At 52.0% G+C, this 56,757-nt stretch carries 59 protein-coding genes and 2 tRNA genes (1 of these 61 cut by a window edge); 20 read left to right on the top strand and 41 right to left on the bottom strand.

From position 1 onward, the window contains the following. Positions 1-115 precede the first annotated feature (115 nt). From KB559_RS17360 to KB559_RS17385, 6 genes are all read left to right on the top strand, one after another. Positions 116-847, top strand: a complete 732-nt coding sequence (locus KB559_RS17360) for an ABC transporter ATP-binding protein (protein WP_211023295.1) — start codon at positions 116-118, stop codon at positions 845-847. Then, positions 844-1,878 (top strand): ABC transporter permease, encoded by a 1,035-nt coding sequence (locus KB559_RS17365; RefSeq protein WP_211023297.1) that lies wholly within the window; start codon positions 844-846, stop codon positions 1,876-1,878. The genes KB559_RS17360 and KB559_RS17365 overlap by 4 nt, the downstream gene beginning before the upstream one ends. A 63-nt stretch (positions 1,879-1,941) precedes the next feature. After that, complete coding sequence (locus KB559_RS17370) at positions 1,942-2,610, top strand: TetR/AcrR family transcriptional regulator (protein ID WP_211023299.1); 669 nt, start codon at positions 1,942-1,944, stop codon at positions 2,608-2,610. A 148-nt stretch (positions 2,611-2,758) separates the two neighbouring features. Continuing rightward, positions 2,759-3,136 (top strand): PilZ domain-containing protein, encoded by a 378-nt coding sequence (locus KB559_RS17375; RefSeq protein ID WP_211023301.1) that lies wholly within the window; start codon positions 2,759-2,761, stop codon positions 3,134-3,136. 79 nt (positions 3,137-3,215) lie between these two features. Continuing rightward, positions 3,216-3,289, top strand: a tRNA-Gly gene (locus KB559_RS17380). Between the two features lie 75 nt (positions 3,290-3,364). Further along, complete coding sequence (locus tag KB559_RS17385; RefSeq protein WP_211023302.1) at positions 3,365-3,793, top strand: EamA family transporter; 429 nt, start codon at positions 3,365-3,367, stop codon at positions 3,791-3,793. A 455-nt stretch (positions 3,794-4,248) separates the two neighbouring features. Here KB559_RS17385 and KB559_RS17390 read toward each other — a convergent pair. From KB559_RS17390 to KB559_RS17400, 3 genes are all read right to left on the bottom strand, one after another. Continuing rightward, positions 4,249-4,322, bottom strand: a tRNA-Arg gene (locus tag KB559_RS17390). Positions 4,323-5,270: 948 nt separating this feature from the next. Continuing rightward, complete coding sequence (locus tag KB559_RS17395) at positions 5,271-5,657, bottom strand: hypothetical protein (protein ID WP_211023304.1); 387 nt, start codon at positions 5,655-5,657, stop codon at positions 5,271-5,273. A gap of 105 nt (positions 5,658-5,762) precedes the next feature. Continuing rightward, positions 5,763-6,077 carry a hypothetical protein gene (locus KB559_RS17400; RefSeq protein WP_211023305.1) on the bottom strand — a complete coding sequence of 105 codons (315 nt, stop codon included), beginning with the start codon at positions 6,075-6,077 and terminating at the stop codon, positions 5,763-5,765. Between the two features lie 153 nt (positions 6,078-6,230). Here KB559_RS17400 and asnB point away from each other — a divergent pair, with 153 nt between their 5' ends. Next, complete coding sequence (gene asnB / locus KB559_RS17405) at positions 6,231-8,075, top strand: asparagine synthase (glutamine-hydrolyzing) (protein ID WP_211023307.1); 1,845 nt, start codon at positions 6,231-6,233, stop codon at positions 8,073-8,075. A 69-nt stretch (positions 8,076-8,144) separates the two neighbouring features. Here asnB and KB559_RS17410 read toward each other — a convergent pair whose 3' ends face one another. The 3 genes from KB559_RS17410 to KB559_RS17420 all read right to left on the bottom strand — a co-directional run bounded on the left by KB559_RS17410 (position 8,145) and on the right by KB559_RS17420 (position 10,765). Beyond that, positions 8,145-8,777 (bottom strand): XTP/dITP diphosphatase, encoded by a 633-nt coding sequence (locus KB559_RS17410; RefSeq protein WP_211023309.1) that lies wholly within the window; start codon positions 8,775-8,777, stop codon positions 8,145-8,147. Continuing rightward, on the bottom strand, positions 8,777-9,538 hold the full coding sequence (rph, locus tag KB559_RS17415; protein WP_280520397.1) for a ribonuclease PH: 762 nt from the start codon (positions 9,536-9,538) through the stop codon (positions 8,777-8,779). Before rph ends, KB559_RS17410 begins: the two co-directional genes overlap by 1 nt. A 153-nt stretch (positions 9,539-9,691) precedes the next feature. Next, positions 9,692-10,765, bottom strand: a complete 1,074-nt coding sequence (locus tag KB559_RS17420) for a GerMN domain-containing protein (protein WP_211023313.1) — start codon at positions 10,763-10,765, stop codon at positions 9,692-9,694. A 191-nt stretch (positions 10,766-10,956) separates the two neighbouring features. On the opposite strand from KB559_RS17420, the gene KB559_RS17425 reads away from it, so the two are divergent. Beyond that, positions 10,957-11,529 (top strand): phosphatidylglycerophosphatase A family protein, encoded by a 573-nt coding sequence (locus KB559_RS17425; protein ID WP_211023315.1) that lies wholly within the window; start codon positions 10,957-10,959, stop codon positions 11,527-11,529. A 147-nt stretch (positions 11,530-11,676) separates the two neighbouring features. Here KB559_RS17425 and KB559_RS17430 read toward each other — a convergent pair whose 3' ends face one another. From KB559_RS17430 to KB559_RS17440, 3 genes are all read right to left on the bottom strand, one after another. Continuing rightward, positions 11,677-12,675, bottom strand: a complete 999-nt coding sequence (locus tag KB559_RS17430; RefSeq protein ID WP_211023317.1) for an MBL fold metallo-hydrolase — start codon at positions 12,673-12,675, stop codon at positions 11,677-11,679. After that, positions 12,672-13,427, bottom strand: a complete 756-nt coding sequence (locus KB559_RS17435; protein WP_211023319.1) for a methyltransferase domain-containing protein — start codon at positions 13,425-13,427, stop codon at positions 12,672-12,674. The genes KB559_RS17430 and KB559_RS17435 overlap by 4 nt, the downstream gene beginning before the upstream one ends. A gap of 163 nt (positions 13,428-13,590) precedes the next feature. Next, complete coding sequence (locus KB559_RS17440; RefSeq protein WP_211023321.1) at positions 13,591-14,760, bottom strand: peptidylprolyl isomerase; 1,170 nt, start codon at positions 14,758-14,760, stop codon at positions 13,591-13,593. A gap of 216 nt (positions 14,761-14,976) precedes the next feature. Here KB559_RS17440 and KB559_RS17445 point away from each other — a divergent pair, with 216 nt between their 5' ends. Further along, a complete protein-coding gene (locus KB559_RS17445; protein WP_211023323.1) occupies positions 14,977-16,332 on the top strand; it encodes a dipeptidase in 1,356 nt (451 codons plus the stop codon). A 64-nt stretch (positions 16,333-16,396) separates the two neighbouring features. On the opposite strand, the gene rbsB is transcribed toward KB559_RS17445, so the two are convergent. The 8 genes from rbsB to glpK form a co-directional block, all read right to left on the bottom strand. Next, positions 16,397-17,314 carry a ribose ABC transporter substrate-binding protein RbsB gene (rbsB, locus tag KB559_RS17450; RefSeq protein ID WP_211023325.1) on the bottom strand — a complete coding sequence of 306 codons (918 nt, stop codon included), beginning with the start codon at positions 17,312-17,314 and terminating at the stop codon, positions 16,397-16,399. Positions 17,315-17,330: 16 nt separating this feature from the next. Further along, a complete protein-coding gene (gene rbsC / locus KB559_RS17455; RefSeq protein WP_211023327.1) occupies positions 17,331-18,299 on the bottom strand; it encodes an ABC transporter permease subunit in 969 nt (322 codons plus the stop codon). 1 nt (position 18,300) lies between these two features. Next, complete coding sequence (locus KB559_RS17460; protein WP_211023329.1) at positions 18,301-19,782, bottom strand: sugar ABC transporter ATP-binding protein; 1,482 nt, start codon at positions 19,780-19,782, stop codon at positions 18,301-18,303. Positions 19,783-19,796: 14 nt separating this feature from the next. Further along, entirely contained in the window at positions 19,797-20,195 is a 399-nt protein-coding gene (gene rbsD / locus KB559_RS17465; RefSeq protein WP_211023331.1) for a D-ribose pyranase, read from the bottom strand. Beyond that, entirely contained in the window at positions 20,196-21,074 is an 879-nt protein-coding gene (rbsK, locus tag KB559_RS17470; protein ID WP_211023333.1) for a ribokinase, read from the bottom strand. Beyond that, positions 21,067-22,056, bottom strand: a complete 990-nt coding sequence (locus KB559_RS17475; protein WP_211023335.1) for a LacI family DNA-binding transcriptional regulator — start codon at positions 22,054-22,056, stop codon at positions 21,067-21,069. The genes rbsK and KB559_RS17475 overlap by 8 nt, the downstream gene beginning before the upstream one ends. A gap of 181 nt (positions 22,057-22,237) precedes the next feature. Further along, the gene (locus tag KB559_RS17480; protein ID WP_009225122.1) at positions 22,238-22,462 is read right to left on the bottom strand and encodes a helix-turn-helix domain-containing protein; all 225 of its coding nucleotides are present in this window, start codon (positions 22,460-22,462) and stop codon (positions 22,238-22,240) included. A gap of 116 nt (positions 22,463-22,578) precedes the next feature. Next, entirely contained in the window at positions 22,579-24,069 is a 1,491-nt protein-coding gene (gene glpK / locus KB559_RS17485) for a glycerol kinase GlpK (RefSeq protein WP_211023337.1), read from the bottom strand. Between the two features lie 199 nt (positions 24,070-24,268). Between glpK and efeO the strand changes: the two genes are divergently transcribed. From efeO to KB559_RS17500, 3 genes are read left to right on the top strand one after another with little or no spacing between them, the layout of a single operon-like run. After that, positions 24,269-25,171 carry an iron uptake system protein EfeO gene (efeO, locus tag KB559_RS17490; RefSeq protein ID WP_211023339.1) on the top strand — a complete coding sequence of 301 codons (903 nt, stop codon included), beginning with the start codon at positions 24,269-24,271 and terminating at the stop codon, positions 25,169-25,171. Positions 25,172-25,174: 3 nt separating this feature from the next. Next, positions 25,175-26,461: an iron uptake transporter deferrochelatase/peroxidase subunit gene (gene efeB, locus KB559_RS17495; RefSeq protein WP_211023341.1), complete on the top strand. Its 1,287-nt coding sequence runs from the start codon at positions 25,175-25,177 to the stop codon at positions 26,459-26,461. Positions 26,462-26,475: 14 nt separating this feature from the next. After that, the gene (locus KB559_RS17500) at positions 26,476-28,311 is read left to right on the top strand and encodes an FTR1 family protein (RefSeq protein ID WP_211023344.1); all 1,836 of its coding nucleotides are present in this window, start codon (positions 26,476-26,478) and stop codon (positions 28,309-28,311) included. Between the two features lie 60 nt (positions 28,312-28,371). Here the strand turns inward: KB559_RS17500 and KB559_RS17505 are convergent, their stop codons facing one another. Both KB559_RS17505 and KB559_RS17510 read right to left on the bottom strand, forming a co-directional pair. After that, positions 28,372-28,797, bottom strand: coding sequence for a DUF1801 domain-containing protein (locus KB559_RS17505; RefSeq protein WP_211023346.1), 426 nt, complete (start codon positions 28,795-28,797; stop codon positions 28,372-28,374). 138 nt (positions 28,798-28,935) lie between these two features. Continuing rightward, positions 28,936-29,382, bottom strand: a complete 447-nt coding sequence (locus tag KB559_RS17510) for a MarR family winged helix-turn-helix transcriptional regulator (RefSeq protein WP_211023349.1) — start codon at positions 29,380-29,382, stop codon at positions 28,936-28,938. A 200-nt stretch (positions 29,383-29,582) separates the two neighbouring features. Here KB559_RS17510 and KB559_RS17515 point away from each other — a divergent pair, with 200 nt between their 5' ends. From KB559_RS17515 to nagA, 3 genes are read left to right on the top strand one after another with little or no spacing between them, the layout of a single operon-like run. Further along, positions 29,583-30,455 (top strand): MurR/RpiR family transcriptional regulator, encoded by an 873-nt coding sequence (locus KB559_RS17515; RefSeq protein ID WP_211023351.1) that lies wholly within the window; start codon positions 29,583-29,585, stop codon positions 30,453-30,455. Next, positions 30,448-31,176, top strand: a complete 729-nt coding sequence (nagB, locus tag KB559_RS17520) for a glucosamine-6-phosphate deaminase (RefSeq protein ID WP_211023352.1) — start codon at positions 30,448-30,450, stop codon at positions 31,174-31,176. The genes KB559_RS17515 and nagB overlap by 8 nt, the downstream gene beginning before the upstream one ends. After that, positions 31,176-32,357 carry an N-acetylglucosamine-6-phosphate deacetylase gene (gene nagA / locus KB559_RS17525; protein ID WP_211023354.1) on the top strand — a complete coding sequence of 394 codons (1,182 nt, stop codon included), beginning with the start codon at positions 31,176-31,178 and terminating at the stop codon, positions 32,355-32,357. Before nagB ends, nagA begins: the two co-directional genes overlap by 1 nt. A gap of 138 nt (positions 32,358-32,495) precedes the next feature. Here nagA and KB559_RS17530 read toward each other — a convergent pair whose 3' ends face one another. The 8 genes from KB559_RS17530 to KB559_RS17565 form a co-directional block, all read right to left on the bottom strand. Further along, positions 32,496-33,608, bottom strand: a complete 1,113-nt coding sequence (locus KB559_RS17530; protein ID WP_211023356.1) for a YhcN/YlaJ family sporulation lipoprotein — start codon at positions 33,606-33,608, stop codon at positions 32,496-32,498. Between the two features lie 134 nt (positions 33,609-33,742). Further along, a complete protein-coding gene (locus KB559_RS17535) occupies positions 33,743-34,774 on the bottom strand; it encodes a polysaccharide pyruvyl transferase family protein (protein WP_211023358.1) in 1,032 nt (343 codons plus the stop codon). Next, positions 34,771-35,916, bottom strand: a complete 1,146-nt coding sequence (locus KB559_RS17540) for a glycosyltransferase (protein ID WP_211023360.1) — start codon at positions 35,914-35,916, stop codon at positions 34,771-34,773. Before KB559_RS17540 ends, KB559_RS17535 begins: the two co-directional genes overlap by 4 nt. A 1-nt stretch (position 35,917) precedes the next feature. Further along, positions 35,918-36,628 (bottom strand): glycosyltransferase family 2 protein, encoded by a 711-nt coding sequence (locus KB559_RS17545; RefSeq protein ID WP_211023362.1) that lies wholly within the window; start codon positions 36,626-36,628, stop codon positions 35,918-35,920. A gap of 71 nt (positions 36,629-36,699) precedes the next feature. Beyond that, complete coding sequence (locus KB559_RS17550; protein WP_211023364.1) at positions 36,700-38,226, bottom strand: glycosyltransferase family 2 protein; 1,527 nt, start codon at positions 38,224-38,226, stop codon at positions 36,700-36,702. Beyond that, the gene (locus KB559_RS17555) at positions 38,226-38,426 is read right to left on the bottom strand and encodes a hypothetical protein (RefSeq protein ID WP_211023366.1); all 201 of its coding nucleotides are present in this window, start codon (positions 38,424-38,426) and stop codon (positions 38,226-38,228) included. The genes KB559_RS17550 and KB559_RS17555 overlap by 1 nt, the downstream gene beginning before the upstream one ends. After that, positions 38,423-38,848, bottom strand: coding sequence for a hypothetical protein (locus KB559_RS17560; protein WP_211023368.1), 426 nt, complete (start codon positions 38,846-38,848; stop codon positions 38,423-38,425). The genes KB559_RS17555 and KB559_RS17560 overlap by 4 nt, the downstream gene beginning before the upstream one ends. 225 nt (positions 38,849-39,073) lie before the next feature. Continuing rightward, complete coding sequence (locus KB559_RS17565; RefSeq protein WP_211023370.1) at positions 39,074-39,568, bottom strand: hypothetical protein; 495 nt, start codon at positions 39,566-39,568, stop codon at positions 39,074-39,076. A 192-nt stretch (positions 39,569-39,760) separates the two neighbouring features. Here KB559_RS17565 and rfbG point away from each other — a divergent pair, with 192 nt between their 5' ends. From rfbG to KB559_RS17590, 5 genes are read left to right on the top strand one after another with little or no spacing between them, the layout of a single operon-like run. After that, positions 39,761-40,876 carry a CDP-glucose 4,6-dehydratase gene (rfbG, locus tag KB559_RS17570; protein WP_211023372.1) on the top strand — a complete coding sequence of 372 codons (1,116 nt, stop codon included), beginning with the start codon at positions 39,761-39,763 and terminating at the stop codon, positions 40,874-40,876. Beyond that, a complete protein-coding gene (gene rfbC, locus KB559_RS17575; RefSeq protein WP_211023374.1) occupies positions 40,873-41,421 on the top strand; it encodes a dTDP-4-dehydrorhamnose 3,5-epimerase in 549 nt (182 codons plus the stop codon). The genes rfbG and rfbC overlap by 4 nt, the downstream gene beginning before the upstream one ends. Before the next feature lie 19 nt (positions 41,422-41,440). Continuing rightward, positions 41,441-42,208, top strand: a complete 768-nt coding sequence (locus KB559_RS17580) for a glycosyltransferase family 2 protein (RefSeq protein WP_211023377.1) — start codon at positions 41,441-41,443, stop codon at positions 42,206-42,208. 25 nt (positions 42,209-42,233) lie between these two features. Beyond that, positions 42,234-42,911 carry a GNAT family N-acetyltransferase gene (locus tag KB559_RS17585; protein ID WP_211023379.1) on the top strand — a complete coding sequence of 226 codons (678 nt, stop codon included), beginning with the start codon at positions 42,234-42,236 and terminating at the stop codon, positions 42,909-42,911. 14 nt (positions 42,912-42,925) lie between these two features. After that, positions 42,926-44,053 (top strand): DegT/DnrJ/EryC1/StrS family aminotransferase, encoded by a 1,128-nt coding sequence (locus tag KB559_RS17590; RefSeq protein ID WP_211023383.1) that lies wholly within the window; start codon positions 42,926-42,928, stop codon positions 44,051-44,053. A 187-nt stretch (positions 44,054-44,240) separates the two neighbouring features. Here the strand turns inward: KB559_RS17590 and rfbF are convergent, their stop codons facing one another. From rfbF to KB559_RS17660, 14 genes are all read right to left on the bottom strand, one after another. After that, a complete protein-coding gene (rfbF, locus tag KB559_RS17595) occupies positions 44,241-45,014 on the bottom strand; it encodes a glucose-1-phosphate cytidylyltransferase (protein WP_211023385.1) in 774 nt (257 codons plus the stop codon). A 212-nt stretch (positions 45,015-45,226) separates the two neighbouring features. Beyond that, entirely contained in the window at positions 45,227-46,414 is a 1,188-nt protein-coding gene (locus KB559_RS17600; protein WP_247681917.1) for a CgeB family protein, read from the bottom strand. A gap of 32 nt (positions 46,415-46,446) precedes the next feature. Then, the gene (locus KB559_RS17605; protein ID WP_290406535.1) at positions 46,447-47,538 is read right to left on the bottom strand and encodes a CgeB family protein; all 1,092 of its coding nucleotides are present in this window, start codon (positions 47,536-47,538) and stop codon (positions 46,447-46,449) included. A 185-nt stretch (positions 47,539-47,723) separates the two neighbouring features. Beyond that, positions 47,724-48,083: a hypothetical protein gene (locus tag KB559_RS17610; RefSeq protein WP_211023387.1), complete on the bottom strand. Its 360-nt coding sequence runs from the start codon at positions 48,081-48,083 to the stop codon at positions 47,724-47,726. Beyond that, positions 48,073-48,396 carry a hypothetical protein gene (locus KB559_RS17615; protein WP_211023389.1) on the bottom strand — a complete coding sequence of 108 codons (324 nt, stop codon included), beginning with the start codon at positions 48,394-48,396 and terminating at the stop codon, positions 48,073-48,075. Before KB559_RS17615 ends, KB559_RS17610 begins: the two co-directional genes overlap by 11 nt. Beyond that, entirely contained in the window at positions 48,396-48,743 is a 348-nt protein-coding gene (locus tag KB559_RS17620) for an alpha-helical endospore appendage domain-containing protein (protein ID WP_211023391.1), read from the bottom strand. The genes KB559_RS17615 and KB559_RS17620 overlap by 1 nt, the downstream gene beginning before the upstream one ends. Positions 48,744-48,765: 22 nt before the next feature. Beyond that, a complete protein-coding gene (locus tag KB559_RS17625) occupies positions 48,766-49,053 on the bottom strand; it encodes a nucleoside-diphosphate sugar epimerase (RefSeq protein ID WP_211023393.1) in 288 nt (95 codons plus the stop codon). A 318-nt stretch (positions 49,054-49,371) separates the two neighbouring features. Further along, positions 49,372-50,637, bottom strand: coding sequence for a glycosyltransferase family 2 protein (locus tag KB559_RS17630; RefSeq protein ID WP_211023395.1), 1,266 nt, complete (start codon positions 50,635-50,637; stop codon positions 49,372-49,374). Positions 50,638-50,765: 128 nt separating this feature from the next. Further along, positions 50,766-51,713, bottom strand: coding sequence for a GT-D fold domain-containing protein (locus tag KB559_RS17635; protein WP_247681919.1), 948 nt, complete (start codon positions 51,711-51,713; stop codon positions 50,766-50,768). 213 nt (positions 51,714-51,926) lie between these two features. After that, on the bottom strand, positions 51,927-52,658 hold the full coding sequence (locus KB559_RS17640; protein ID WP_211023397.1) for a sugar phosphate nucleotidyltransferase: 732 nt from the start codon (positions 52,656-52,658) through the stop codon (positions 51,927-51,929). A gap of 14 nt (positions 52,659-52,672) precedes the next feature. Next, positions 52,673-53,416: a glycosyltransferase family 2 protein gene (locus KB559_RS17645; RefSeq protein ID WP_211023399.1), complete on the bottom strand. Its 744-nt coding sequence runs from the start codon at positions 53,414-53,416 to the stop codon at positions 52,673-52,675. Then, positions 53,413-54,582, bottom strand: coding sequence for a glycosyltransferase family 2 protein (locus KB559_RS25220; RefSeq protein ID WP_211023402.1), 1,170 nt, complete (start codon positions 54,580-54,582; stop codon positions 53,413-53,415). Before KB559_RS25220 ends, KB559_RS17645 begins: the two co-directional genes overlap by 4 nt. Positions 54,583-54,592: 10 nt before the next feature. Next, entirely contained in the window at positions 54,593-55,411 is an 819-nt protein-coding gene (locus tag KB559_RS17655) for a glycosyltransferase family 2 protein (protein WP_211023404.1), read from the bottom strand. Between the two features lie 208 nt (positions 55,412-55,619). Beyond that, positions 55,620-56,757 carry the 3' portion of a glycosyltransferase family 4 protein gene (locus tag KB559_RS17660; RefSeq protein WP_211023406.1) on the bottom strand. 47 nt of this gene lie beyond the right edge of the window, so the window shows 1,138 of its 1,185 coding nt (coding positions 48-1,185); its start codon lies beyond the right edge, outside the window; the stop codon is at positions 55,620-55,622.

The following is a 56,757-nucleotide window of genomic DNA, read 5'->3' on the forward strand; positions in this document are numbered from 1 at the left end:
TACTTTGTAAAATATTTAAAAAAATCATCTCTTTCATTTACATTTAGCGTGCTTAAGCATATATTAATAGTGAGTACTCACTCATTTTTATGAACACAACTTAGGAGGCTGCTAAATGTCTCATAATGAATCAGTTATTCAAGCGACCCATGTCGGTAAACGTTTCGGAAAGAAAATGGTTTTGAATGATATTTCGCTCGAAGTCCGGCCGGCCGAGACGTTCGGTTTGCTGGGCCCTTCGGGGTCCGGTAAAACCACGCTAGTCAAGCTGCTGACAGGGATTGATACCGTCAGTTCCGGCGAGGTCCGCATATTCGGGACGGTCATGCCCAAGCTGAGCATGCTTCGTCAAATCGGATATATGGCGCAATCCGATGCGCTTTACACCGAGCTAAGCGCTCTCGAGAATCTCGAGTTTTTTGCGGCTCTTTACGGAATGAAAGGTCCTCGGCGCAAAATCAGGATCAGAGAAGTCATGGAGATCGTCGCCCTTGGCGATGATTTGCACAAAAGAGTGGATCAATATTCAGGAGGTATGAAACGAAGATTGTCGCTGGCGATCGCTTTGCTGCATGAGCCTCCGCTGCTCGTCCTCGACGAGCCGACCGTCGGCATCGATCCTCTGCTGCGGCAGTCGATCTGGAGCGAGTTAAAGGCCTTGAATGCCAAAGGCACCACGATTCTCATGACTACGCATGTAATGGACGAAGCGGAGAAATGCGACCGCCTCGGCATGATCCGAAACGGCGCTCTTCTCGCTGCCGATACACCGTCCGCCCTCATCTCGCAGGCCGGCAAACAAACAATCGAAGAAGCATTTATTTATTACGGAGGTGGAGAGTCATGAAAATCTGGGCAATCATGTTACGCATTCTTCGTCAATTTCGCCGTGATAAAAGGACGCTGGCCCTCATTTTCATTGCTCCACTCGTAGTATTGACCTTAATGCACCTGGTATTTAACGGGAAAGATTATGAACCGAACCTGGGTATCGTCCAGATCCCCGCCCCTTTAGTCACAAGCCTGGAAAAACAGGGAGCCACGATTTTTACTTATGAGGACAAGGAGAGAACAGATCAGGCACTCGACGAACGAAAGATAGATGCGATAATCACCCAGTCAGGAAACGGGCTGGACGTTAAGCTGGAAGGAAGCGAACCGACTGTAAACAAATCCGTACTAATGCTTTTGCAAAAGGTGTCAAGAGAGCTTCAGCCGGATGTGAACGGAGCGGCAGATAAGATGAATGTTTCCTATCTTCATGGATCGGAAGATATGACGAGCATCGACCAGTTCGGACCGATCTTGATCGGATTTTTCGTATTCTTCTTCGTCTTTCTTATCGCCGGGGTGTCCTTCCTGCGCGAACGTACAACCGGAACACTAGAGAGACTCCTCTCGACACCGATCAAGCGCTGGGAGCTGGTGGTCGGATATGTCGGCGGCTTCGGCATCTTCACGGTATTTCAGGCACTCCTGATCTCATGGTTCTGTATCCAAGTGCTCGGGATCCTCATGGCCGGTTCCTTTGCCTTCGTCTTGCTGCTGACACTGCTTTTGTCGATGACCGCTTTAACCCTCGGGACATTGCTGTCTGCGTTTGCCAACAACGAGCTTCAGATGATTCAGTTTATTCCGCTCATTATTGTTCCTCAGCTCTTCTTATCGGGTCTTTTCCCGTTGGAAACTCTTCCGGAATGGCTGCAGCAGCTAAAAATTGTTATGCCGCTAACCTACGGGACCGAGGCGCTCAGTGAGGTAATGATTCGGGGCAAGGGATGGGATACGATTGCAGGGAACATATTCGTTCTGATCGGTTTCTCGCTTGTGTTCATGCTGCTGAATGTGCTCGCCTTGCGCAAACACCGCAAGATTTGAATAGATCCCTCCCCCTTATGTTAATATGAGGTAACAATAGTCATTTGCAGGAGGAATCAAGTTATGCCGCAGCAGGAACCCGTGGAGCCCGTCGATCAGTGGATCCAGGAAATCGTTAAAATGAGCGACGAAAAAATGACCGAAAAGCAGCTCAGAATCGTGCAAGCCGCCGTGGAGGTATTTGCCGAGAAAGGATACGCCTCTTCCTCCACCAGTGAAATCGCCCAGAAAGCGGGAGTGGCTGAGGGAACGATTTTCCGGCATTACAAGACGAAAAAGGAGCTTCTGATTTCCATCGTTTCCCCCATGATGAGCAAGCTGCTTGCCCCCTTTGTCTTGAACGAATTTAAAGAGGTGCTGGAGACCGACTACCCTACGCTGGAGGACTTCCTGTACGCTGTGGCGGTCAATCGGATGAATTTTGCCCGTAAGCACCTCAAAATCATCAAAATTATGCTGCAGGAAATTCCGTTCCAGCCCATGCTCCAGAAAGAATTCAAGCAGCATATCGGAACCAGGGTATTCAAGCGCTTCATGGAAATTATTGAACATTTCAAAGCTAAGGGAGAGGTCGTCGACCTGCCTACCCCTGCCTTGCTTCGTTTTGCCTCGACGGCCATGATCGGTTTGTTTGTTACCCATTTTCTGGTGGTGCCGGAAGCACCTTGGGATGAGGAACAGGAGATTCGTCATACGATCACACTGATCATGAACGGTATGGCCACGAAATAATATAAAAAGGCGTGACTTAAGGAGAAATTTCCTTCGGCCACGCTTTTTGACTTTTTGTTCATTAAATGGGGCGATAGATTCATGTCCAAATCCCCTCTTTTCGCGTATAATCGGAATATCTTGCCTTTTGGAGGTTCAATAACCAGACATGAATTCCCGCAGAAACGAACCGTTTCGTTATACGATCAACCCGCCGATGACTTGTTGGATCGAGATTAAATCCATCGATCTCAAACCGGTCAACAGCAAACTGGCCGAAGCTGAACTGATTGATATCAGCAAGTCTGGCTGCCGGATTCAGACCGGCCTTAATCTTCATGCCGCCGAGCATTCGATCGGTGCCGCGGTCCATTTTCAACTGAGTGAAGAGAGCTACACTTTTCCCGGAGAAATTCGCTGGCAGAACCCTCATGGGGCCGAGTTGTTTCACTATGGCTTATCCTTGCAACTGACCGTAGAGGAGAAGGAAAAAATTAATGTCGAATTGCGGGCATTAGCTGCCGCAAGGCGAATCGTAGTCATGTAGTGGGCGATTGACGAATTCGGACGGAGAACGGAATACTTGATCTTTTTACTCCGTATGATATAATATTTAAGTCGCTTATGCGGGTGTAGTTCAATGGTAGAACGCCAGCTTCCCAAGCTTGAGGCGAGGGTTCGATTCCCTTCACCCGCTCCATATTACATAACATCAACCCTTTGGATTCCAAAGGGTTTTTCTTTATTTATATCTCGAAAGGAGTTGTTTAACCAAATGCCGCTTTGGCTAATTTATGCGTTATTATCCGCCGTGTCCGCCGCACTGGTAGCGATTTTCGGTAAAATCGGATTGCAGCACATCGATGCTAACGCCGCCACGGCAATCCGGGCCGTCATTATGGCCCTATTCCTGCTTGGTGTAGTTGCTGTGCAGGGCAAGTTTACGCAGCTGGCGGACATCATGGCGCAGAAAAAGGCCCTCTCGTTTATCTTCTTGAGCGGTATCGCCGGCGCATTATCCTGGCTGTTTTATTTTCTCGCGCTGAAGTACGGAAAAGTATCCCAGGTCGGCCCGATCGACAAACTGAGCGTAGTCATCGCCGTGATCCTGGCCTTCGTGTTCCTCGGCGAGAAACTTTCCTGGACCGCTGCAGCCGGCGTCGTCCTGATCGCGGCCGGAGCGCTGCTCGTCGCGATTAAATAGCTGGTACGACGGAGGAGGATACTCGCGCTCCGGCGCGAGACTCCGCTCGGCCTTTTCCGTGGTGCACGGTTGGTCTCGCTACGACGAACCCCTTGTAGGGGTTCTTATTCCTAGGGACGAAAAAAGCCGGTTCGCAATGAACCGGCTCTTGACTACGTCCCAGGAGGTGTACTCGCGCTTCGGCGCGAGACTCCGCTCAGCCGTTTCCGTGGTGCACGGTTGGCCTTGCTACGACGAACCCCTTGTAGGGGTTCTCACCCCCAGGGACGAAAAAAGCCGGTTCGCAATGAACCGGCTCTTGACTACGTCCCAGGAGGTGTACTCGCGCTTCGGCGCGAGACTCCGCTCAGCCGTTTCCGTGGTGCACGGTTGGCCTCGCTCCGACGAACCCCTTGTAGGGGTTCTTATCCCCAGGGACGAAAAAAGCCGGTTCGCAATGAACCGGCTCTTGACTACGTCCCAGGAGGGATTCGAACCCCCGACCGACGGCTTAGAAGGCCGTTGCTCTATCCAGCTGAGCTACTGGGACATATAGTATGTAAAAAAAGGATGCGTTAATTATTATAACGCATCCTTTGGTTTTTTCAAAGAGGATTATTTTGACGATTTTTAACATCGTCTGGAAGTAAGCGGCGAACTGGTTAGTGTTTAACACTGTGTCCTGGCATATATGGCTAAATGGCGTTTGGAATTCAAATGCGATCAGAATTCAGATGCGATCAATGGTAGGAGATTTAACGGACATGGCGGACCTTAAGTCGGCTGATTTGGTCCATTTTGATTTCTAACGGACACAGGAGACGCTATTACCGAGAATTTTCCATGCCAAGTTACTTTTTAAGCCAATTAAGGTCTCTGATGTCCGTTAGATTGCAAAACCACCCTTTTTCCCGAGTTTAAGGTCTCTGATGTCCGTTAGACATTTCCGGTCCGTTCTGCCTGGCCAAGTAACTAAGATTGCTGAAATGGTCACACATGCTGGCCGATTACTCTTACACACCCCACTATGCCACAGTACTCAAAACCACGGTTTACCAACCCAGCCACGTAATAGTTTAAGTTAGTTAATGTGAGGTAACACGCAGCTAGATAGATCGGCTCTTGGATGCGATCGTATAGTAGAAGATTTAACGGACATGGTGGACCTTAAGTCGGCTGATTTGGTCCATTTTGATTTCTAACGGACACAGGAGACGCTATTATCGGGAATTTTCCATGCCAAGTTACTTTTTAAGCCAATTAAGGTCTCTGATGTCCGTTAGATTGCAAAACCACCCTTTTTCCCGAGTTTAAGGTCTCTGATGTCCGTTAGACATTTCCTTTCCGTTCTGCCTGCCAAGTAACTAAGCTTACTGACATGGTTATATTATGCTGGCCGATTACTCCTCCATGCGACGCACGCCACGCACGCCATGCAGTACCACACCGTACCATGCATTCCGAGCCACCCAAGCCACTCCACGTATTGGTTAGGTTATTACACCTTGCGACCCAGCTCCTCTTGCAAACGGGAGGCGATGCCGTCGTGCGCAAGGAGTCGCTGCAGGAATTGCTCCCGCTGGATCTCGGGAGCGGGCCAGCCGGATTCGCAGAAATCCTCCTCGGCCACTACGGCGGTGGCTTGATGCATGCTGTTGTCATACCAGTCGGTTTCGAGATCGGCATCGCTCCGGATCATGCGGATGATCTCGTATTCGTTTTTTCCGCCACCGCTCCGGTCCCCGCCCCCTCCCCCGGAAGACCGCGCGATGTACACAAACAAATCGGGATCTCCGACGGCCCCCGGCCTCACCTGGATTTCCGCGCAGGAGACCCCGTCATACTCCGTAGTTCTTCTGAATGTAGCATCTTTAATGTAATACATTTGCAGTGGCGGCCCCCTTCTTCTATTCCTTTTCGTGCTCGTGCTCCTACCCTACTCCTGCCCTACTCCTACTCCTACTCCGGCCCCCATCATTATCTGAATATGTTAATCCGAATCAAAACCAAGTGAGCTGCGCAATTGCTCGCGGGTCTCTTCTGTTCCAAGCCGGTAAATTTGCCGATATAGTTCATTAATATTGCTTTGGTAGTTGGCGTTGACATCTTCCTCCGGCGTATCGGGCCAAGGAAAGGTGTATGCGATAAAGCCGCTCGTTTCTTTTTCATCAATTTGCTCCAACATATGACTTATCATGTCAGCTTCTTCCGGTGTCGCGCGGATCACCCATTCATAGGGCGCCGCCCCTTGTTCCTCCAGTAAAGAACGCCCCTGAAGCGATACATAGTAAGTGTTTTTTTCCACGTCCATCCCTCCTAACCCGGGGAATAATCCCCTTTTTACTCATAGTTTTCCGTAAAGGACAGACATTTTATGCCTCTGCCAGGCATAATTTGATATTACTTTTCACCGGAACGACGAAGAGAACGGAAGCCGTCTTAGAGAGGAGAAACCAGCATGTGCGGAATTACCGGATTTATCGAATGGAATCGAGATTTGACGACAGAATCGAACCTGGTGCAGTCAATGACATCCTGTCTTGAAAAGAGAGGCCCGGACGCCCAGGGAACCTGGATTTCCGGGCCCTGCGCGTTCGGACACCGCCGCCTGAGCGTCATGGATCCCGAGAACGGGGCCCAGCCCATGATCATTCAGGAGGAGGGGGCGACATATACAATTGTATATAACGGAGAAATCTACAACGCCCCCGAATTGAAAGATGAACTTCGCAGAAGGGGCCGTACATTCCGGACCCATTGCGATACGGAGGTACTGCTTCAGGCTTATATCGAATGGGGACCGGATTGCGTCTATCGGTTGAATGGCATATTTGCATTCGCGGTTTGGGACAGCACGAGGGAGCATGTGTTTTTTGCGAGGGACCGGCTGGGAGTCAAGCCGCTCTTTTACAGTGAAATCAACGAAACCTTGATCTTTGCCTCGGAGCCGAAGTCCATCCTTCAGCATCCCAAGATGGAGGCGGTGATCGGACCAGAAGGATTGGCGGAAATTTTCGTTGTCGGTCCTGCGCGGACACCCGGGCATGGGATTTATCGAAACATGCACGAGCTGCGTCCAGGGCATGTTATGATCTTCAGCCGCGCCGGACTCCGATCCTATGCTTATTGGAAGCTTGAGGCGGAACCCCACGCGGATTCCGTCGACGAGACCGCCGCCAATATCCGAACCTTGCTGCAGGACACTATGGAACGTCAGCTGTTATCGGATGTTCCGGTATGCACGCTGCTGTCCGGAGGTCTTGATTCCAGCGCACTGACTGCATTGGCCGTCGACTATTACCGGCGGACCGGTCAGGGGCAGGTGCATACGTATTCGGTGGATTACGTGGATAACGATAAATATTTTCAGGCTCACAGCTATCAGCCGGGAGCCGATGCGCCCTGGATCAAGCGCATGGTGGAGGAGCTCGGCACGGAGCATCACTGGATCTCCTTCGATACGCCCGAGCTGATCGGCGCATTGCTGGATTCGACTCTAGCCCGCGACCTCCCCGGCATGGCGGATGTGGACGCTTCGCTGCTGCTCTTTTGCCGGGAGATCAAAAAGGGCGCGACCGTGGCCATCTCCGGGGAAGCCGCGGACGAAGTATTTGGCGGCTATCCCTGGTTTCACCGCGAAGAGCTGCTGAGCTCCGGCACGTTTCCCTGGTCCGTGGCTACCGACCTCCGGGCCGGTTTGCTGTCTCCGGAAATCCGTGACTGGATTGCTCCAGAACGGTATGTTGCGGACAGGTACAGCCAAGCGGTGGCCGAGGTCCCTCATCTGGAAGGAGAAACGCCGGAGCAGGCCCGGATGAGAACGATGTCGTATTTGAATATCACCAGATTCATGCCGACCCTGCTTGACCGGAAGGACCGGATGAGCATGGCCGCCGGGCTTGAAGTCCGTGTCCCGTTCTGCGACCATCGTCTGGTCCAATACGTCTGGAATGTGCCTTGGGAGATCAAATCGACCGGAGACCGTGAGAAAGGCATTCTTCGCAAAGCATTGGAAGGTATCCTGCCGGACGATGTTCTGTACCGCAAAAAGAGCCCCTACCCCAAAACCCACAATCCGGCTTATCTTGATGCGGTCAGGGGGCAAGTGCTCGCCATTCTCGACGATCCTTCCTCGCCGATTCTTCCGCTTGTCGATGCAGCCCGGGTCCGCGAGATTGCGGCATCCCCCGAATCATCGACACATCTGCCCTGGTTCGGCCAGCTGATGTCCGGTCCGCAGCTTTTCGCATATCTGGCTCAAGTCAATCATTGGCTAAAGACCTACCGCGTGGCGATCCGATAACCGGACCTGAAATACACAAAAAAACCTTGGCTAGCCTCAAAAAGAGAGGAAAGCCAAGGTTCTTTAAATTTATTCACGCGCCGATGCATTCAGCTTGTCGGCCAGTTCCCGCAGCGCCGCGCCGCGGTGGCTGACCGCCTGTTTTTCTTCCAGTGTCAGCTCGGCGAGCGTTTTCTCGTAGGCCGGCATATAGAACAATGGGTCGTACCCAAAGCCCCCGCCTCCAGCCGGCTCCGAGGTAATCCAGCCTTCAACCGTACCGGTGGCATCGGTAAATTCTCCCGTCGCCGGATCGTACAGGGCGAGATGGCATACGAACCGGGCCGTGCTCAGCAGCGGCTGTTCCGTATCTTCTCCCTGTTGCAACTTCTCAAGCTCCCTCAGCAGCTTCAGGTTGTTGTCCTCGTCCGAGGCTCCCTCTCCCGCATAACGGGCGGAGTAAACTCCCGGATCTCCGTTCAGCTTATCAACGCACAGACCGGAATCATCTGCAAGCACGGGCTGGCCCAGCAGATCGCCGGCGGTTTTGGCCTTTTTACGGGCGTTCTCTTCAAAAGTCTTGCCATCCTCCACGATCTCCGGAATCTCCGGGTAATCGTACATGCTTTTGACGGGTTTGCCGAGAAATTCAAGCGCATGGGCAAACTCGCGCACTTTTCCTTGATTACGGGTAGCGACAATGATTACTGACTCGTCAGCCATTATACGTTAGCCCCCGTTTCGCCGCCCCGGATCTTAAGCGCAATCGGTCCCAAGACTTCACGCTGCTGCTGTATCATTTCCTGAATTCCTTTTTCCGCAAGAGCAAGCAATCCGTCCAGCTCCTGTCTCGAAAAAGGTTTTTCTTCTCCGGTTCCTTGAACCTCGACGAATTGGCTTTGGCCGGTCATCACGACATTCATATCGACCTTAGCCTTGGAATCCTCCTCATAGTTCAGGTCGAGCAGCATCTGTTGACCCACCACGCCAACACTGACTGAGGCAAGATAATCCGTGATCGGAAACACGGGCAGCGAATGCTTCAGGGCAAGCTTGTTCACGGCAATGGCCAGCGCAACGAACGCTCCGGTAATCGACGTCGTCCGGGTGCCTCCATCCGCCTGCAGCACATCGCAATCGATCGTAATAGAACGCTCGCCAAGCGCCTGCAGATCAACTACCGAGCGCAGCGCGCGCCCGATAAGACGCTGAATTTCCATCGTTCTTCCGGTAAGTTTGCCGCGAGCCGACTCCCGCTGATTACGGGTTTGGGTCGCCCGGGGGAGCATGGAATACTCTGCGGTTACCCAACCTTTTCCCTGCCCCTTCATGAACATCGGAACTTTCTCTTCCACCGTGGCCGTACACATAACTTTGGTATCGCCGACCTCGATGTATACGGAGCCTTCCGCATATTTATTTATGTCCACGGTCAATTTCATCGGCCGCCGTTCGTTCGCCTCACGCCCGTTTATTCTCATCATTACTGCCTCCTACGTTTCATGCTGTCTTTATGCTTTCCCTATTCTACCAAAGTGTAGGCATAAAAGCATCATTCCATTCCTCCCCCAATCATGGGCTTCCGGAACAAAAAAAGAAGACCCGCTACAGCAGGTCCTGTTCTGTAAAATGACTTCTTACAGCGGAATTTCGTTGATGCTTTCCGGGCGAAGCACCGGTTCCCCATACTTCTGGTTGTCCATGCCGATCACGTCTTTTTGTCCGTTCAACCAAATCCGGACCTTTTTGTCCGGGGCATTCTCGGTTACGGTCAGCACCAGCGACTGCAGCATTTGTGCCGGCGGCTTTTCTCCAGCCTCGAACATATCGTCTTCAATGGAGACGGTAATTACTCCATCCTCCGATAACTCCACCGCTTTCAGCACCGTATTGTCCGTGAGCACCCGTTCCAGGCCGTCTCCGCGGGATGGCCCTTTGATCAACTCGGTCAATGCGCCCGTGACGGTGTTTTTCTCCGAGGATACGAACCGGGTTACCGGTACGAAGTACTGGACCCCATCCGGCGTCGATGCCGAGAAGAAGACCGTCACCGGCCGGGTCTGAGACAAGCTGATGCCGTCACCCAGCTCCAGATTGATGCCCAGCGTACGGTTGAGCGGCCGATCCAGGGGAGTTCCGTTCACCGGCATTTCATTCAGTTTGGCGCCATCCATCCACAACTGGACGTTTTCGATATCCGGATCGCCAAGCAATGTCCATGTAACGGCCTCCAGAATCTTGCGTTCGTCCGTAGCGGCGTAAGTACCGAACGACTTGTTGAATTCGACGATCGCCAGCTTCTCGTCCTTTTTCAGCGTAACGGCTTGAACCTCCGTGCCTGCCGGCAGCACCCCGCTGAATCCGGTAGGAACCGTACCTTGATAAGGTCCTCCGTCAACGAGCATCTCCAGCATCCGGATCTGCTTATCCGTGGCGTCGCCCTTCGGCAGGTGTAAAGAAACCGGCGCGAGCCAGCCCTGCTCGTTCTTGAGATAGACGGTCGACAACGCTTCCTCCGTTGCGATGCTTGTCCGGCCTGTCCCGTTCGCGGACTCCAACGATTGCAGCATTTGAGCCTCGACATCGCCCGGAGGCGGATCGATTTGCGCCGAAGAGCCCATTCCGAACAGACTGCAGCCTGACAACAAAAGCGGGATCGCCAACATCCCGGCGGCGGCCGTATTGCGTAACTGGCGGTTCCATCTAATCATCGGACATCCTCCTAACATGTTCTCGGGATTGTCCAAAAGATGACTTTTTGAACAACCTCTATTACTATGTATACGAGCCCCTTTTTGGAAAAATAACTATATTTTTCACCAAGGTGGACAAACTGCATCTTAGCTATGTTTTCTAAAAATACGCGAGTTTACCTCAAACAGCGGGAGGAGTAGGTGACGAGATGGAACAAGAAGAAAGAAAAGCGAAAGCGCCTTACAGCCTGAACAGTAAAAAAGTAGCCGATGCTACGAAAGTCTGGCTTCAGAAGCGGGGCGTTAAAATCGAAGAGATCGCGGAACTGGTCATGCTGCTTCAGAAAAAATACTACCCGAACCTGACGATGGAGGAATGCATCCATAATGTCGAGCAGGTACTGAGCAAACGGGAAGTGCAAAACGCCGTGTTGACCGGCATTCAATTGGATATTCTCGCCGAACAGGAACTGCTGATCCCCGAACTTCAAGATATGATCTCCAATGACGAAGGATTATACGGTGTCGACGAAATACTCGCTTTTTCCATCGTCAATGTGTACGGCAGCATCGGCTTCACGAATTATGGATACGTGGACAAGCTCAAACCGGGAATTCTGGAACGGCTGAATGATAAAACGCTCGGTCCATGCAACACGTTCCTGGATGACATCGTAGGAGCGGTAGCCGCCTCGGCAAGCAGCCGGATCGCCCACCGCAAGCAAACGGAACGGGAGCTTGAGCACGGCGAAGAAACGCTCGGCAAAGACATTGTTCGTTAATCCGCCAAGGGCAAAAGCACAGCTGCGAATTCAACTGTAATTTTCTATCCGCCGTGAGCTGGAAAAACACGAAAAGGCCGCCGAGTAATCTCGGACAGCCAGAAAGATGGCGCCCTTTACAAACAGGGCGCTATTTATTTTGACCGATCATCCTGCCGGACCTGATCTCCTATAAAAGCAGCTTCCATCCGAACCCGGGATTTCAATCGCCCGCCCCTGACGCACCAGTTCGACCAGATGGGCCAGCGCCTCCGACATAGCAAAGCGCATTTGGTGAATACCCAGCTCCATTCCGAACAGGGCGGTACAAATCTCAAAGCCGGTCTGATCCCGTTCGGTCAGCAGCGAATGAATCAGATCCAATCGCTCCTCGTGATGAATTAAGAGGTCCTGCGTTCGCTCCGTAAAATGCGAGAACGGGTTGCGGTGGCCGGGAAATGCCTTAACCACCTTGTAGGCTCCCAGCTTGGAGAGCGAATTTATGAACGATTGCAGCGGCTGCGGGTCACTGCCCGGCAGCAAGCTGATATTGGGGGAGATCTGCGGCAGAACCGCATCTCCGCAGAGCATAAGGCGCCGCTCCGGATCGTAAAACGACAGATGGCCCGGAGCATGCCCCGCGCTCTCGACCGCGACCCAATCCCGGCCGCCCATCACCAGCGCATCCCCTTCAGCCCAGTAAGTCACCTCCGGGGATGGCGTAACCTGTGCCAGGAAGCCCTCCAGATGTTCCGGCAGTTGCTCATACCAGGAGCTCGGCATCCCGTGCTTACGGTAGAGCTGCAATAGCGCGTCGTTCACGTTGCTATCCGTTCCCCACATCCGCTGCGTCTCCTCATGAGCCCGCCTTGACATGAACACCTCGGCTCCGGTCAACAACTGCAAATAACCAGCCATCCCGTAATGGTCCGGATGATGGTGGGTCACCACGATCGAGGCGATCTCTCGGGGAGAAATGTCCAATTCACGCAGAGCGGTTACCCATTCCGATTCGGCAAGATCGGTCCTTGGACCGGGATCCACGATGGTGACGCCTTCTTCGCCACGGAGGATATAGCTGTTGACCCAGCGCAGCGGAGGGGCCATAGAAATCCGGACCCGAACCAGTTCTTCCTGCTCGAACACTTCAATTTCGGACCTGCTCATGCGCATCGCCGCCCAACCATAATCATCCGGGGCGACGTAGCGGCATTATAAACCTCCTCGTCATAGCCCCCATGAATGTAATCCAGAACCAAACCGGCCTGGGAGAGCATGGAGGCGAATGCCTCGCTCTTATACAGCTTGATCCGTTCCAAGTAATTTCTTGGTTCTTTATGCATTTCAGTACCATTGTCACGGATGTCCGTAATGGTAATTCTTTTCTTTACAAATCCGTTTTCGATAGCGCGCGTCTCCTTAATAAGCTGTCCGTCATCCACCCGCTCCGACGCGGGAACCAAATGAGCGGCCGTATAATCCGGATTGAGAAAATCGATAATGAACCTTCCTTCCGGCTTCAGGACCCGGTATATTTCTTTTAACACTTTGAGATGCTCTTCGTCCTTCTCGAAATATCCGAAGGAGCTGAACAGATTTACAACGGCGTCAAAGCCGCCCGCTAGCGGCAAATTCCGCATATCCGCCCGAAGCCAGGTTACCCGTCCATCGGGATCGTTCTTCCGGGCTTCCCTGAGCAGGACCTCTGACAAATCCACGCCGGTCACTTCATACCCCGATTCATCCAAAGCCATGGAATGGCGGCCCATGCCGCAGCATAAATCCAATACTCTAGCTCCCGATGGCAGATCCAGCCATTCCATCATCTTATGTACTTCCCGCTTAGCGCCCTGCACGTCGCGGTGTTTATAGACGAGCAAGTAATCTTCGCCGAAGCTTTCCTCGAACCATTCCGCCATTCTGGTCTCCTCCCGACTCATACGCTTTCCTCTGTCTATCTTTTCATAGCCTTAATTGTACCTCCTGAACCATAACGAGACAAACGAAAAAACATACTCCCCCGTATATAAAACAGAAGGGAGCCGAATGGCTCCCCTTGTCCTGCAGTTCAGATAACAGTCATTATTCTGCTGTATTTGTATCCGTTGTCGAAGCCTCCGCTTTGTCGGTCAGCGTATTCTTGATGTCAGCCTTGCTGCGGATCTCTTCAATCCAAGTTCCAGTCAATTGGCCTACCTGCTGCGAAACAAGCCCCTTGCGGATCTCTTCCTTCTTCTCTTCCAGCGTTGCCGTATGGGCTTCTTTACGGTCGGTCAGTTTGATGACCTGATAACCGGCTTCCGTTTTCACAGGGCTGCTGATTTCATCTTTAGCCAGTTTGAAGGCCGCATTCTCAACAGCTTCTTCCACTTGCCCGCGGGCAAAGAAATCGGTATCCCCGCCGTTAGCCTTCGTGGCTTCATCCAGCGACTTGCTCTTCGCCAGTTCGGCAAAATCCTTGCCGTCCTTAAGCTCCTTAATAATTTCTTTCGCTTCGTCTTCCGTCTGTACAAGAATCACGGATGTCCGTACTTGCTCCGGCGTATCGAAAGAAGCTTTGTTATCTTCAAAAGTTTGCTTGATTTGCTCATCGGTGACCTTCACCTGCGGCTCAAGCAGTTGGGTCAAAAGCTCATTCATTCTGATATTTTCGCGCAGATCTTCCATGGTCATTGCGCTGGACGCCAACGCTTGTTCCAGGTTCTCTTTGGAGCCGAAATTCTCTACGTATTTTTCGATTTCCTTGTCGATCTCGGTATCAGGATAGACAATGTTTTGCTTTTTCGCTTCTTGGTCGATGAGCTTCATAGTGATCAGTTTATCCAATGCCTGCTCATTGGCACCGCCTACAGACATTTCGTCATAAAGCTGATCCTTGGTAATTTCTTCACCGTTGACGGTAGCGACAGCCTCGACCTTCTTCCCGGAAACGAGCGGGATGATTACGGCTGCGATCAACAAGACCGCAAGCACCAGAGAGACGATTTGCCATACTTTATTGCCATTGCCTCCGCCGCCGGACTGTGGCGCTTCCGCCTCCGCTTCCGACTCCGCCTCTGCCTCGGAATCCTGTTCCGATATCAGAGCCATCGCTTCTCCTTCATGGACTTGAGGAATAAAGCTATCCTCCTGGACCGATGCCTCCGGATCCTGAACAGGGGCTTGTCCTTCTTCAGCCACGCTCTTGGAGACTTCCGGCTGATCCTCCGGTTCTTTTATTGATTCTAAATCCTTATTCTCTTTCTCATCCATTGATCGATTGACTCCCTTCATTAATAAGACAGCTTTCTCTTCTCTTATGACTTTACCAGAATTATGTCCCCGTTACCTTAAGGAATTATAAAAAAACCGGGACTATTTTTAATTTTATTTTAATGTATCCATACTAAATCCAAACCTGTCATTCGTGTTATGCGGGGAAAAGGTGTAAAATGATGGGGAGAATATGTTCGGGAGGAACTGACAACCATGGATTATCAAGCCTATTTTCAAAGTAAAAAAGATGCGCATTTAAAAGAACTCGGCGAACTGCTTACGATTCCGAGCATTTCCGCCCTGTCTGAGCATAAAGCCGACGTATTGAAGGCGGCGGAATGGGTCGCCGAATCCCTGCGGCGCGCCGGCATGGATAATGTAGAGGTGCATCCCACAGCGGGACATCCCGTCGTAACCGCAGAGCACCTGCATGCTCCGGGTAAACCAACCGTCCTTGTATACGGCCACTATGACGTTCAGCCGGTCGATCCCCTGAACTTGTGGGAAACGCCTCCGTTCGAGCCGTCCATCCGCGACAACAAGCTGTACGCTCGCGGTGCGACCGACGATAAAGGCCAAATGTTCCTGCATGTCAAAGCCGTCGAGGCGATTCTGGCCCAGGAAAAAGAGCTGCCCGTTAATATCAAATTTTGTATCGAAGGCGAAGAAGAGGTGACCAGCCCGAATCTTCCGTCCTTCCTGGAATCCCACCAGGAGCAATTGGCGGCCGACGTCATCCTGATCTCGGATACGGCGCTGCTGGCACCGGGAAAACCGGCGATCTGCATCGGGCTTCGCGGACTTTGTGCGCTTGAGGTATCCATACACACCGCCAATACCGATTTGCACTCGGGTACCTTTGGCGGAGGCGTACCAAACGCGCTGCATGCTCTCGTTGCCCTGCTTGCAACCCTGCATGATGAACAAGGGCGTGTTGCAGTTGAGGGATTCTACAAGGGAGTTCACGAACTGACGCCGGAAATCCGTGAAGAATTCGCGAAGCAGCAGTTTGACGAGGAACAGCTCAAGCAAACGCTAGCCTTGACCGAACTTTACGGGGAAGAAGGCTACTCCTTCGTTGAAAGAACCGGCGCGCGTCCGACTCTTGAACTAAACGGCGTCTACGGCGGTTTCCAAGGAGAAGGTACCAAAACGGTCCTGCCAAAAGAAGCGCATGCCAAAATTACCTGCCGTCTCGTAGGCGACCAAGATCCGCAGGACATCATCGACAAAATCGAAAAGCATCTGCATGAGAACCTTCAGAAAGGTGCAACTCTTCAAGTGAAGGCCACCGAGAAAGCCCGCGCTTTCACATGCGACCCTTCAGATCCGATGCTGCAAAAAGCAGCCGACGCGTACGAAAAGGTGTACGGAACCCGCGCGCTGTTTACGAAGGACGGCGGCTCCATTCCGATCGTGGAAACCTTGTCCCGCGTATTGTCGGCTCCGGCCGTCATGATGGGCTTCGGCCTGCCGGACGAAAACCTGCACGCCCCGAATGAACATTTTAATCTGGAAAACTTCGATAAGGGCCTGTTGACGATCGTGGAATATCTGAAATCGTTATAGAATGCAAAAAGGCCGTTCCCGCGTCAGTTCGTACTGACCGGGAGCGGCCTTTTTTTATCTTTGCCTATTCCTTTGTTACCAGCTTCAATGGCGCCGGGATAGACTTCTCTACCGTTTTGCCTTGAAGTACATCATGGGCGGCCTGTACCGCGAGTTGTCCGATCAGCTCAGGCTGCTGTGCCACAGTGGCGGTCAATTGGCCCGCCTGGATCGACTTCAGCGCATCCTCGTTACCGTCAAAGCCGATAACCGGAATATCCTTGCCGGAGCTTCGGATCGCTTCGATTGCGCCGAGCGCCATTTCATCATTGTGAGCAAATACGGCCTGCACATCTGGGTTTGCTTGCAGCAGGTTTTCCATTACGTTCAAACCTTTAACGCGGTCAAAGTCCGCGGTTTGCTTGGCGATGACTTTGAGGTCCTGATCCGCCACTTCATGGAAGCCTTTGCCGCGTTCGCGGGTGGCCGATGCGCCTGCGACGCCTTCGAGTTCAACCACTTTGGCTCCTTTGCCGAGCAACTGCACGATGTATTCCGCAGCCATCTTACCGCCTTTGGCATTGTCCGAAGCGACCAGCGCTTCAACTTCCCCTTGATCCGCGGAACGGTCCAAGGTGATGACCGGGATGCCCAAGTTATTCGCCGATTGCACTACCGTCGAGATCGCGGCCGAATCGGTCGGATTGATCAGCAAGACGTTGACGCCTTTTTGCATCAGATCGTCCACATCGTTGCTTTGTTTAGCCGAATCATTTTGCGCGTCGACAACGATCGTTTCAATGCCGAGCTTATTCGCTTCGTTTACTACGCCGTCTTTTAAGGAAACAAAGAACGGATTGTTCAAAGTGGAGACGGACAAACCGATTTTCATATTTTTAATGTCCCCGCCCGTTTTGGGCTTGGCCCAGCCCGGCGGTTCCAGAGAACAGCCGGTGGTCAGGATCAGCAGAAAGGCTGCCAGCAGGATCGTTAGCTTTTTCATAGTCAATTCTTCCCCCTTATGCGGATTTCTTGCGGTCGATGAGGACGGCGATCAGAATGACGATCCCTTTGACTACCATCTGGTAGAAGGAAGATACGCCCAGCATGTTCAAACCGTTGTTCAGCGTACCGATAATCAGTGCGCCGATGAGCGTGCCGACGATACGGCCGCGGCCGCCGGAAAGGCTTGTTCCGCCAAGGACAACCGCCGCAATCGCGTCGAGTTCATAGGAAGTACCGGCGGTTGGCTGCGCCGAATTCAGACGGGAGGTCAGAATCGCGCCCGCCAATGCGGACATCAGACCCGCCAGGGTATAAATCATAATTTTTACGCGGGATACTTTAATCCCGGACACGATTGCCGCTTTTTCATTGCCGCCGATCGCATAGGTTTTGCGTCCGAAGGAAGTTTTGTGCAGCACGACCCATAGGATCGCAAACGTAATGATCATCGTAATCGCCGGCACTGGAATACCGAATTGGTAGCCGCGGCCAAACAATTGGAATGTCATGCTGTCGCCGAGTCCGGTAATCGGATTCCCGTTTGTGTAAACTAGCGTCAAGCCTCTAAAAATCGTCATCGTGGCCAGCGTTGCGATAAACGGCGCCATTTTCCCCTGGGTAATCAGGAGACCGTTCACCATCCCCATCACACCGCCGAGCAGACAGCCGACAATGATCGCGAAGATCGGATCAAATCCGGAAACCATCATGTTCGCCACAAAAGCACTGGATAACGCCAGGATGGAGCCGACGGACAAGTCGATGCCACCGGTCAGGATGACAAAGGTCATGCCGAACGCGATCAAGGCGTTGATCGACACCTGACGGAGCAGGTTCAATATATTAAGCGGTTCCAAAAAGCTTGGATTAAGGATCGAGACGATGATGATCAATATCGCCAGACCGAGCAGCGGACCTAACTTCTGCGTGATTTGCGAAAGCTGGAATCCTTTGGCTGCGCTTGCTTCATTCTTTGTTGTCATATTACTGTCCCCCTGTAGCCAGCGTCATTATTTTTTCTTGCGTCGCTACTTCTTTGCTCAATTCCCCTGTAATGCGCCCTTCGTGAACCACGACGATGCGATCGCTCATGCCGAGCACTTCCGGCAATTCGGAGGAAACCATGATGATGGCGACCCCGTGCCCCGTCAGTTCGTTCATTAACTGATAAATTTCCCGTTTGGCCCCTACGTCGACACCCCGGGTCGGCTCGTCCAGAATCAGCAGCTTGGGACCGATTCCTACCCACTTTGCGATAACCACCTTCTGCTGGTTCCCCCCGGACAAATTGCCTGCCGACGTTTCGGAAGTGTGGGTTTTGATTTGCAGACGTTTGATTAACGCGTCTACGAAGGCCTTTTCGCTTTGTGCCGAGAGCAGACCCTTGGGAGTAAAGCTTTTCAAGCTTGGCAGCACCATATTTTCACGGACCGAGAAGTCCAGAACCAATCCTTCATCCTTGCGGTCCTCTGTAATAAATCCGATTCCGAGCTTCACCGCGTCGGCCGGCTTGCGAATAACAGCTTTCTTGCCGAAGACGGAAATCTCGCCGCTGTCCAGACGATCGAGGCCAAAGAGGGCTCTCATCATTTCCGTGCGTCCCGAGCCCATTAAGCCGGAAAAGCCTACAATCTCGCCAGCCCTCACCTGGAAGCTCACATTCTCGAACATGCCTTTACGTGAGGCGTTCTTCACTTCGAGAACCGTTTTGCCAAGCGATGGCGTCCGTGCAGGATACCGCTCGGTGAGCTCCCTGCCGACCATTTTCTTGACCACTTCATCAAAGCTGGTTTCCGGAATGTCCTTCGTATCCACGGTCCGGCCGTCACGCATGACGGTGATCCGATCGCAGATCGTAAAGATCTCCTCCATCCGATGCGATATATAAACGATGGAAACGCCGTCCTTTTTCAGCGACGCAATGACTTCAAACAGCTTCTGGATCTCCCTTTCCGTCAGTGCCGAGGTCGGCTCATCCATGATGATTACCTTTGTGTCTGTCAGCAGCGCTTTGGCAATCTCGATCATTTGCTGCTGGCCAACCGAGCATTCTCCAGCTTCTACACCAAGCGGAATATCGACGGACAATTTCTTGAATTGCTCGTTTGCGAGCGCCTTCATTTCATTGCTCTTCAGTAAACCCCATCGCGAGGAAATCTCCCTGCCGATAAACATGTTCTCCAGCACGGTCATATCCGGCCAAACGTTCAGCTCTTGGTGAATAAAAGCTATCCCCCGGCGTTCCGCTTCTTTCGGGTTTGCAAAATACGTTTCCTCGCCGTCGATGAGAATGGTGCCCTCATCCCGGGCATGCAGCCCGGTCAGTATATTCATTAGCGTCGACTTGCCTGCGCCGTTCTCCCCCATCAGGGCGTGAACCTCACCTTCGCGGAGGTCAAAATCAACCCCGGATAACACCTGGTTGGAACCGAACGCCTTGTGAATCCCTTTCATTTGAATCTGCATAACGGGTCCTCCTTTTAACCGAAATAAACTCCTGATTGTAAAATAATGTTGGCATACGGTTTGGCTTCTCCCGTGCGGATAACGACTTTCGCCTTCCGCGTCAGTTCCTTGAATCTTTCATGAGGACATTGCTCTATGGGTTTGCCCCCAAACTTCTGATCTATATAACGGAAAGCTTCCGGATTGTCCGTCTGCATTTCTTCCGCGATGACGACACTTTCGATCTCCATATCGGCTGCAATCGCGTTGACCGTGTCTTCAAAGCTCGGAGATCCGAGTGTTAGCGCCAGGTCGATCTTTGGCACGCCCTCCGGTACGGGAAGTCCGACATCCCCGATGACGATTGTATCCGTATGGCCTAGGTCGGCAAGAACTTTGGATATATGACTGTTTATGATTCCCTGCTTCTTCATTTACAATTGCGCCTCCACTTCCCGGCGGGTCGGCATGCCGCCCTGCGCCCCGAATTTCGTGACCGACAATGAAGCGGCACGATTGGCAAAGCGAACGCTCTCATATAGCGGCTGCCCTTCGGCCAAAGCAACGGCAAAGGCCGCGTTAAAGGTGTCGCCCGCGCCCGTCGTATCCACAACCTCCACCTTATAGGATGGAACGAGCTTTTCTTCACTGCCGTCAAAATAACGAACACCCCGGCTGCCCTCGGTAATGAACAGCTTGTTCGGATACTTGCGCAGCGCTTCGGAAACGCTAAGATCCGGGAACAAAATAGCGGCTTCATGTTCATTCGGCGTGATATATGCCGCATTCTCGATGACTTCCTCCTCTAACGGCCGGGCCGGTGCGGGATTCAGCAAAAGCGGAATGCCGAGCTTTCGGCAAATCCGGCTGACATGGGTTACGGTTTCCACCGGAATTTCCTGTTGAATCATGACCATAGCGGCATCTTCGAATGCTTGGATCGATTTGTCGACATAAGCCGGTGTAACCTCATTATTCGCTGCTTTCACAACAACAATGCTGTTGTCCCCTTCAGCCAGAATGATGTGGGCCGTTCCGCTTTCCATGTGTGTAACCGGTTCCACATAATCGATAGAAACCGCATTCCGTTTAAAGTTGTTTAAAATGTCTTGGGCGAAATGATCGTCTCCCACGCGGCCGATCATCGTTACATCGGCACCAAGCCGTGCCGCAGCTACCGCCTGGTTAGCTCCCTTACCGCCGGGAACCGTTTTGAAGCTTTCCCCTAGTACCGTTTCACCGGCTCCGGGACGCTTAGATGAGGTTACTACAAGATCTATGGATGAACTCCCTATCACAACAATTTTAGTCATTTTTCTCCGCCTTTCTGGTCGTATCCCGCTCCGTAAACGTAACAGGCATCTGAATGGTATGGTTATCCAATGCTTCTTTCTCAATTAATTGGATGAGCAAACGAGCCGCTGCTCTTCCCATTTCGTAGGCCGGCTGCCGAATCGTCGTTAGCGGCGGTGTCAGCAGGCTGCTGAGCGGGATATCGTCAAACCCGATAATCTGCACGTCCTCCGGAACCTTTTTGCCGAGCCGCAAAGCTTCATGGAGCACCGCCGCAGCCACGATATCGTTACTGGCAATGACTCCGTCGGTGTCGGGAACCTTGCGAAACACTTCCTTCGCCCAAACGCCCGCTTCCGCGATGCCGAACGAAGAACTCTGGATCACTTGAAAAGCGATATCCAGATCCTTCAGTGTTTCCGCCGCTCCCCGAAATCGGTCCATCGCCGGCCGGACTCGCTCAGGCCCCTGAATCACCGCAATATTTCGGCTTCCGCGAGCAGCGATCTCCTGGGCAGCCAATCTCCCGCCCTCATAGCCGTCCGAGTAAACGGAGGGACGATTGTCCATCGTACGGTCCAAAAACACGACCGGAATGTTCAGCCTGCGATAAGCATGGGTGTCCGGATCGTTGGTGGAAGCAATCATGCCGACTACATTATTTTGCACAAAAGTTTGAATATATTCTTGTTCTTTACTTGATTTCTCATCGCTATTGCCAAATATGATCCGAAAGTCATTCTCCTGCATCTCATCCTCCACCCCGCGAGCAAGCTCGGGAAAGAACGGGTTGGCGATGTCGGGCAGCAGCAGGCCGATCAGCCTCGACTTTCGTTTGTAAAGGGATCTCGCAACTTCATTCGGCGTATAATGCAGCTCCTTGATAGCGGTTTCAACTTTCTTGCGGGTATCTTCATGCACGTAGCCTGTCTCATTGATTACCCGCGATACGGTCGCTACCGACACTCCTGCATGCTTTGCCACATCTCTAATTGTAGCCATCTCAACTTATCTCTCCTCATTGTGGAACCGGTTACACATTTAAAATAACACATTGAATTTGACTTAGCAAGATTTGATTCGCAGGGGATTGTTACCATGTCCGAATTACAAAAAACCTTCTTTCCTTCCCGCCGCAGCGGGTAAGAAAGAAGGTTCACGGTTTTCTGACCTTCAGAAACCGTCAGATTTTCAATTCCCCAAGCTTGATCAGCTCGACAACCGCCTGCGCACGACCTTTGACATTCAACTTTTGCATCACGTTGGAGATATGGTTGCGTACGGTTTTCTCGCTGATAAACAGCTGGCCCGCAATGTCGCGCGTCGTTTTATCCTGCACGAGGAGTTCGAAAACTTCCCGTTCACGATGTGTCAACAGAAATTTGCTGTTACGATCGCTGCTCTTCAAAATGCGTCACCCCTCCTTGCTCGGGTTTTATGGTTTAACAAGGTTAAGGGATACAGTCAACACATATTATGAAGAAACAGGGGCAATGGTGCCGTAAGACTCTAAAATGGGCGGGTCTATTTAAAAGCCATCGCGGCATGCACCGCTTTCTTCCATCCTCCGTATAACGATTCCCGAACCTCCGTCTCCATCGTTGGCTCAAACCGCCGATCAAGACTCCAGGTCCGGCAGATTTCGTCCCGGTCGCTCCAATAACCTACCGCCAGCCCCGCTAAAAAGGCAGCTCCCAGAGCCGTCGTTTCTCTCACCACTGGACGCTCCACCGGCAAATTCACGATGTCGCTCTGAAACTCCATCAAGAAGCCGTTCGAGACGGCGCCTCCATCCACTCTCAGCTTGCGGACCGTAAATCCGGAATCCTGCTCCATCGCTCCAAGGATGTCCTTGGTCTGATAAGCCAGCGATTCCAGGGTCGCCCGGATAAAATGCTCCTTGGTTGTTCCCCTCGTCAAACCGAACACCGCTCCCCGGACATCGCTGTCCCAATAGGGGCTGCCCAGTCCGACAAAAGCGGGTACCACGTATACACCTTCCGTCGACTCGACGCGGGCAGCGTAAGCTTCGCTGTCCTTCGCATCCCTGAACATGCGCAGGCCGTCTCTGAGCCATTGAATGGCCGAACCGGAGACAAAGATACTGCCTTCCAGCGCATATTCCACCTTGCCGCCAATCCCCCATGCAATGGAAGTAATCAAGCCATGTTCCGAGGCCACGGGCTTCTCGCCTGTGTTCATCAGCATGAAGCAGCCGGTGCCGTAGGTTGTCTTGATCATCCCCTGCTCGAAGCAGGTCTGGCCGAACAAGGCCGCCTGTTGGTCGCCGGCCGCACCGGCGATCGGCACCTGTTCCCCGAAGAAATGATAAGGGATTGTCGTCCCGTAAATTTCCGAGGAAGAGCGAACTTCCGGAAGCATGGCCTTCGGTACGTCGAGCAGCTTGAGCAATTCATCGTCCCAGCACAAATCATGAATATTGAACATGAGCGTCCGCGACGCATTGGAATAATCGGTTACATGGAGCTTACCGCCCGAGAGTTTCCAGATCAGCCAGGTATCGATCGTTCCGAAGAGAAGCTCTCCCTTCTCCGCCCGCGCCCGGGAACCCGGCACATGATCAAGGATCCACTTCACTTTGGTACCGGAAAAATACGGATCAATCAGTAATCCCGTTTTCTTCCTAAACGTATCGTTCAGGCCCGCTGATTTTAATTGTTCGCAAATATCCGCCGTCTGGCGCGATTGCCAAACAATTGCCGGATAAATCGGGTTACCGGTCTCTTTTTCCCAGACTACCGTCGTCTCGCGCTGGTTCGTAATGCCGATTCCCGCGATTTGCCTTGGCTTGATACCGGATTCGGACAGACAGGAAGCGATAACGGCAAGGATGGAGCCCCAAATCTCATTTGGCTGCTGTTCCACCCATCCCGGCTTGGGAAAATACTGCGGAAACTCACGCTGTGCGGAATGAACGATAACGCCCTCCCGATTGAATAAAATCGCCCGCGAGCTCGTTGTCCCTTGGTCCAAAGCAAGGATATATCTTTCCAACCACCATTCCTCCAGTCCGTAAATAGTTGATATTTTTTAATAACGCTTACAATGCAGCTTTTTTAATAATAACTCGCCGCCATAACAATTCGCCACTCCCAGGTGCGTTAGCCGAAATATTTTTATTGACGGAGCAACCGATTCTGATTATGATGTTAAACGATACTGATAATCATTATCATTTAAGGGGATGTATTCGATGAAAAAACAACATTACTACGTGCCTGTTGCCGCTGCGGTATTAACCGCCGCTCTTCTGCTATCTGGCTGCAATTCAGGTGATAAAACGGCCAATACATACAATAGCTCCGGTGCCGAAGCCGGAACAACAACCGAAGCAGCCGCAAATGAAGGAAACGCAGCCGCTGCCAACGATTCTGAGTTCACCGCTGCTGTAGAACAGTACCGGGCTTATGTAATTCAAGAATGCGATGCCTTTGTAACGGAAACCGAAAAATTCGTGAATGCGGTAAACGGCGGCGATATTGAAACGGCTAAATCACTCTATGCCCCGTCTCGTATGCACTATGAAAGAATCGAACCAATCGCGGAGGCATTAGGGGATCTTGACCCGAATATCGACGCCCGCGACGGTGACGTAGAAGCTTCGGAATGGCGCGGATTCCACCGCCTGGAAAAAGCCCTATGGGAAGATAAAACAACCGAAGGGCAGCAGGAGTTTGCCGATCGGCTGCTAAGCGACGCCAAGCTGCTTCGGGCCAAAGTTGAGACGGTAGAAATCGATGCTTCTCTTCTGGTGACCGGGGCGGTGGAGCTGCTTAACGAGGTCTCCACTTCCAAAGTGACCGGAGAGGAAGAACGCTATTCCCGGACGGATATATATGATTTTGCCGCAAATTTGGAAGGCGCCAAGAAAATATATGAGCTCTTGCAGCCAAACTTGGCGGAAAAGGATGAGAACCTCGACAAGCAAATCGCCGATCGTTTCACGGCGCTTGAAGCAGAGCTTGCCCCCTTCAAAGAAGGCGAAGGATATGTCTCCTACGATAAACTCCAGGACAGCGATGTCCGGAATTTAAGCCAGAACCTTGACGCTTTGGCCGAGCCATTGTCCCAAATGGGCAAACTGTTGGGAGTGTAACTTATGGAAGATTTAAACACGGCAGACAGCCTGCTGAATAAACGCCTGAGCCGCAGAGAGATACTTAAAATCGCCGGAGTCGGCGGAATCGGCCTGCTGCTGGGCGGCGGGGGCGCCTACGGGGCTCTTGCCGTCAAGGAAACGCTAGCGAAAAACTCCGCTCCGTCGAAGGGCGATGCATCCGGCAGTCGAGTCGGATTTTATGGAGAACATCAGGCAGGTATCATTACGCCTGCCCAGCATTTTTTAAGCTTTGCTTCCTTCGATTTAACGACAAGCTCACTGGCGGATGTGCGGCAACTGTTCCAGTCCTGGACGGAGGCGGCAGCTGCCATGACCTCCGGCGATCTAATCGGAAACAGCAATAACCATCTTAACCTGCCGCCTTCCGACACCGGGGAGACCGCGGGTCTTTCCCCCTCCAAGCTGACCATTACGTTCGGGGTCGGCCCCTCCTTCTTTGACAATCGGTTCGGTTTGGCCGGGAAGCGGCCGACTACTTTTGGAGAACTTCCAAAATTCCGGGGCGACGCGCTTCAAACGGAATGGTGCGGCGGCGACATCGGGGTGCAGGTCTGCGCCGACGACCTGCAAGTGGCATTCCACGCGGTCCGTAACCTGGCTCGTATCGCCCGCGGCACGGCCGTTCTGCGCTGGATGCAGGACGGCTTCCAACGTACAGGACCGGCTGACCCATCCAACGGAACGCCTCGTAATCTAATGGGATTCAAAGACGGGACCGGGAATCCGGACATCGCCGACGCTCAGGCGATGAAGGAGATCGTCTGGGCCGGCTCCGGTGACGGGGCGGCCTGGATGAAGGGCGGGAGCTATCTCGTTGCGCGGCGCATCCGGATGCGCATTGAGATCTGGGACCGCTCCACCTTGGATGATCAGGAGCGAACCTTCGGTCGCCACCGCGATACAGGGGCGCCGCTCGGTATGAGGGACGAGTTCGCTCCCCTCGATCTGAACGCGAAGAATACCGCGGGTGAACCGGCGCTTCCGATGAATTCCCACTCCCGGCTTGCGCACATGGATGGGGCGACCAAAATATTGCGTCGGGCCTATTCCTATACGGGAGGCATGGATGCCAAAACGGGGCAACTGGATGCCGGTCTCTTCTTCATTAGTTATCAGAGGGATATCCAGAAGCAATTTATCCCCATGCAGCAAATTCTGGCCGCCAGTGACAAGCTTAATGAATACATTGTCCATGTCGGCAGCGCGGCATTTGCCTGCTTTCCAGGAACCCGTCCAGGCGGGTATATCGGTGAGACGCTTTTTTAAGGAGAGGAAGAAAAATGAGTTCCAAAATCAACCGCATCATACATGGCTTGCGTCTCCGGCACTTCCCCATGCGGTTATCGCGCCTGCTGGGATGCTTAATTATTTCAGTTATGCTGCTAGCATCTCAAATCGGGCATGCCGGCGCTGAAGAATCCGAGTCCACGGAGTCGCTTCTTCCTCTCGTTGGCGGCGCGCTTGTCGACGCCGGATCACAGGAGTGGGAACAAGCTTCCCGGGAGCTGGAGCAATTCGAAAAGTTATGGAACGAAATCATGGGTGCCGGCCGTGCGGATGATTTTGACAAGCAGATCCAAACCCGCTTGGCCGCAGCCCGAACGGCGCTGGATAATAAAGACAAAGAAGACGCCAATGCCGCACTTTCGGCCCTTGCTAAAAAAGTAAACGAATATGTAGATACCCATACCGAAGACAATAATTTGTCGGTCGGCAAGGAGTCCGCCGGGGAACTGCTGTCTATGGTCGAAAAGACACTGACCCCCTTACAATCCGGGGACATCGAGCAAGCACAGTCGCGTTTTAAAACGATTGTTCAAGGATGGAGCAAGTTCGAAGGGCCGATCCGCAGTGGGAGTTTCGCCGTATACAGCGACCTCGAGACCCACCTCAGCCTGATCCGAATCGCTTTGCAAGCCGAGCCGGTCAAAAGCGAACAGGCGATAGCAGAACTTCAATCGCTAAAAGCATTGCTGCAGGATTATTCCGACGGAAAATTAGACGTTCAGGATAGTAGCGCCGGCGAACGGGAAAGGAAAACGTTGCGCGATGCCCTGCCTTTGCTCCGGCAAGCCCTGCAGGCAGCCGAGGCGAAGGATGCCGATACGGCGTCATCCCGAATGCAGGAATTTATCGTTCTATGGCCGTCCGTGGAAGGGGAAGTTTCAATCTCTTCAGCAACTTTATACACCGCCACCGAAAATGAGATGTCCGAGGCGCAGGGTTACCTTGTATCCTCTCCTCCCGATACCGTGAAAGCCGTGGAAATCATCAGCCGCATGATCAACGATCTTGAACCCATTTCGGACAGAGGGTCTTATTCGGCATGGGATGCGGCACTAATCCTTCTACGTGAAGGCCTGGAAGCAATACTGGTGCTGGCGGCGCTGCTCGCTTTCCTTAAACGTTCCGGAGATCGGTCAGGACGTGTCTCCATCTGGGCTGGCGCCGGCACAGGACTGGTATTGTCAGGAATTTTGGCCGTTGTCCTTACTCTGGTAGTTTCCGAGGCCATCTCCGGCGGAACCCGCGAGCTTATCGAAGGCGTCGTCGGCTTGTTCGCTGTCGTTATGATGTTGACAGTGGGCCAGTGGCTTCACAATAAATCAAACGCCCAAGCTTGGAACAAATACCTGAATGAACAGGTTGGAGGAGCGCTAGCCCGTGGAAACCGCTGGTCCCTGTTTGCGCTGGCTGGGCTTGCCATTCTTCGGGAAGGGGCCGAGACCGCCGTCTTTTATATAGGAATGGCTCCTTCCATCGAACCGAAACAACTGGTTACCGGTATCCTGGGAGCTTTGGCCGCCTTGACGCTTCTTGGCTTTTGTATCATCCGCTTCACTGTGAAACTGCCGATTCGCATGTTCATGCTCACCGCAACCGTACTGATTTACTATCTCGTAATCCGTTTCCTGGGGGAAGGCATTCATGCCCTGCAGATTGCCGGGGTAATTCCCGGCCACAACTATCGCCTTCTGCCTTCGGTCGGCTGGATCGGCGCTTACCCTACATGGGAAACCTTTATTCCGCAAGTCATTGTGCTAACATTCATACTTTGGCGACTGTTCGCCTCAAATCTGCGGAAATCGCCTCGACAAGATAATATGAGCCTTTAGAGTAAAAAAACGCCCCCTGCATAACCGTTGCAAGGGGCGTTCCGCATTCTCATCAAACAATTATTCTTCCGCCGGATAGGTTTCTTTTAGAAACTGCACGGACTGTAGAATTAGTTCCTTCAAAATATCTTCATTAATATCCGCCACTTTATTAATATAGACGCAGCCTTTTCCGGCCGTATGCTTGCCCAGTTGCTCCAGCAGCGCTTCCCGCGCCGTATCGCCTGTTGCAAAATACAAGCTAATCTTTGCCTTTCTCGGGGAAAAGCCCACGAGCGGCGCATCGCCTTCATGCCCAGTGGCGTACTTATAATGGTAGGAGCCGAACCCGATTATACTGGGGCCCCACATTTTAGCGGGATAACCCGTCGTTTCGCTGAAAATATCCAACAGCCGATAGGCATCTTCGCGCTTTTTGGGTTGATCTACATTTTCGATAAATTCGATGACGCTGTTTTCGGTTTCCTTTGTTTTCAACTGATACATCACAGACCCGCCTCTTTTCTCCCACTGCAGACTGATCGAGTTTAACCTCGAGTCTAAACCTTCTATTATTTAACGTTTTTCGATTTGAAAAGAAGCCTGCCGCAAGGCAAGCTTCTTTTCGTCTCCCTCGAATCATTGTCATTCTTCCGATTTCGGAGTATCATTCTGCGCAAACTTTTCGATGACCCCGATCAGGACTTCCAATTCATGCGACGTCAAATCGGAGAAATAAGTTCTCAGAACCTTACGCGAACGATTCCCCGCTTCCTTATAAACTTCCGCCCCAAGCTCGGTGACCGACAAAAGCACCGCCCGCCGGTCCTGTTCATCATGTCGCCGCTCGATGTAACCGCTTTGAACCAGGCGATCGGCCATCACCGTAATCGCACTCGGTTTTACCTCCAGTTTGTCGGACAAATAACTGACATTACAGGAGTTATTTCTGGCGATTAACGCAAGCATATGAAATTGAGGGCCGGTTAGGCCTAGCTCGCGGTGCTGCATGATTTCGCTCTGCATCTTGCGAAACGTCTTGGACCAAGCGTTCAGAATTCGGTCGATGTACTCATCCAGATTATAATCCAACGATAACCCACCTCTACGGAACATAGATGCTCACCCTAAGTGTAGTATGTACCTACCGAAAAGACAAGGATTCTCTACGTTTCGCGGCAAATCCGCTTGCTTTAAAAGATAGAATGTCTTATGATGAAATCAAAATTATTTTCATGATTTTTATCAATAATTTAAAAATTATTTTCGTACAATATAAAGAGGGTGAATCTATGCAAAACCCAATCCTGCACGCGCTCTCGAACAATCTAGAATCACTTCCGCCACAAGAGAGACGGCTGGGGGAATATATTTTAAAAGCTCCTGCATCCGTAATTCATCAGGGAATAACCGAGCTTGCATACACTTGCGGTATTAGTCCGTCCACGGTGACCCGATTTTGCAAAACCTTTCATTTCAGAGGATTTCCCGACTTCAAAATGAAGCTGGCCGGCGAACTCGCCCATAGCCCTTCGGAATCGCAATATCAGGATGTGATCGCGGGCAACGATCTTCATAAAATCGTACAGGCCATGGAGGCGAATCACCTGGCATCCATTACGGATACCACGCGACTGCTCGACATGGATGAGCTCCGCCGGGCCGTCGACACGCTGTGCCAGGCAAAGCGGATCGATCTGTACGGGGTGGCGACCTCCTCGATCATTGCCCAAGACTTTTATCAAAAGCTGGTCCGAATCGGTAAAAACTGCACCGCCTTCGCTGATTCTCACATGCAGATCACCTCGGCCTCTTCCCTCGGGAAAGGGGATGCCGCCCTGGCTATCTCCTACAGCGGAGAAACTCCGGAAACCATTGATGCCCTAAGATGCGCCAAGGACAGCGGAGCCGTCACAATCTCGTTGACCCAATACGGCAGCAATGGACTCGCAACTCTGGCCGACATATCTTTATTCTCTTCATCCCTGGAGGAAGGTATGCGGCGCGGGGATATGGCTTCGCGAATCGCGCAGCTGCATGTGATCGATATTTTATTTACGGGCATGGTAAGTATGGAATTCGAGGATTACATTCCGAAGCTGGAAAGCTCATATCAAAATGTTCAAATATACAGAAAACATAGGGAGGGCAACAAAAATGCTTAACATTATCAAGGTCAAGGACGAGCAATTGTTTAACGAAACAGGAGCCGGCATCATCGCCAGTCTTCTTCAATCCAATCCCCGTGCTATTTTGGGGCTGGCCACCGGAAGCACCCCTGTCGGGGTGTACCAAAAACTGATCGAACTGCACCGTGAAGGCGTCGTCAGCTTTAAACAGGCCAGCAGCTACAATCTGGATGAATACATCGGCCTGGCTGAAGATCATCCGGAGAGCTACCGCAGATTCATGAACGAGAAGCTGTTTAACCATATCGATATTTTACCGGAGAATACCCATGTTCCTTCCGGAACTGCCGAGGATCCTGCCAAAGCGGCGGCCGATTACAATCGCCTGCTGGAGAATGCCGGTCAGATCGATCTTCAACTGCTCGGTCTCGGTCATAACGGGCATATCGGCTTTAACGAACCAAGCGGGGAGTTACAAGGCCCGACTCACATTGTGGAGCTGGATGCGCGGACACGGCAGGCCAATGCGCGTTTCTTTGCTTCCATCGATGAAGTGCCTACCCATGCGATTACGATGGGAATCGGCTCTATTCTGCAAGCCAAGCAAATTCTGCTGATGGCCAAAGGAGAAGACAAGGCGGAGATCGTCGCCCGGGCCCTTAAAGGTCCGATCACGACGCAATGTCCGGCTTCGTTCCTGCAGACTCATCCGAATGTAGTAGTCGTCCTGGATCAAGCCGCAGGAGGTCTTGTCTAATGAACAAGGGTACATTCCGAATCATTCATGCGGAAGTCGTTACCCCGCGGGGGATTTTTCATGATGGAGCCGTTGCGGTGCGGGACGGCGTCATTACTTATGTAGGCTCGACCGCAGGTCTACCTTCCGGTCCGAAGGATTCCCAAGAAACGATCGATGCTGGAGGCAGCTATGTGCTTCCGGGATTTATCGATGTTCATGTGCACGGCGGGATGATGCAGGACTTCTCCGAACCGAGCAAAGAAGCGTTCGATGACATAACCAAGCTGCACTGCAGCCAAGGAACGACCTCAATGCTGGCCACCACGATGACGCTTCCCAAAGCGGTCATTGAACAAGTGCTGGAAGAGGTTCATCAGTACATTCACAGTGAAATGCCATATGCAAAGCTGGCGGGCGTCCATCTCGAAGGACCGTTCATCAGTCCAAAATGGCCCGGCGCGCAAAATCCGGCTCATATTGTGCCGCCTAACCGCAGCTGGGTAGAGGCCTGGGAAGAGCAGTATCCAGGTCTTATCAAACAAGTAACCTTTGCTCCGGAACGCGAGGGCGCACACGATCTGATCCGGTTCCTGCGTGAGAAAGGCATCGTAGCCGCAGCAGGTCATACGGATGCGACTTATGAAGAAATCATGGCTGCCGTCGAAGTAGGCTTGCACCATGCCGTGCACACCTTTAACGCCATGACCCCGCTGCATCACCGTAAGCCTGGCACAGCAGGCGCAATTCTCAGCTCCCCGGCGATCAGCGGCGAAATCATCGCCGATGGCATTCACGTGCATAAAGCCGGAATCCAGCTGCTTGCCAGCGTGAAGACCAATCACAATCTCATATTGATCACGGATGCGATGTCCGCTGCCGGTCTCGGCAACGGCGAATACAAACTCGGCGATCTCCCTGTCATCGTGAAGGATAATGTATGTACCTTGAAGGAAAGCGAAGGAACATTGGCAGGCAGTACGCTGACCATGATTCGTGGATTCCGCCATCTCGTACAGGAAATCGGGCTGAGCGTACAACAAGCTTCTGAAGCTGCGAGCCTCAATCCGGCCAAGCTGATCCGCATCGATCATTTAACCGGGTCGGTCGAGACTGGCAAGCAAGCCGATTTGCTGTTGGTGGGTAAAGGCAATCTGGATCTGCAAAAGGTTTGGGTGGAAGGCCGCTTGTTTCAAGAATAAAATAAACCTAGTGGGATTTACTTGAATTGCCCATAATATCTACAAGCATTGCGTTAAAAATAAAAAGCCGGAGGCCATAGCCTCCGGTTTCTTTTATTGGCCAAGCTGCATTAATCCCAAATCTCATATTGGACTTGCTTAGCGCGTCACACCGCCGGAATAGCCGTTTCTGTTGATACCGGTACCATTCGTTCCTCCGTTAATTCCGTTAGGCGTTGTCGGAGCATAGCCGTTCGGGCCTGTCATCGTTCCGGCACGCGATGGAAACACCCGCTGAATCGTGCGCTCAAAATCGGCGATGAATCCGTGAAGAGTAGCTCCGCCCCGGGAATGAGTCGCATAATTGCCGACTTGGCTCACGAAGTCGGAGTTTCCGGAAACATACACGTTGCGGATATGGGGAGCCGTCTTTTTAACGATACTGGAGACCTGATCCTTCACTTTTTGCGGAACATTGTCGGTCACTCTTCCCGCTTCAGTTCCGTTACCGAGTCCATGGAAGGTTCCTGTTCCTCTTGTTCCCATGGTTCCCATGCCGGTTCCCGTTCCTCTTGTCCCCATAGTTCCCGTACCGGTTCCCATTCCTCGCATATTGCCGTTTCCGTTCGTGCCGTAGATGTTGTTCGTCCCATTCATCCCACTCATCCCAGTTAAGCCACGTCCATCGTAATCCAGCCCGTTACCGACTCCACGGCCAGTCGTCAGGCCGCTGCCGTTATCGTTGCCGGCGCGAGTTATATCAAACAAACTGCCGGCTGTCCCGGAACGTCCCGTCAATCCGCGGGCCAACCCGTTGTCTCCGGCACCGCGGGTTCCGTAATCCGCACCATAAGGACCTCCGAAATTGGTGGTTCCCCGATTACCGGTAATTCCCGTTGTCATCCCTGTCGACATGCCGGACATCCGGGACCCTGTCCCGTTATTCATTCCGTGAAGCGTCAGGGCCACATAAGCATCCTTGTCAGTCACGACAACATGGGCGGTCTGAACATCGCGTAATCCGGCCACTTTATTGCTCAAGGCAGGACTGTACTTCAGCGAAGTAATCCGCTCCGTTCGTCCGTTGCCGGCACTGCGCGAGAACAGACGGTTTCCTTCGGGAAGCGAATTTACGTCATAATTCCGCCCGTCGTTGTTCCGTAAGCTTTGTGTCCGGACATTATTGTTATCCGTACGGTTTCCGCAGGCCGTAATTCCGACCATGCCGGTAATAAGAGCAGCGGACAATGACAATGTGATCATCTTTTTCATACGCATCGAATGAACATTCCCCTTCCATAGCTATAATGACTGCAGCTATAGAATGGCCCTTGCGCAGATTCGATATCCTGAAAAGTTTTGACATCCCGCACGGGTATTTGATAAGGCTTTAGATGATAAAACGGCTACACAATGAGGCTCCGGTCAAAGGGAATCGTGAGCAGCGGGCTGTATGTCTGGCGATGTGCCCGGATCTTCCTGATTACGTTCTTTCGTTCACTCTCCAGCCAGGCGGAGCTATTTCGCAAACTTGCCGCAAGATCCGGGGTATCCGTGGGTATAATAAAATCAAGCAAATCGACGGATTGTACAAAATCGAAGCATTTGAAACGGTAGCCCAGAGTAATGAACGGCAAATCGGCCGCATACGACAGCAAATTGGCATGGAGTTTGAAATTGACGGAAAAATGGCATCCGGCCAGTTTCTCCGTCAAAGGAGCGGTTCCAAGCAGTTTTTGTTCCACTTCGATATCGGCGTCTGTTCCGATTTTGCCCGCCAGCCTTTCCAGCGACGCACGGTCCGGTCCCCATACGGGATAAAGGTAAAGACTGTAGCCTTGCCTGCTCCATTCCCGAGCCGCAGCGGCCAGTTCGTCCTCCACCCGGATTTCGTCCCTTCCAAAGAGCTTATTGTAAGTGGTACCCCAATTTATGGCGATCTTCCGTTTCGTCTCTGATTTGGGAACGCTCGGCACCGGAAGTAAAATTCCGGGGTCTCCGCTGACTATGGCCCCTTCCAGAGGAATCCCTGCCGCCTCCAGCACCCGGTAGGTCAGCGGCCCGCGAACCCCAAAATAGAAGGCTCCCTTCACGAGCTCCGCAATTTTATTAGCTGTTTTCTCGTCCAGCCACTTGCCATTCAGTGCCGCCGGTTGCTCAAGACAGTCAAAGCCGGTGCCCCAAATGGCCACTTTCTTACCGGCAAGGAGAGCATTATGGGCCAAGTCGACATAACCTGGGACCAGCAGGGAACCTCCCCCCAGGATTACCGTATCGTACAGGTTCATATCGTTCACTGGAACTCCCGGCTTTGAAGGAATGAGCTCGACCGATTCGGCATGATAGCGCCCATCGAAATGCTGTTTAAACAATTCCCACAACAATTCGTCACCAAGGTTTTTGAAACCGATCCAGCCTAGGTATAGAACTTTTTTCATTCCTTTCCTCTCCTGTTCCGTGTTGATTTTTCATCCAATAGTTGCCTGTAGACCTGTAAAGTCGATAGGGCGGTCTTCTCCGCATTGAAATCTTTAACTACCCAATCTCTTCCTTTTCCGCCTAAATACATCAAACTATCTTTATTCGATATTCCTTTGCGGAGCGCTTCGATCAAAACAAGTCGATTGGCGGCCCTAAGAGAACCATGATCTCCAAAGTAGAGATTCCAAGCGGTATCGTAACAATCAGGTCCTACCCACCCCAGATAACCGGCATTGCCTGCGGCAAGAACCGGCTTGGCGCAAGCCATCGCCTCCAGAGCAACCCTTCCCGTTCCCACTACGCAATCGCTCATCCTGTAGTAATCCGGCATATTGTCCTGATTTCCAACCATATGAATGAAGGAATTGCCCGCCTCCAAATGGATGCGTTCCTTAAGCCGTTCCAACTCTCCATATTGCAGACCGCCCCCTACCACTACGACCTCAAGTGACGGAAAACCCGAAGAACGGAGATGTTTGGAGGCCGATAAAAAGTTGGAACATACACTCGCCTTACCCCAAGCCAGACGGCTTGCATAGAGGAGCACCGTAGCATCTTCGGAGATCCCCAGTTTATTTCGCAATTCTCTCGCTGCCGAATCCGAAGGGGAGAACAGATTGATATCCACCCCGTTAGGGATTAACAGGGAATCGATATCCATACGCTGCAAATAGGATTGAACCGGTTTACTTACGCTAATGATAGCGGTAGTCCGGCTCAGCACATCCTGCAGTTCGTTTCTGGGATAATACATGCCATGAACCGTAAAGACGACGGGAATACCCAGCCTTTCTGCGGCAAGTGCGGCAATGAGCCCTGAAGGAGTTTGATGGAGATGGACGACCTGAATGTTCTCTTCAACCATTAAATCCGCCATTTCCGTAACGCTTCGCTCATAGGCCTCCGTTCCGGGAAATGCCCGATGAGTCAGCTTCGTCACGAACTGTCGCTCAAACTGTTTGGTGAGCGGACCGCCTTCCCCTGTAATTACAATATGGGTACCGGCTTCTTTCATGATCCCGGCTATGCTCAGAACATGGGTCTCGGTCCCCCCGTAATCCATGCTGTCCATTACCATAAGCACCCTTATTCCGCCCAACTCATTTGCCCCCTTTTCGGGAGTAAAATTCACGTGACCGTTGATCGGGGTGCAACCGATAGTAATAGAGAACATCTCTTAAATTATCGATTTTCGCCTGATTCGCCAAACTTTTCGCGATAAACTCGTAATCTTCGGCACCGTCCGTTTTGCGGGTAGGTCCGCCCATGGAGTCGAACAGTTGTCCCCGGAACAAGAGAGTTCCGTGGCAAATGCAATGGCGGCCTTTATTATAGGAAGTCATAATATGTTCCCCATATTTAAGCCATTTCGGTTCCGTATATTGGAGGTTCCCCTCAGCATCAACCTTGAACGCCGTATAATTGGATCCGACCAGATCAATATGAGGGTTTGCCTTTAAATGCTCCACTTGTTTGTGCAGCCGGTCAGGATGCGACCAATCGTCCGAGTCCTGAACCGCAATATATTCTCCTCTGCTCATAAAATATCCGTGAGACAAGGCGCCGGAAAAGCCAACATTTCTCGGGAGCGGAATAAATAGTGCCGAACACGCCGGCGGATAGGAACGTCCTTTAAGCCACCGTTCGATTCTTTCCCTGGAATGGTCCGTAGAATGATCATCAATGATAATCAGCTCCCACGGTTTGTAAGTTTGCTTCGCTATGCTGTTCAGGCATTCTTCAATGTAATCGGCTTTGTTATAGTTGGTGACTACCACACTGACCAACCCGGAAACACGGGGATAACGCATCGATACACCGCCTTTCGCAGCTTATTTTGCAAATACGCGCATGAGCCCGTCATGCGCGTGATCTCTTTCTTCTATTTGTTATATTCATTCAAATTGAGCATTGCTTCGATATGGTCGCCTACGATCTGGCTGGCTGCCGGAGACAGTCCGGAAACGGCTATATGTTTGTCTGGTCTTACCCGGTTTCGTTTCTCCAGATAAACTCGTCCCGCCAGCACCGGCTTAAATCCGTGCGATAAGCAGGCGGATAGCGCTCTGGGCGGACACTGCAAGCATTCCGGCCCTACCCGCTGCAATACACGCCTACTGATTGCAAACGGAACCGTCGTCATCGAAGAAGCACCGAGCGCCTTTTGTCCCAAGGCGTTATTCAAGGCGTATATCGACGAAATCACCGGATCGTCTATCCCCATTTCCAGAAGATAATTCCTGTCGTTCAAAGCGACATCATACCCCCGGGAAATGGCCAAGGCGAACGGATACAATTCAGCCGCGGACATAACAAAGTCAGCGTCAACGAACAGAAGAATATCGCCTTTGGCGTGAAAAGCTCCGATTGCCCGACCGCAGTCGGTTCCCAGGCCTTCAGCTAAACGAACCGTTTTAGCCCCATTTTCAAATGCCAGTGGAGCGGTGTGGTCACTCGAACCATTGTCGACCACGATGATTTCGGCAGGCTCCAGGCGCCGGACTTGCCGGACTACATGGGCAATCGTGCCAGCTTCATTGCATGCCGGAATAATGACAGAGAGGCTCTTTCCCCCGTACAAGCCGGAGACGGGTAATTTGGCTCCCTCCTGGACAACGGCCAGCTTCTTCCGTTCCAGCACTTGCCGAACGATATCGCGCCTCCGTTTGCCGTCCGTATGGCCTCCTCTTGGCGATAGGGACAACTTCTCCAAAGCACTCAAGTGATCATCCGCGACAAGCCGATCATACCTTGTCGTTTCCGAAGGAAGTCCACCAAACCACTCCGGACGAAAAGAGCGCCCTCTTTCTTCCTGCATAAGCACTGTCCGTCGTTCAAGACGCAGCCCGCTTTTGATTAGTTTGGCCATCCCCATAGCGGGGTTGGCCGCGAAATCTCCGGCGATCAAATCTGCCGCCTGGCCCGATAATACAAAGGGGAAAGCATACAGGCTGCTTTCCCGCAAATCCGGCCTGCCGAGAGTCCGGTTCCACCAAACAGCCCAAGCCCGTTCCGGATTCGGGTAAATATCAGTCTGCCGCGGCCGGTCTTCCGAAAGAAAGACTGCTTGAGCCGCACCATATAGCACCGGTTCGACCAACTTTCTAAGCAAGGCAGGTTCCAACTTCATTTCTGCATCCAAATACAAAACGGCGTTTGCGAAAATCCGGAAACCGCCCGGAACAACAATCGGGCGGTTTCTGGATAATGCCGGGTCAAGCACGTGAACTTTGCAGCCTGAGGAAGAAACTGCTGCAGCTGCTTTCTCGGCTAAACCGTTTGCCAATACAATGATTTCCGCGGGCCCTAGCATCCGGCAAGCTTTAACCGTTTCACTTAGCCCCTCTCCGGTACCGGAAGCAAAGACAAGAATCGAAAGTCTGCGCGTTCCGTTCACGGCTTCGTTCATTACACCGCCCGTACGTAAGCGACGGCGGATGTCAGAACAGAAACTGCTCTAGGGTTTCCATAACCGCCTATACCGCTCGTATTTAAGCGGATAAAGGTGTCGTCAGAAAATACGAGGGTGCCTGTAATCGTATCGACCGCGGTTGCTACCTGCACATTCTGGCCTACTAAAGCGGCGACTCTTCTGGCAAAGCTATTCATGCTGCTCCCCCTCCCAATCCTTCAATATCGATGGCCAACGTGTTGGCGAAATTGACGATAACCGTACTGCCTTGGGCTTCCGTCAACACCGCGTGCCAGTTGCCAACTTCCGTAATTACACCTTCAACCGTTCCCGCTGTCGTTGTAATCAGAACATTGTTGTTAAGATTTCTGCGAGCAATAGCTTCAAATGGCGAAGGAGTAATGATTCCCAAAGCTTCTAGAATAGCATTGATAATATCGCTGATGGAAGAAGACGAAGACGTTATTTGGGAAGTCGTTCCTGTCTTGGACAAGCCGGCAAGTAAATCCGTCAGCTCTTTCGAACCGGAATCCGACCCTAACAGACGAGCCAGCGGACCTGGCCGCACAGCCTTTTCGATCAAACTAACCAAATCTTCCAAATTCGTTTGGGCAGCCATGTTCTCAAAACCTCCATTTCAGTATGGTATAGCTCTATTAAGAGCTCTTACACTTTCATATATATACAGAGCACTTGAATACGGAAACTAGCAGGAGCGGAATATTGTGCAAACTGTGCCGGAGTCTATCAAACGGCTCGCCCCTTGGTTTTTAAAATTAAAGAGGCTTTCCCTGGAGGTTATGCTTCACACCTTTCGGGAAAGCCTCTTTATCAAAACATAAAATCAGCGCGCATTATTTCTCAGTATGGCCTGCAAGGAAGCCAGAAGCGAGCTTCCGTTCAAGTTAAATGAACCTGCGAGGTTTTGAACAACAGCGCTAACTTCTTCATAAAACGGACGGATCATGGAAAGGGCCGCAGCAGGATCGACATTCGGATCCCTGATCAGGGATTGAATATGACTCAGTTGTTTCATCAAGTCATTCAAAATTTGTTCATTCAGACCGGCGGAAGGAGTTCCAGTTCCTCCATCGTTGGCTGCCTCGGCAAAAACCGAACGCAGTTCGGATTTCGTTCCCTCATCTAAATCAAGAGCTGCGATTTGTTGTTGGTACTGACCGAGGGTCTCCTGATCGGCACCGCCGTCTCGAACGGATTCCGCGTTGGATTGCACCTCGCCCAATTTGCGGAAAATTTTGCCCAGCGGATGATTTTCATCCATTACCTGTCCCTGAAGCAATGTCATAATTTGCTGCAATCTGATTTCTAAATCACTCATTGGGTATTCCCTCCCTTCTCGCTGCTATATTATGCAGAAAACACGGCCGTGATTGGATGAATACATATTTTTCGAAATTAGTAATTCTATAGTTTTTTGCCAGTTTCAAGTCTATCCACTCAGCCATATGATGCCTATGAACAAATAACTAACTTCATTGATTCGAACAAAAAGGAGAGGGGGGATGATGAAATGAGGCTCGACAAGCTGGGGCTGGATCCGGACTTCTGGAGAGGGAAAAAGGTGTTTCTTACGGGGCATACGGGCTTTAAAGGGACCTGGCTTAGCCTTTGGCTCCATGCGATGGGCGCCTCGGTCACCGGGTATTCTCTGCGTCCTGCCACTCAGCCTAGCATTTATGAAATTTGCCGTATGGATGAAATTGTTTCTTCCTATATTCACGATATTCGCGATTACAACTCTTTAGCGGCCGCCCTGCAAAAGACAGCCCCCGATATCGTGATCCATATGGCCGCCCAGCCCCTTGTCCGGGAATCCTATGCCGAGCCGGCCGCGACGTTCGAGATCAACATGATGGGTACGGTTCATTTATTGGAAGCAGTCAGGCAGGCCGTACAAAATGGCGCTTCGATCTCGGCGGTTGTCAATGTCACCTCCGATAAGTGTTACGACAATCAGGAGTGGACATGGGGATACCGGGAAACCGACCGCCTCGGAGGAAGCGACCCCTACTCCAGCAGCAAAGCCGGATCGGAGATCATTACGGACAGTTACCGGAGAGCCTTCTTTAATCCTCTTGATTCCGGTGCCCCGAAGGTATCTGTAGCAACGGCGAGAGCCGGCAATGTCATCGGTGGAGGGGATTGGAGCAAAGATCGCCTGGTTCCCGACAGTGTCCGTGCGATCCGGAACAAGAAACCGATTATGATCAGATACCCCGAAGCTATCCGGCCGTGGCAGCATGTGCTGGAGCCTTTGTACGGTTACCTTCTGCTGGCTCAAAAATTGACAATCTCAGGCGCCGCCTTGTCCCGGGGGTGGAATTTCGGCCCCGATTACGGAAATGCAGTTTCCGTGCAGCTGCTAGTGCAGCGTCTGTGCGAAGAATGGGGAGAAGGAGCTTCCTATATTACGGATCCGATGACGGACCATCCGCATGAGGCCCATTACCTGAGCCTGGATAGCTCACTGGCCAGACAGACCTTGGGATGGAAGCCTCAATGGAACCTCGGTGCGACCTTGGCCCGAACCGTCGAATGGTACAAAGCCTGCCATCGGAAACAGGATATGAGAGCATTCAGTCTACGGCAGATCGACGCTTATATGAAAGGAGGGCAGACGGAATGATCATCACTCCGTGCAAACTGCAGGGGGTTTACGAAATAACCCTTCACCCCAATAACGACCACCGCGGCCATTTCACGCGCACCTATGATCAGAAGATCTTCAAGGATCATGGACTGGACTGGGACTGGGTACAGGAGAACCGGTCCTTTTCCCAAAAAAAAGGGACGTTAAGGGGGTTGCATTTGCAGCACGGGCCTTACGCAGAAACGAAGCTCATTCGGGTATGCAGAGGGGCGATCTATGACGTTTTCGTCGACCTAAGACCGGATTCTCCCACCTATGGCCATTGGGACTCCATTCTGCTGACGGAAGAAAACAACAAAATGATTTATATCGGAAAAGGTTTTGCCCATGGCTTCTGCACACTGGAAGAAGATTGCGAGATCGTATACAAGGTGGACCGACCTTATGCCCCTCAGCATGAAGGCGGAGTTATCTGGAACGATGAAAGCCTGCGTATTACCTGGCCCATTCTTAAACCGATCATTTCGGAAAGAGATTTGCGTCTCCCTACGCTCGAAGAGTTCAAACGCCGGCAGGCGTAAAAAGTAAAGGAGAGATCTTATGAAGCCGTTAGTAAGTATTTTGATTCCGACTTTTAACCGTCCGGATTTTTTCGAACAGGCTTTGAGAAGCGCCATGGTCCAGACTTATCCGAACATTGAAGTTATTGTCAGCGACAACAGCACCAACAAGCTTACGGAACAAATCGTCGCACGCTACCAGGCCATGCCGCGAGGATCCGTCATCCGCTATTATCATAATCCGGAGAATATCGGCCCGATCGCCAACCAGCAAAGAATCCTCAAACTGGCCCAAGGCGAATTTATTAACTATTTGAACGACGACGACTTGTTCCATCCGCGGAAGATTGAGAAAATGATGTACTATTTCCTGACGCGCCCGGACGTTGTGCTCGTTACCTCCCAAAGAAGAGTTATCGATGCCAAAGGTAACCGCGTCTATGTCCCGCCTCTTGGGACATTCAAGCAGCTCTATCCCCGCGATACGATCGTCGGCGGCAGAAAGTTGACAAGACTTATGCTGTCCACCCAGACCAATTTCATTGGAGAACCTACGACCGCCTTGTTCCGGAGACGGGCTCTTACTGAACCTTTCGGCGTTTTGGGAGGCAAACAGGTATTCTTTGCCGTGGATATGGCATCCTGGTTCAATCTGATGACCCATGGCAACGCCGTTTATATGGTACAGCCTCTAAGCTACCTGCGCTTCCATTCCGAACAACTGTCCCAAAATGAATACGCCCAAAAAGTAGCCAAGATGGATTATAAAGTTTTTGAAAGATTCGCCCAAATGCACGGCTATAAATAACCAAGGATAGAAAGGATCGTTCAACATGAGTGAAATTTTACGAACCTTCAAACACCCCCCGGCAGGCGACCTTTCTTCCCACTGTATTCCGATTATGGTAAAAGGCGTCGCACGCGGCAGATTGCGGCCGATAACGATGGCTACCGTTCACAATGAAGCCGAGATCAAGCTGATTGCCGAATGGAGGGAAGCTTCCTCGGCCTGGTTCACGACCCGGTTTCCCCTATCTGAAGAAGGGACCCGGCAATGGATCGAACAGCAGGTGTTGAATGCGGATGACCGGATTTTATTTTTTGTGGAAGATGAGGAAGGTACGCCTGTCGGACAGGTAGGACTGCTCCATTACGATGAAACTGCCAAGCAATGCGAATACGATAATTTGCTGCGCGGACGGAAGGGGAAATTCGGTAATATTATGAATTACGCCCTGATTACGCTCGGTATTTGGTCGATCGAAGTGCTGGACGTCCGGGTCGGCTATATCCGTGTAGTTGCGGATAACCACCGGGCAATCCGTATTTATCAAAGCTTGGGTGCTGAAGAAGTAGAACGAAGCCCGCTGGTCAAATCAGAAGAGAACGGCGTCACGCGCTGGCTTCCCGCTCCTACGGAAGTGGACGGAGAGCCTGAGCGCGAACTGGTCACGATGAGGATCAAGCGGGAATCGTTTTTGGAAATACTGAGGTCCAATCATGCGGAATGAAAGGCGGGATGGACATGAAAGTCAGACTCTTTAAACCTTCCGTCGGCAAGGATGAGCTTGAGAGTATTCAAGACTCGTTCAACAGTGCATGGCTTGGTTTAGGGCCGAAGGTTACGGAATTCGAACGGCGATGGAGCGGATACATCGGTTCACAGGAATCGGTAGGTGTCAACTCCTGCACCGCAGCGCTTCATCTGGCCTTATCCGCCTACAGGTTCCCGGAAGGTAAAAAAGTATTGGTTCCGGCTTTGACATTTGCTGCGACGGCCATGGCTGTCCTGTACAATCGGCTGATCCCGGTCTTCGTCGATATCGACGAGAGCACGCTGGGCATCAGTCTTGAGGATCTGGAGCGGAAGGTCGACAAGGACTGTGTCGCCGTGATGCCCGTTCATTTCGGAGGGCATCCGGTGCCTATGGACAGCTTGGTGTCTTGGGCGAAATCGCACGGCCTGAAGGTCATTGAGGATTGCGCTCATTCGGCGGGCGGCAAATACAAAGGCAAGGCATTGGGAACATGGGGGGATATCGGCTGCTTCAGCTTTGAAGAGAAGAAATGTATGACGACCGGAGACGGCGGCATGATCTCCTCCGATGATCCCGAATTGTTAAAGCCCCTGCGCCAATCCCGATGGATCGGCATCAATAAAGACACCTGGGAGCGCTATGAGGAATCTGAGCTGGGACGTCCGGATACGAACAGCTGGTATTATGAAATCTCGGACATCGGCTATAAGTATAATATGAATGATTTAATGGCTTCCATCGGACTCGTTCAATTGAAGAAGCTGGACCGCATGAACCAGCGAAGAGAAGAAATTCTCCGGCAATATTTGGCCTCCATTCAAGACCTGGCACAAATCGAGGCCGCCTTCCCTTACCACCTGCAGGACTCTTCTTATTGGGCTTACATGGTGCGTGTGCAAAACAGGGAATCTTTTATCGAGCATATGAGGGATCACGGCATAGCTACAAGCGTTCATTACATGCCTCTGCCTAAGCAGCCTCTGTTCATGAAATATCCGGCGGAAACCCCGGTTGCCGATAAAGTATGGAAGGAACTTGTCACCTTGCCGCTGTTCCCCGACTTGACCGCTGAGGAGATCGAGTATGTAATCGCTAGTACCCGATCTTTTAAATAACGAGTAACGGATCAGACCTCATACTTGAATAGAGCGGTGCTAAACAAAAAGGAAGGGCAGGAGTTATCTCCGGCGCCCTTCCTTTTTTTAGTCCCCGCAGCACAACACCCGCCAAAGGATCATTTTATCGTTCAAAATGTCTCTTTGGCGGGTGTATTCTTCTCTTGCGTTAATGAGTTTCCCCAAGCTACTTCCATAATTTCCATGGAGCTTGCCCGGAGTCCCAAAGGGATTGCAAGTGCTGCTTATCTCGCAGCGTATCCATGGCGTACCAGAAGCCGTTATGCCGGTAAGCAAGCAGTTGTCCGGAGTTGGCCAGATTAACGAGCGGTTCCTGTTCGAAAACCGTTTTGTCGTCGGCCAAATAATTAAACACTTCCGGCTGCAAGATAAAAAAACCGCCGCTTACCCACTTACCGTCCCCTTTCATCTTCTCGTTGAACCTTTGAACTTTGCCGTCTTCGCCGATGGTCAAGGCTCCGAACCTGCCAAGCGGCTGCACGGCGGTCACAGTAGCCAATTTGCCATGTGACTTATGGAATGCCGCAAGATCGGTCAGAGGCACATTGCTTACTCCGTCGCCATAAGTTAGCATAAACGGTTCGTCGCCGACATAGGATTGTACGCGTTTGAGCCTTCCTCCCGTCATCGTCTCTAAGCCGGTATCGATAAGAGTAACCTTCCAGGGCTCGGTCCGCGTATTATGAAACTGGGAATGTCCGTTTCTGTAATCAAAGGTAATGTCGGAATCGTTTCGCACATAATTGGCGAAATATTCTTTGATGACTTCGCCCTTATACCCCAAACAAACAATAAAATCATTGAATCCATAATAACCGTAGATTTTCATGATATGCCATAAAATCGGCTTGTCACCGATCCGAACCATCGGTTTGGGCTTGGAGTCGGTTTCTTCGCTGATCCGGGTACCTAACCCTCCTGCCAGAATAACAACTTTCATGATCATTCTCCGTTCTGTCGAGAAGTTTGGAAGAAAGTAAGCACGGGTTCAAATGAGGAGTTCTGGAACAACCTCTACAACAGTATATGTGTCGTTTGCTGGTTTGACAGGTACACCTATATTGCAGGCTTACCCACCAATTTGTCGGGAGCGAAGAATCATGAGAAAGCGGCATCCCCAGGCGAATTATTGAATAATTTCGAATCCGGTATTCAGCCGAAAACATGGAGCAAAAGTTCATTCAACCTGTGAGCATACGTGTGCTCCCGCAGGGTCCGGTCCAGCCCTCGCAGCACAATTTCACGCCGCTCCTTCTCATGACTCAAATAATAATCAATTTTCTCGATCAGCTCCGACGAATTGCTGAACGTCTCAATTTCTACCCCCGGCGTGTAAAAGTTCACGATATCGCTGCGGATGTCGACAATCTGCAGCGTGCCGCTTGCCGATATTTCGAACGTCCGCGGATTGGGAGACACCGCTTCGATCATAGCCGTGTTATTGTTGACCGAAGTATCGTTGAACGAACGGTGCAGGTTAATGGCTATTTTACTGCTGCTGTAAATAGCAGCCGTATCTAATGGTCCCATCCATTTATCCGCTTCCACCCGTCCCGGATAAGCGCCCGGCTCAAATAAACGGTCCCACCAAAATCCGTTGATATGAAGTCCCCGATCCATCAGTTCATGGATAACCGGTTGAAAGAATTCTACCCGGTTCCAGAAGGCGCTGCCGACAAACGACAGATTGCGGGGGTTCTCCGCGCGCTCGCGAAGCGGCCGATAATAGCCGGGATAGGCGGCAAAAGGAAGGTAGTAAACATTGGCGCATCCCCGCTGCCGGTAAAAATCGACGCAATTCAGTTCAAGCGTAAAGATGTAGTCATAGTGCATGACGAGATCCGCGGTGATATCCGTATAGTAAGGATCATCCGTCAGCCAAAGGGCCGTCCTGATTCCCTTGTTTCGGATCGAATCCACATGTTCTGCGGACAAATGCCACCCGTCCAAGGCCAGAACCAAATCGGGACGCGCCTCCTCCGCTTGCTGTGAGACGTTCTGGGTCGGGTCCGTGACCGTAACGGTTGCCGCAAGAGTACGAAGAGTCTCAATGATTCCTTCATCCACGGGGGAATACGGATACCCTTTGCCGGAAGTCACATACATAACATGAATCTGACGGAGCGGAAATGCCGGTCCTGGACGACTGCTTATCACATCCATTCTTCCACGCAAATATCCTTCATCGAATCCGGCCTGAAAGCCGGCATTTCTGCCATCCTGCCTAGCAGGAGCGATTACAGGAACGGGCGTTGCTGTTACTGCAGTTCTTACCGCTCTTGCGTTCCTTCTTCTTGCAACTCCTCTTGCAGTACCTGTGAGGCGATCATGTTTTGACAAAGTTTCCACGCTCCTTGAATGATTTGCCTGATTTACTGCAGGATGGCAAGCATCCGTGCAATACGGTCTGTATAAGAATGCCGCTGTCTGGTCGTCCAGAGCGATCTCCAGGCCATCTGGGCCCGTTCTTGTTCATGTTCCAGGTAATAATCGATTTTGGCTCTTAATTCATCCGCCGAGGCAAAAGTCTCGATATCATAGCCGGGGCGGTAATGCTGATGAAGGTCCTCCCGCACATCCGTAATCTGTAAAGCCCCGCAAGCGGCGATCTCATAAGTTCGGGGATTGATGGAAAGCCCGCGGAGATTCGCCGTATTCGCATTGTCTTGACCCGCTTCCGTAGGCCGATGCAAATTTATTACGATTTTGGCCCCGTTATAGTAAATCCGGGTTTCCTTCTGTTCGATCCATCCATCCCGGATATGGGGCTGGAGAAGGTCGAGGCGACTGAGCCTGTTCCATAAACTCCCGACGATCACCACTTTTTTTTGCGCCAGATAAGGGGCAAGTTCGTCAAACAGGGCTACGCGATTCCAAAAGGCGCTTCCTATAAAACAGACGTCGGACTGGTAGGAGCGTGGCGCATGCATCGGCGCGAACATTTCTGAATCGGCGGCAAGCGGCAAATAATGAACTTTATTGCAGCCACCCTCCCGGTAGAAAGGCACGCAGGAAAGCTCATGCGTGAATACGTAGTCGTAGTGCGTTGCCAATTGCAGAGACTGATCGGTAAAATACGGATCATCCACAAACCACACCGCCGTGCGTATGCCCCAGCTTCGGATCAGATCGATATGCTGGCTGTGCTCGGCGGGAAATACGTGCATAGCATTCAGAACCAGTACCAAATCCGGGCGGAACTGTTCTGCCCTTTGCAGCATTTCCTTAGGACCCGTCACCTCCAGTTCTCCCGTCAATGTCTGAAGAGCCCGAATCATGCCTTGATCCACGGATTCAAATCCCTGTTGAACATAAAGCACACGGAGCGTCCCCTTCGGAGCCGCCGGGGTTCCTGTGCGCTCCATGACTGCCCGACAGCCTCCGAATCGGTATCCTTCGGCCCATCCCTGATGGTGTGCTGCCGATTTGCCGGTTTTCCGGAGTCGTTTTCTTGCACTGTTCACGGCATTCAATCCTATCTATGGGTTAATCTCTTGACCTTATAACTATATGCGGAGGGCTAATCCACCGGCATGGATGACTACCCTGACGTTTCTAAAATTGGCGAATGCCCCTGCTTGTCCCAAGCAAACAAATAGCTTTTCCCTATATTAGAGAAAAGCCTTGGATAAAATCAGTAAGGAATTATTTACTTGAACTCTTGCTCCTGATATGCCAATTTATGACCGTCTTCAAAGCCTTTGGCAAACCCGGAATTGAAACCGTTTTGATAGGATTCGTTGTACCCCTCCTGATATAAAGCGGCAGGGTCGCCTTGTTCCACAGGAGCTGGAACCGGGGCCGGGGCCGGTTCCGTAGCCGGAAGACGCCGCCGTACCGCTTTTCTCCGACGTGTTTTACCGCGAATCAGCTTCCTTTTTCGGGATTTGATCCGACGTCCCTGCATTCTCTTTCCAAGCGTTCTCCTAACGCGCTTCAAACGGCGTTTCGAGCGTTTTATTCCGCTTTTTCTTTTGCTTAATGTCGTACGTCTCTTTTTAAGCGCCATTTCGTTCATCTGCCTCCTGTTTGCTTGTAAATGATTCCAAGGGTGTTACCTTATCCGCGTTCAGCCAAGGGGCTGTGGGGATGCCTGTATATTGGCGATGCAGCTCGATATTCGCAAGCATGGACGCCATGGCCTGTTGAAACCGCGTCATCCGGTCTGCTTGTTGGATGAAGGAACGGGCCGTTTCTTCGGAGCAGGCCGACACATCCGCCATGCTGTCAAGAATGCGGGCCAGCGCATTTTGGCTTCTAGAGATGGAGATGATCAGTTGGAGCTTGGCTTCCCTCTCGCTCAGTAAAGAAGGGGTAAGCATCACTTCTCCTCATCCCCGAATCCCGAACCCCCGCCAAATAAATCTCCGAATCCTCCCGAATCGCCCCCGCTGCTCTCGGCCGAAGAAAGCAATGACTTCAAATTGCTGCATAAGCCATTTTCCATTTTAGTCAGCCCTTCAATAACCTCCACCATTTCGTCATGAACGCCAAGCGGCTTTGCAAGCTGGCTCTCATGGTCGCTAAAGCTATGCGCATGCACATGATTCAAGCTCCAGTTGCGCACCTTCTCCGCCTCCAGTGCTTTGGCTTCGAGCATCATGGACACATTCCATTGAATTTTGGCCATGGCATCCAGCATATTGAGATAGGCATGCTCCCTGCTCATTTGATCACCTCCGCTTCTTCAGCTATTCCTCTTCCGAGCCCTTCAGCTCAGCGATGACTTGGCTCAGATTTTCCGCCATAGCCTCTTCCAAATCGGCAATTGAATTCAAATAAGAGATCAAGCTCTTGTTGATGGACGAGGAATTATCCATCAGTCCTTCCACACCTTCGAAATTTGGTTCCTGATCCGGAAGCGCATGTACGATCTGCGACAATCTGACGGTGATATGGCGCTCGGCGTCAATGATACGGGCCAGTTGCTGGTGTGAATGCCCCATATGCATAATGATATCTGTTATTTTCTGCTCCACTTGTCAGCCCCTCCATTTAACCTAAGAATCGGGACTCCGTCGTTTCAGACATAAAAGCCCCGGCATTCTACTGATTTCAGCATATGCCGGGGCGTCATTCCGCGTTCCGCAATAATACCGCGGTCCGCTTAAATTTATAGTCTGGGTTCAAAAAGTCAGGTTTTCAGGATCAAGAAGGTTGGATGAAGCTAGGGACTGAGTAGCGGAGCGTACAATAGGGTACGTGAGCAACGGAAGGCCCGGCTGAATTCAAGATTCGACGTCGAATCCGCTTCATGATCTACATCGTCATGGAAAGATGACTTTTTGAGCAACCTCTTATAGTAGTGACGATCTTAGTTGAATCGGGGGAAGGACATACGGTCCTTCCGGGATAGCTGCAATTTCGTCCGGGGAGACCGGACGGGCTCTGTCCGCCAGTCCCCAAACCTCGGCGGCATACGGGGTCCAGAACAAACGGGCCATTCCCCGATCCATTTGATACAATTGACCGTCAGGCAGCTTCATCACGGAGCCTTCGCCGAACCGTTCCGCTGGCGACATTGCCTTCGTTATCGCTTGCACCGCCTCCGGCAGCTCCCATTCCCCGCCATACGGAATTCCCTGCAACGTACGCTGCGACAGTCTTACGGCGGATAGGGACGGAAACTGTACCGCTAACGATGCGGCATCGACTCCCTTGATTCTGTACCTGGTTCCCTGTTGCAGCCAATACAGAGTGCCGGTTCCGCTGCTGGCTAGAACCTGTACAGGACAGCCCTCTGACCGGATTTCGACTGCGGGTCCGGCCCCTTCTTTGCCTCGCTGCGCTTCAACCTGTCCGAGCCGCTCATGTACATTTCCCCATTTTAGATGGAAATAGTCCTGGTTCGCTCTGCTGATTTGCGATACATCCCGATGATCCAGGCTTTTCATTGTCTCGCTACCAAAATGGTGAATGAAGGCGTCTCCGGCAATCATCAGCTTCATGCCTTGCAACCGGAGGCGGATCATCCAGTCATCATCCTCGTAATTGCCCACCCGGTAGCCTTCATCAAAGTATCCGGTCCGCATCATGGTTTCGCGTTTCATCAACAAACAAAAGCCGACCAGGCGATCGGTTCTCCTCCATCGCTGCGGATCCTTCCGGTTATGATTGGCCGCAAATTCCCACATATCCGCGATATCCCGGTAAGGTACGTCGATTTGCTGCTCGCCCCCGATATAATTGGTAACAGGCCCGACGGCCCCGATATCAGGACCGCTGTTCAAACAATCGAGCATGTTGGACAACCAGTTCTCTGTAACGAGCACATCATTGTTCAACACCAGCACCGTACGCCCTTTCGCCATCATTAATCCTGTGTTAACGGAGCCCGCAAACCCCGCATTATCGGCATGCACCGCTAAGCGTACTTTACGTCTGCGCCGCAACGCTTCCGAAGTTCCGTCGCTTGATGCATCATCCACCACAATTACTTCATAAGGGAAGGAGGTATGGGCTTCGATGCTGTCCAGACATTGCAGCAACAATTCCTTCTTATTGAATGTCGGGATTATGATGCTGGTTCCTTCAAACGGTTGCTCAAAGTCCACATATCCCACGGCTCTTCCCTTCTCATAACCGGCTTGATACCCCTGATCGAATAAAGGGAGGGGAGACCCCCCTCTTTTCCTGCTATTCTTTCCACGCGTGGGTCTAAGTCTATTTGGGTTGTGCATGTGCCCTCCTTTCAGCGAAGCCCCTGTTCTCCGCTCTCCAGCTTGTTGGCCAAATGACCGAAATCCAATGCACACTTGCCGAGCCGACTGGCGATTTCGGTACAAATCAGAACTGCGGCGATCCCCGCCGCCACCAGAGCTATGTCAAAACTATACCCGGATGCTTGCTGAACGGCTGCCTCTGCATCATAAACGCCTCGAATCGGGGTCACGAGGCCGACGACTTCAATGCCTTCCCGCTGCAGCACTGACGCCAGTCCTTCAGCCCGATTCCCGGCAATCAGTACTTTCCTGCCTCTTAGCAAGGGCAACATAAGCCCCTCTTCGGCAAGCTCATAGTTTACAGTAGAAGAAGCGAGGCGCAGTCTTGCCGGATCAAGCCCATAATGGGATAACACCGGAAACAGTAAGCCCTGGAATGAAGAGTGGCGGGAAATGGGAACACCGATAATATCGGCTTGGCGTAGCGCGCCAGCCAGCTTCTCACGAATATCATATGCCGGCAGCTCTACTCCGGCATATGGAAGAAACGGCCCTCTCCGCCGCGCTTCGTCCGTAGGAATAACAATATCATGGGCCAGCGTCAGCAATTCGCCGTCGCCAAGCCGGACAAGCGACAAAGGCTGCCCGCTGTCCAAGGCATCGCGCAAAGCGCTGGCCGCCTCCGACGGAGTGAGCAGAGGAAGGAGCGAGCCGGGAGCGAGATGCCTGATCCCTGATGCGATCAAATCCTCCGCAGTGACGCCAGGGAGTATCGTATGAGGAGGAAGCAAGCGGGTTACAATGGCCTCCCCTCCTTCAAAGTAACCCTCACGAAACCCTGATTTATAAGAATCGGACAAATTCGGATCAGGTTGTACTTCATTCAGAGTTTGTCCGTTCTCTTCCACCCGGTTTTGAAGATGTCCGGCATCATGCGCCTCAGTCGGCTGCATTTCCTTCAAATCCAAAGCCGCCATTTTCTCAGGTCTGACTTGTCTTTTTATCCTCGAGCTGTTTCTTGAACGGAGCAATCCCCCGCTCAAGCTTCTCCGCCGCCGGTATCTCCTGAGTAACCTGCCTGGTCTTTTTCTTCTTTGCCCACGGGGTTCCCGGATTCTTCCGGGGACCCGTTTGCTCTTGCCCGAGATCCTTTTATTCCTCATCGTCCATCCTCCGCCTCAAACATCTCCTTACCGCTTGAATCTCTTCATCCGCCGCGAAGCCTCGAGCAATGAATCAAACGTCCCCGCATCCGTCCACCAGTTGCGAAGAATATCGTATTCGAGCTTTCCTTCCATCGCATACAAGTTATTAACGTCTGTTATTTCAAGCTCGCCCCGGTCCGACGGGTTCGTGGCCGCAATATGCTCAAACACACGGTCATCGTACATATAAATACCGGTTACGCAGTAATCCGATTTGGGTTGCTGGGGTTTCTCTTCAATGAAAGAGATCAGTTTCGGATGATCCTGATCGAACACCGGGACCCCGTATCTTCCGGGATCGCTCACTTTTTTCAGCAAAATTCTTGCAGTTCCTGCAGGCTGTCGTTGAAACTTCTCCGCATAAGGCTTCAAGGGGTCCAGAAACAGATTGTCGCCAAGCAAGACCACGAACCGCTCCCCGGGAGCGATAAAGCCTCGGGCTAGTTCCAGCGCCTCGCCGATTCCTCCGGCTTCCTCCTGGATCTTGTAGGTTAAATTAATGCCCATAGTGCTCCCGCTGCCCAAAAAGTCGGTGTACAACCCGGCGGACTGTTTGCTGATGACAAGCAGGATATCCGATATTCCGGCCAATTTCAGCTGTTCTATTCCATAAGTGATCATCGGCGAATTGCCGACGGGGAGCAAATGTTTGTTAATTAGCCTTGTCAGCGGATATAGTCTCGTACCCGTTCCTCCCGCCAAAATGACACCTTTCACGAACTCTCCTCCTTTTAAATGAACTGACGTGGATCAATACCCCATTTTTCTATAAATCGATTGCGGTTCTTCTCGATGATCCAGTCCCATTCTTCCGAATGCTTCTCCTTAAAGCTCGCGCTGCCCTTATGGTAAATGAAGGTATCCTTGCAAATCAGAAGCCGGAAGCCCCCCATAACCGCCCGGAAGCAATAATCATCATCCTCGTAATGGCCGGGGGAATAAGCCTCATCCAGCGCTCCGATCTCATCATACAGACTCCGTTTGAACATAAAACAATAGCCGATGAGCCGTCTGACTTCCGTCCACTTGGAGGCATCGGTCCGGTTAAATGTCCGGGCATACTCGATCAGTTCATCGGGTTCGCTTAAACCGGTATCTATCTGCTGTTGTCCGCTGGCATAGTTCGTAATCGGACCCACAATTCCGATATCGGGCGAACTTTGCAAAGCGGCCGAAAGCTGCGAAAGCCAGCGCGGGGTCACCTGACAGTCATTGTTCAGCAGCAGAAGCTGGTCTCCGGCAGCAACCGCCAGCCCTTTGTTGCAGGCAACCGGGAAGCCCGTATTTTCGGGCAGCGAGATCAAAATCAGCTTTTCCTTCACGCAATATTCCTTGGTCCCGTCTCTCGACCCGTTATCCACCACAATGATTTCGTAGGGGGCATCCGTATGCTCACGTATGGACTCCACACAGTCAGAGAGTAAATGAAGGCCGTTATAGGTAGGAATAATGATGCTCGTTAATATTCCGTTCATGGGCGGTTCCTCTCTTTCGCGAGCTGCGGACGTGACGAGGTCTGCCAGAACAGCCTTGCGCCTTTTCGGTGCATCGCCTCGTTCAACGCTTCAAGATGATCGCCCAAAATAAGCTGGAGAACGCTATTGCCTGCGCCAGAATTCCCTTCACGCATCCGGTTGCGCCCGATAACATCGGCTGTGCAGGGAGCGGATACCGTCAATCCTTCGAGCAGGGCCGCTGCCTGCGCCTTAGGAGGTACGGCAAGGATTCCTGTCCCGATGGTGTTTATCGCCTTGCGGGATAGTACATGCGGAACCGCGGTCAGCGAATTGCTCTTCAAATCCTGGCGCCCCAGAACCTGATTCAGAAACAACTTGCAACGGGTCACCTCATCCTGTCGTTCATAAAGAGGAAGATAGCCTGAAATATCATTCAGCACCACGTCAATACCTCTCTCTTGTTCATATAGAAAAGCCGCCAATTCTTCGGCAGGTACAGCCATATCCCCATCAACGAACAGCAAGGAATCACCACATGCCAGAGCCGCCCCGACGGAACGGCCGACGTCATGTCCAAGCCGCTCCGGATAATAGGCCAGAATCACGTTTTTCCGATCTTTCACTTTGCCGAAGCTGTTATCGGTGCACCCGTTAAGCACGACGACCATTTCCTGAAGCGGAATGCGTTCCAATTCATCCAGCAAGTTTCCAAGCGTTCTCTCCTCGTTGCAAGCGATGATGACTACCGACGCTTTTCCTGACAGGGGGACCGGAACCCCGTACAGACGGGGATTCTCTCTTTTGGAAGCGGCATAACCATCCCGGAAAGCTGTTCCCAACGCAAGGGCACGATCATAGGAAGGAGACGGATCTTCCGCTCGGCTGCGGAACCATTCAGTCAACAAGGACCGAAAATGCTCCCTTGGAGGGAGTGAGGTTCCAAGCCGCTCCAATCGCAAAGCTTCCGCCCCGGCGGAGACCCCGGCTCCATAAGCTCCTTTTAAATCGACTTTGGGCTCAATTTGGATTACATATTTCTTTGGCAATCTTTGTTTGCCCTGGGCCTTGCGATTCGGTAGAGAAGGAGATCTTCGCTTGCCCGACCGGACGCGTTTGAGACGATTCGCCCGAATGACGGGCTTTTGGCGGTATTTCCGCGTTCTTCCAAGTACGGTTTTGTTCACGGTATTTTAATCACCTTGCCCTTTCGCGGAGTCGTCCCAGATCAGAGAAGCCGCCGCGCGGGCCCCGTTGCTTCATAGCTAACCCAGCCGCTTCCAAGTGATCTCCCAATACCAGCCCGGTCAGCAAATCTCCATGTTTGGAACGGAGCCTCGGGCGATTCAAACGGCCGACATCCACGGAATGCACCGGTCGGATCTTCAGTCCTTCCAGGATAGCGGCTGTCTGGGCCAACGGCGGTTTCTCCAGCTTTTCATAACCGATTCGGCTAGCCGCCTGTCTGCTGAGCGCATGCGGCACCGCGGTTAGGGACGCGCCTTTCAAATCGGACCTGTTCAGCAATGTATTCAGTGTATGCTTAGCGCTGACAACCGGATGAACCTCCCGAGTCTGAACCGGGCCTTCGTAATCATTCAGGGCCAAATCACTGCCGGATAGAATGGCTGCAGTGAAAGGCCGAAGATCTTTGGCGGGAATCACCATATCCCCGTCTAAGAACAGCAGCACTTCCCCTTTAGCCTGCCTTGCGCCGACCGCTCTCGGGACATCATGCCCGAGCGGTTCTTTGTATTCGAGAACGATAGCCCCGAGCTTCCTGGCAAGCTGCGCGCTCCGGTCCGTACAGCCATTCGCCACAACAATGATTTCGGTCTTAGGATGAACTTTGGTCGCTTCCCGGATGACCCTCCCGAGCGTCCGATGCTCGTTCATAACCGGAATGATGACAGATACCACCGGTTCTGGAGAGCTGCGAAATGTGGCCTGATCCCGCCTCGTTCTACGGCGGGCAGGCCGGGTTTGCCGGGCTCGAAACCGGCGTCTCTTATCCATCAGGACCCATCCTTCCCGGATATTATTAATAGACGGAATATAAGATAGTTTATGCTCTTCTCTGTCCCACGCAACGGCAAACGTACAGAGGAGAGCCGAAGCACACCCAAATTAGCAAACAAGCAGAATGTCGCGGCGAAAGCCCGCAAACATTCTGCTCGATCGGCAACGAGGTGACGCTGCCATAAACATTCATATAAACTTGCAACTACTGATATAGTGAAGCGGCGGATGTAACAGGCTCTTTACCCTGTTTGGTCATGAGGCGGACCCATCGGTCAGCCGCATGATGCCAGCGGAAGCGGCTGCGCGCACTTTCAGCACCGGCAAGGCCCATGCTTCTGCAAAGCTCCGTATTGTCCAGCAGCCGGATGATTGCAGCAGGCAATTCATCATTCAGGCGCTCCGCAGGCAGCAGCACCCCCGATTGTCCATGCTCAACGACTTCCGGGATACCGCCGGCGCGGGAGGCTATCACGGGTACGCCCGACGCCATGGCTTCCACATTGACCAAGCCGAAAGCTTCTTCTTTGCCTGACGGAACGACTACCATATCGGCCAGATTGTAGCAGTCGGCTACCCCGGGATATGGCGTGAACGGCTGAAAAACGACATGCTCCGGCCAAGAGTCCGCCAGCGATTTCAAGCTGCGCACATACATGGTTTCCCGCAAGCTTCCATAAAAAGCGCTGCCGACAATTAAAAAGAGAGCCTCCGGATGTCTTTGGACAACGGCCGGGACTGCTTGAAGCAAGGCATGCACCCCTTTTTCGGGAATCAGCCTTCCTACAAACAGAACCACTTTACGCCCGTTCCAGCCGTAATCGTGAAGTCTCGCCCGACGCAGCGCTTCGCCTGCGGGGGTCCATCGCGGCACGAAATCCTCCGGACTCACCCCGAGATGATTCACCTCCACCGGAACCGAAAGGCCTGGGAAACGTCGCAGCAGCTCCTTGCGCAGAAACTCGCTGTTCACAATAATACCGTCAAGCGTGCGGAGCTTCTCTGATCCGCTCCGGTCCGGAAAGTCTCCCGATTGGATAAACGTCGTAGAGTGAAGGGACAAGAACACTTCCGAACCGGGCAACCTCTGCTTGATCCGGTAAGCCAGAAGAGGCCGATTATGGACATCGACCGCATCGGGCCGCCAGGACCTTAGATGGCGAAGTACCGATGGAAAATAGGAACTCCCGCCCGGCACTCTCAAGCAGGGAACACCTCCAAGCCCCTGCGGGGAAGCCGGATCCTTCCCGATTCTGCCAAAGATCCGAATATCAAGCCTGTCTGAGGCCAGCGGAACCATCTTTTCAATGACACGCTCCACCGAGCTGCTCCTCCCCGAAGGA

The sequence above is a fragment of the Paenibacillus sp. Marseille-P2973 genome, assembly GCF_018101095.1.
GTDB classification, from domain to species: domain Bacteria; phylum Bacillota; class Bacilli; order Paenibacillales; family Paenibacillaceae; genus Fontibacillus; species Fontibacillus vini.

What these genes read in the sequence shown, in the direction of transcription:
- KB559_RS17420 (WP_211023313.1), bottom strand. Translation starts at nt 10,765, where the DNA reads ATGATTAGATGGAACCGCCAGTTACGCAATACGGCCGCCGCCGGGATG.
- KB559_RS17475 (WP_211023335.1), bottom strand. Translation starts at nt 22,056, where the DNA reads ATGGCTACAATTAGAGATGTGGCAAAGCATGCAGGAGTGTCGGTAGCG.
- KB559_RS17580 (WP_211023377.1), top strand. Translation starts at nt 41,441, where the DNA reads ATGAAGCCGTTAGTAAGTATTTTGATTCCGACTTTTAACCGTCCGGAT.
- nagB (WP_211023352.1), top strand. Translation starts at nt 30,448, where the DNA reads ATGCTTAACATTATCAAGGTCAAGGACGAGCAATTGTTTAACGAAACA.
- KB559_RS17500 (WP_211023344.1), top strand. Translation starts at nt 26,476, where the DNA reads ATGAGTTCCAAAATCAACCGCATCATACATGGCTTGCGTCTCCGGCAC.
- KB559_RS17460 (WP_211023329.1), bottom strand. Translation starts at nt 19,782, where the DNA reads ATGCAGATTCAAATGAAAGGGATTCACAAGGCGTTCGGTTCCAACCAG.
- KB559_RS17440 (WP_211023321.1), bottom strand. Translation starts at nt 14,760, where the DNA reads ATGGATGAGAAAGAGAATAAGGATTTAGAATCAATAAAAGAACCGGAG.
- rfbF (WP_211023385.1), bottom strand. Translation starts at nt 45,014, where the DNA reads ATGAAAGTTGTTATTCTGGCAGGAGGGTTAGGTACCCGGATCAGCGAA.
- KB559_RS17620 (WP_211023391.1), bottom strand. Translation starts at nt 48,743, where the DNA reads ATGAGCAGGGAGCATGCCTATCTCAATATGCTGGATGCCATGGCCAAA.
- KB559_RS17430 (WP_211023317.1), bottom strand. Translation starts at nt 12,675, where the DNA reads ATGAGCAGGTCCGAAATTGAAGTGTTCGAGCAGGAAGAACTGGTTCGG.
- KB559_RS17590 (WP_211023383.1), top strand. Translation starts at nt 42,926, where the DNA reads ATGAAAGTCAGACTCTTTAAACCTTCCGTCGGCAAGGATGAGCTTGAG.
- KB559_RS17365 (WP_211023297.1), top strand. Translation starts at nt 844, where the DNA reads ATGAAAATCTGGGCAATCATGTTACGCATTCTTCGTCAATTTCGCCGT.
- KB559_RS17645 (WP_211023399.1), bottom strand. Translation starts at nt 53,416, where the DNA reads ATGAACGGAATATTAACGAGCATCATTATTCCTACCTATAACGGCCTT.
- rbsK (WP_211023333.1), bottom strand. Translation starts at nt 21,074, where the DNA reads ATGACTAAAATTGTTGTGATAGGGAGTTCATCCATAGATCTTGTAGTA.
- KB559_RS17360 (WP_211023295.1), top strand. Translation starts at nt 116, where the DNA reads ATGTCTCATAATGAATCAGTTATTCAAGCGACCCATGTCGGTAAACGT.
- rbsB (WP_211023325.1), bottom strand. Translation starts at nt 17,314, where the DNA reads ATGAAAAAGCTAACGATCCTGCTGGCAGCCTTTCTGCTGATCCTGACC.
- KB559_RS17560 (WP_211023368.1), bottom strand. Translation starts at nt 38,848, where the DNA reads ATGGCTGCCCAAACGAATTTGGAAGATTTGGTTAGTTTGATCGAAAAG.
- KB559_RS17505 (WP_211023346.1), bottom strand. Translation starts at nt 28,797, where the DNA reads ATGTATCAGTTGAAAACAAAGGAAACCGAAAACAGCGTCATCGAATTT.
- KB559_RS17635 (WP_247681919.1), bottom strand. Translation starts at nt 51,713, where the DNA reads ATGGCGGCTTTGGATTTGAAGGAAATGCAGCCGACTGAGGCGCATGAT.
- rfbG (WP_211023372.1), top strand. Translation starts at nt 39,761, where the DNA reads ATGAGGCTCGACAAGCTGGGGCTGGATCCGGACTTCTGGAGAGGGAAA.
- rph (WP_280520397.1), bottom strand. Translation starts at nt 9,538, where the DNA reads ATGATGAGAATAAACGGGCGTGAGGCGAACGAACGGCGGCCGATGAAA.
- rbsC (WP_211023327.1), bottom strand. Translation starts at nt 18,299, where the DNA reads ATGACAACAAAGAATGAAGCAAGCGCAGCCAAAGGATTCCAGCTTTCG.
- KB559_RS17395 (WP_211023304.1), bottom strand. Translation starts at nt 5,657, where the DNA reads ATGTATTACATTAAAGATGCTACATTCAGAAGAACTACGGAGTATGAC.
- KB559_RS17530 (WP_211023356.1), bottom strand. Translation starts at nt 33,608, where the DNA reads ATGAAAAAGATGATCACATTGTCATTGTCCGCTGCTCTTATTACCGGC.
- KB559_RS17410 (WP_211023309.1), bottom strand. Translation starts at nt 8,777, where the DNA reads ATGGCTGACGAGTCAGTAATCATTGTCGCTACCCGTAATCAAGGAAAA.
- KB559_RS17655 (WP_211023404.1), bottom strand. Translation starts at nt 55,411, where the DNA reads ATGGATAAGAGACGCCGGTTTCGAGCCCGGCAAACCCGGCCTGCCCGC.
- KB559_RS17515 (WP_211023351.1), top strand. Translation starts at nt 29,583, where the DNA reads ATGCAAAACCCAATCCTGCACGCGCTCTCGAACAATCTAGAATCACTT.
- rbsD (WP_211023331.1), bottom strand. Translation starts at nt 20,195, where the DNA reads ATGAAGAAGCAGGGAATCATAAACAGTCATATATCCAAAGTTCTTGCC.
- efeO (WP_211023339.1), top strand. Translation starts at nt 24,269, where the DNA reads ATGAAAAAACAACATTACTACGTGCCTGTTGCCGCTGCGGTATTAACC.
- KB559_RS17565 (WP_211023370.1), bottom strand. Translation starts at nt 39,568, where the DNA reads ATGAGTGATTTAGAAATCAGATTGCAGCAAATTATGACATTGCTTCAG.
- KB559_RS17585 (WP_211023379.1), top strand. Translation starts at nt 42,234, where the DNA reads ATGAGTGAAATTTTACGAACCTTCAAACACCCCCCGGCAGGCGACCTT.
- KB559_RS17435 (WP_211023319.1), bottom strand. Translation starts at nt 13,427, where the DNA reads ATGGCGGAATGGTTCGAGGAAAGCTTCGGCGAAGATTACTTGCTCGTC.
- KB559_RS17445 (WP_211023323.1), top strand. Translation starts at nt 14,977, where the DNA reads ATGGATTATCAAGCCTATTTTCAAAGTAAAAAAGATGCGCATTTAAAA.
- nagA (WP_211023354.1), top strand. Translation starts at nt 31,176, where the DNA reads ATGAACAAGGGTACATTCCGAATCATTCATGCGGAAGTCGTTACCCCG.
- asnB (WP_211023307.1), top strand. Translation starts at nt 6,231, where the DNA reads ATGTGCGGAATTACCGGATTTATCGAATGGAATCGAGATTTGACGACA.
- KB559_RS17375 (WP_211023301.1), top strand. Translation starts at nt 2,759, where the DNA reads ATGAATTCCCGCAGAAACGAACCGTTTCGTTATACGATCAACCCGCCG.
- KB559_RS17370 (WP_211023299.1), top strand. Translation starts at nt 1,942, where the DNA reads ATGCCGCAGCAGGAACCCGTGGAGCCCGTCGATCAGTGGATCCAGGAA.
- KB559_RS17535 (WP_211023358.1), bottom strand. Translation starts at nt 34,774, where the DNA reads ATGAAAAAAGTTCTATACCTAGGCTGGATCGGTTTCAAAAACCTTGGT.
- KB559_RS17425 (WP_211023315.1), top strand. Translation starts at nt 10,957, where the DNA reads ATGGAACAAGAAGAAAGAAAAGCGAAAGCGCCTTACAGCCTGAACAGT.
- KB559_RS17385 (WP_211023302.1), top strand. Translation starts at nt 3,365, where the DNA reads ATGCCGCTTTGGCTAATTTATGCGTTATTATCCGCCGTGTCCGCCGCA.
- KB559_RS17615 (WP_211023389.1), bottom strand. Translation starts at nt 48,396, where the DNA reads ATGCTTACCCCTTCTTTACTGAGCGAGAGGGAAGCCAAGCTCCAACTG.
- KB559_RS17555 (WP_211023366.1), bottom strand. Translation starts at nt 38,426, where the DNA reads ATGAATAGCTTTGCCAGAAGAGTCGCCGCTTTAGTAGGCCAGAATGTG.
- efeB (WP_211023341.1), top strand. Translation starts at nt 25,175, where the DNA reads ATGGAAGATTTAAACACGGCAGACAGCCTGCTGAATAAACGCCTGAGC.
- rfbC (WP_211023374.1), top strand. Translation starts at nt 40,873, where the DNA reads ATGATCATCACTCCGTGCAAACTGCAGGGGGTTTACGAAATAACCCTT.
- KB559_RS17545 (WP_211023362.1), bottom strand. Translation starts at nt 36,628, where the DNA reads ATGCGTTATCCCCGTGTTTCCGGGTTGGTCAGTGTGGTAGTCACCAAC.
- KB559_RS17550 (WP_211023364.1), bottom strand. Translation starts at nt 38,226, where the DNA reads ATGAACGAAGCCGTGAACGGAACGCGCAGACTTTCGATTCTTGTCTTT.
- KB559_RS17610 (WP_211023387.1), bottom strand. Translation starts at nt 48,083, where the DNA reads ATGGCGCTTAAAAAGAGACGTACGACATTAAGCAAAAGAAAAAGCGGA.